This is a genomic window from Pseudomonas sp. CC120222-01a (assembly GCF_003097235.1).
GTDB lineage: Bacteria > Pseudomonadota > Gammaproteobacteria > Pseudomonadales > Pseudomonadaceae > Aquipseudomonas.
The window spans coordinates 112,300-164,228 of sequence record NZ_QEQQ01000004.1 but is presented as its reverse complement, the minus strand read 5'-3'; the positions used below and the strand labels follow the sequence as shown (position 1 = coordinate 164,228).

Genomic DNA, 51,929 nt, shown 5'->3' with positions numbered 1-51,929 from the left:
CGGGCCAGTCTCTCCTGTCATGCCAACAGGGCCCGCCTTGTTCGCATGGCGATGCATCTCGGTGGAAGCCAGCAGGGGCATGGCGATGCACCTCGGTGGGCACTGATGCTGCTCCACCTCTCTCCAGTCATGCATCAAGGCGGTCCCTGTTGGCTTAATAGGAGTGACTGGCCCGAAACAGATGTGGGAGCGGGCTTGCCCGCGATGCGCCGCGCGGGCGGCGCTCGATCTCACAGGCGCCAAGTACCTCAAGCCAACCACCTAAGCCATTCACTGCTGCTGGTTCTGGCTAAGGAACTTGTCGACCTCTGCCTTGCCCTCGCTCGGGTCCCCCGCCACCTGCCACAAGCGCCGCTCGATGCCCTGGGCCAGCAGATGCCCCACCGCCGCCTCGATCGCCGACAGCACGCACAGCTGCGCCGGTTCGTTGGTGGTGTAGCCCACTTCAGCCTCAAGCAGCTTCTTGAACTCGATGAACTTAAACACCCCGGCATTGCGGCCGATCGAGTAGATGGTCTTGCTGGTCATGACATTGGCCAGCACCTGCCCGGTGCGCACGTCCACCGCCCGCAGGTTGACCGTGACCTGGTCGACCCGGTACTCGCGGGAGATGTCGACGCCCAGGTAACGGGCGCCCTCGCCGCCGCTGCGCACGTTGGTGTCGTAGGCGATGATGCCGCCTTCGAGCATCAGGTTGGCAGCCTGCAGCGGTGGCAGTTCGCTCATGATGTTCTCTGGCACGTCGGGCTTTTTCTGCGAAGCACGGATGATCTTGCGTTCGGTCAGCAGGTTCTGCAGGCCTTCACGCTCCAGCACCACGAACCAGCCACTGGCATTCAGGGCATCCATCAGCATGCTCGCCGCCCCCTGGGTGACGCTGGTGGAGAACGAGCTGGCCGGGGTCGGTTTGTATTGCCCGGTCTGGTCGCGGAAGCCGTAGACCACGGCCATCAGGCGGCCTTTCGGGCGCGGCATGTTGATCAGGTCGTAGTAGGTCGAGGCCCGCGGCGTCAGGGTCGGGGTTTCCGTGTCCTGTTCGGCCGGCATCGGCTCGCGCAGGCCGCAGCCTTGCAGGCCGGCAAGCGAGGCGACTATCAGTAAAGTGCTCAGCAGACGTTTCATGGTGCTCTCTCCCCAGCTAAACGACCCATCCCTCTCAGGGGTTCAGGCCACTGACCTCAATGAGCGACGTTTCCCCTGTGGCGCGGTCGGTGACCTTGATGCTCAGGGCACCGGAGTCATCGATGACATCGATCAGGAACGCGTCGGTGGCCATGCTGCCGGTCTTGCCGTTGCTGATGTTGTCCATCAGCTGCGACAGCATCCGTGACTCCAGCTGGTTGCTGAAGCGCTCCAGGGCCGAGGTGCCGCCAAAGGCGGATGCTCGGTCCTTGAGGTCCGGGTCGTCGTAGTCGTTCTGCGCCTGGGCGTTGTTCAGCAACCAGGTGCCGTTCAACGGGTTGCCGCCGAACGCCGGGTTGACCGGGGTGTACACCAGTTCGGTGGCGTGAACGGTGCAGGCACTGAGCAGCAGGCCGGCCGCAAGACAACGGGGTATGCACGTGTTCATAGCTCATCCCTATCCAGATCAGTAGTGTCCTGCAGCAGCCGTTGCAGCTTGCGCTGAATGACTTCCTGCTTGACCAGGTCGGCGGCCGCGACGGCCTCTTCTTTTAATTGCGTGACGTTCGGCGGCAGAAAGCGCCGGTACAGCACGTCACGGTCGAACTCTACGGTCACCAGGCTGCCCCAGCGGGCATCCGGGCGCTCGCGCACCACCAGGTTGAAGTCCAGGCGGCTGGTGGCGCGCAGGCGGTCGGCGAAGTAGTAGTAAAAGTCGTGACCGATGTGCGAGATGGTGTTGTCGACGATAAAACCCTTCATCTCGTCCTCGGCATCGGCCATGGCCGCACCCGGCAGGCCGGCTGCCAACAGCAGGCTCAGGCACAGGGCCTGCAGGCCTTTCATGGCGTGTCTCCCGGGCCGGCATGGGTACGGGCGCCGCCAGCGCTTTCGTTGAAGGCCTGCTCGGCAACGAACTGCCAGTCGCTGTAATGCTCCAGGCCCTCGAATCCGGAGAACTGCGTTTCAAAACCACTGCGCTTGAACGGGGTGGCATCGGAACGGCTGTGCACGCCGGTGATGCGGCCATCGATGGCGCGCAGCAGGCCCCAGTCATCGCTGTTGGTGATCGGGTCCGGGTACAGGCGGCGGATGTGCCGCTTGGCCTCAGGGAAACGGTTGTCCTCGAGCAGGTCGGCCAGCTCCTTGGGGTACTGGGCCAGGCCCGGCGAGGCGCGATAGTAGCTGCGCAGGGCCTGAGCATACTGGCCGCCGACCCACAGCAGCTCGCGCTCATGCTCGCGCTGGGCGACGCTCGACCACACCGTGCCGGTAGCGGCCAGGGCGATGCTGCTGACCGCGATCAGCAGCAGCACGCCCAGGTAGGTGAAGCCGGCGCTGGCCTTACCATTCCGCGAAGAGGCTGCCATCACGCGCCCTCCCTGTGGCACCGCTCTTGATATCTGCCACGCCGCCGGCCACGCCTTCGGGTGGTGGCACCAGCTGCCAGGCATCGCTGCGCTCGGTGATCGGGTCGACCGGGGTATTGCGCAGATAGCGTTGCTCCACCAACTGTTCCAGCGAGTCCGGGTAGTGGCCGGTGTCACCGTAATAGTGGTCCAGGGCTTCGCGCAGCACCGCCAGGCTCTGGCGCAGGGTGGCCTCGCGGGAGCTGTCCAGGCTGTTGAAGTAGCGCGGCATGGCGATGGTCATCAGCGTGGCGATGATCGCCATCACCACCAGCAGTTCGATCAGGGTGAAGCCTTTGCTGCGTTTCATGGCTGTCACCATTGCCCGTAAGGGATGTTGTTCAGGCCTTTGCCGCGGGCCTTCGAATACACGTCGAAGACGTCTTCGCCTTCACGCGGGTTGTCCGGGCTGCTGGCGTACGCGCGCAGGCCCCAACCGCCTTCGTCCTCGTTCTTGGCCGCCACCAGCGGGTCGTGGGGAATACGCCGCAGGAAGTAGAACTTGGCGCCCTTGGCACTGCGCACATCGCGCACGCCATCGACCAGCACCTGCAGGTTCGGCGGGTAGCCGCTGGCATCCAGGCGCTTCTCGATGAACCCGGCGTCGAAGGCGCGCTTGTAGGCGTCGATGGCGTCGCGGATCTGGTACAGCGCCTCGCGCAGCTGCTGCTCCTTGCCACGGCGCACCACCGTTTCGGTCAGCGGTGCGGCCATGGTCGCGAGCATCCCGAGCAGGGCCAGGGTCAGCACCACTTCGATCAGGCTGAAACCCTGCTGGCGGCGTTTCATGGCCGGGTGCTCACAGTGACCGTGGCTGGGGCAGTGGCCGGGGCAGTGGCTACCTGGCTTTGCACGGTCGGCGCGCTGTCGCGGCTATCGCTCGGTACGTCGCCCGGCACGTCACGCGGTGGCAGCGGCATCGCCTGGCGCACCTGCATGCTCGACTCGGTGCCGGTGCCGAACTCCATGTCCGACGGGCTCTGGTATGGCAGGTTGCGCACGATGCGCGGGGTGATCGCCAGCACCAGTTCGGACTTGCTCATGTCGTCCTTGTTGCTGCCGAACAGCCGGCCCAGGCCAGGGATGTCGCCAAGGCCGGGGATCTTGTTGCCGGCGGCGTTGTGGTCGTTGCGCACCAGGCCGGCCAGCACCTGGGTTTCGCCGTCGTGCAGGCGCAGGCTGGTCTGCGCGTTGCGGGTGTCGACCTGGACCGGGATGGTGCCTTGGCGGGTAGCCTCCAGCGGTGTGGCGTTACTCACTTCCAGGGCAATCTTGATCGCCACTTCGTTGTTCAGGTGCACGGTGGGCTGCACTTCAAGTTTGAGACCGACGTCCAGGTAGGTAACGCTCTCGGTGATCACCGGGCCTTGGGTGGACGGTACCGAGGTGGCACTGATGATCGGTACCCGCTGGCCGATGTGGATACGCGCCTGCTCACGGTTGCTGACGCGGATCACCGGGCTGGCCAGGGTGTTGATGTCCTTGTCCTGGGCATTGATCTTGGCTTGCGGTGCCGGCGAGATGCTGATGCGGCTGGAGTTGATGCCGCGCAGTTGGTCGAGCACGCTGACCGGGTTGCCGTCGTCGGTCAGCACGCCGAAGGTGTTGGGCCATTGCAGGCCAAGGTCGAGGATGCGCGAGGTGGCGACTTCCATCACCTCCACCTCCAGCACCACTTCGGGGTTGGACTGGTCCTGCGACTGCAGCAGCTTCTCGGCCATGCGCACGGCATCGGGGGTGTCGCGCATGGTCAGGGTGTTGAGGCGTTCGTCGACGAACACGTCACGGGTCTTGAGCATGGTCTTGACCATGTTCAACGCGGTGTTGGCGTCGATGCTGGTCAGGTAGAAGGTGCGCATGACCAGTTCCTGGTAGTCCTTGGTCTTCTGCGGCGAGTCCGGGTAGATCAGCAAGGTGTTGTCGTTGACGACCTTCTGGCGCAGCTGGTTCTGCTCCAGCAGCAGCGCCACGGCATCTTCGATGCGCACGTCACGCACGAAGATGGTGGCCTTCATGTCCGGGCGCAGGTCTTTGTCGAAGATGAAGTTGATGCCGGCAACCTGCGACAGCACCTCGAAGATGGTCTTCAGGCCGGCGTCGCGGAACTCCAGGGTCACCGGGCGCTCCAGCTTGCTCTTCAGTTGCGGGTACGGCGTCGCGGTGCGGGCCTGGACGTTCTCGATGTCGGTACGCAGGGCAATGCCCTTCTGGTTCTGCGGGTCCAGGCGCAGCACTTCGCGCATGTAGCGTTCGGCGCCGAACAGGTCGCCTTGGCGAAGCGCGGCCTGGCCCAGCGCCACGCGCTCGTCGAGGGTGCGGATCAGCTCCAGATGGCGGATGCCTTCCTGGGCGCGGCGGTTGTTCGGCTCGATGGTCAGCACCCGGCTGTAGCCCATGCGCGCGCCGGTGAAGTCGTGGCGGATGCGGTCGGCATCGGCCTGGCTGATCAGCGCTTCCACCGCCGCCTGGCGCCCGTGGGCCAGGGCGATGTTCAGCTCGGTGTCGCGCGGGCTGTCGCGCAGGGCTTCTTCCAGGCGGGCGATGCCGGCCTCGTACTGGCCCTCCTTCATCAGCTCGGCGCTGTCCTTGCGCACCCCGCTGGAGCCGCAGCCGGCAATGGCCACGCACAGCGCCAGAAGCATGAACGGAGCAGGCTTGCACAGTTTCGACGACTTCATGGTGCGCTCCCTACAGACAAGGTCTGTGACTGATGCAAAGGCAGATAAACCAGGTCCAGCTCATTGGCCGAGACTCTGTCGAGGCGATAGGTACTGTCGATCACGTCACCCTTGCGCACGACGTACAGCTTTTCCCCGCTCTGCAGGAAGATCTGCAGGTCGTCGCGGTCGCCCATGCGGCCGACGAACTGGAACGGCAGCGCCGGAGCGGTGGGGGCTGCGGCTACGACGGGGGCGGCGGCTACGGGTTGTTCGGTGACGGTGGCCAGGGTTTGTGGCTTGGTCCATTGTTGGGCTGGGAACAGGTCTTTGGAGGCCTGTTCCGGCCTCTTCGCGGGCGAGCCCGCTCCCACAGGTTCTGCAGGCGACGCCGCCCCTGTGGGAGCGGGCTTGCCCGCGAAGGAGGCGACGCTGTCTTCCTGGCTGAACCAGTGCCCGGGCGCCCAGGCCAGCGCTGCCGACACCCCGAGGAACCCGACCCACATCACTGCGCGTTGTGTGTTCATCACGACCTCGACAGGTAGAGGGTCAGGCGCACCCGGCCGTTGAGTTCGGTGTCGCCGATGGTTTTGCGTTTGAGTTCGAGGTCTTCCAGTACCAGGGTTGGCAGCTGGCCGATCAGGCCGCGCAGGAAGCCGCGGATCTGCGGGTAGCTGCCGCGCACCGGCAGGATGATCTGGTAGCGCGACAGCTGGGTCTTGGGATCGACCCCCAGGGCGTACTCGCCGCGCGCCAGGCTGATGTGCTCGGCACTGGCCAAGTGATACAGACGCTCGATCAGCTCGCTCGCTTCAGGCTGCCCGGGCAGTTGCTGGCGCAGGCTGTCCAGCGCCTGTTGCTCGGGCTTGACGGCGATCTTCAGCTCACCGCGCTTGACCCGTTCGACCTGCACGCTGGCATCGGCTTCGCTGGCACGCAGTTCGCGCACGGCCTGCCACTCGGGGACTACGCCGGCCAGCGCAACACCGACGGCAAGTGCTGCGACGGCGGCGGCGCCCAGGCCGACCGGGCCGATGCGGCGCAGTTGCTCGTGGAGGATAAGGCTAGGGACGCGCATGGCCGATCTCCCAGGTAGCAGTCAGGTTGAAGCGCACCGGGTGTTCGGGCTGCCCGGCCACCACTTCGTGGTTGAGCAGCGAGACATCGCTGAGCTCCTCGCTTTGCTCCAGGCGCTGGTGGTACTGCAGCATCGCTTCCAGGTTGCGGGCCTCGGCGGTGATGCGCACCTGGCCCTTGCGCGCATCCGGGGTCAGGGTCAGCAGTGCCACGTCCTCCTGCGGCTGCGCTTCGAGCATGGCGAACAGCTGTTGCCAGGGCCGTTGCAGTTGCTGCGAGACGCTGCGCATCTGCGCCAGGCGTTCGGCCTGTTCACGGCTGGCGGCGCTGTTCTGTGGAGCCACCGGGGCCGGGCGGCGGCCCAGTTGCAGTTCCAGGCTGTGCACGCGGGCTTCCAGGTCTACTGCTTCGACCTGCAGCTGCTGTTGCACCAGCACCAACCCGGCGACTGCGACTGCGCCCATGGCCAGCAGCGACCAGGCCAGCGGGCCGCTGCGACGGGGCTGAAATTCCAGGTCGAGGCGGCGCATGTCAGGCCACCGCCCGCCACATGGCGCACAGCGGGTCGCTGTCGCCGGCGGGCTGGCACAGCTGCACCGCCGCCAGTTGCGGCACGTCGCCGCGCCCGGGGGCATGCAGGTAGACCCGTGGCAGATGTTCGCCGTACAGCTCGCAGGTACGCTCGATCAGCGCCTGCAGAGCCTGGTCACTGTCGGCGCAGCCTTGGGCCAGCACCTGTTGCCAGGCACCGCCGGCGGCCAGCAGCAATACACTGCGGCGCGGTTCGGCGAGCACGAACAGGAAGTCGCCCTGCTCCAGTTGCGCCGAGCAGCGGTTGTAGGCGGCCATCAGGTAAGGCTGCACCGAGCGCAGGCTCAGACGGCTTTCCCGGCCCAGGCTCTGCAGGCCTTGCAACAGGGCTTCGGGCAGTGCGGTGGCGATGCGTGCGGCACCGGCGGGCTCAGGCGAGAGGACGATGCGCCAGTCGTCCAGCGACTGGCCGTAGAGGTTCTCGAAGCAGGCCCGGGCGTAGGCATCCAGCTCGCGTGGCTGGCTGATGGCGTCGCTCCACGGCACCAGGCAGAAACGGCTGTAGCGGGCCGACAGCAGCACGCGCAGCTGGGCGCCTTTGGCGACGTGTTCGGCCAGCAGTGCACTCAAGGCCTGCAAGGCGGCTGCCCAGGCCGGTTGTGCGGCATCGCAGGAGAACGCGCGGCTGCCAAGCCACTCATGTTGATTGGCGTGCCAGCGACCGAGGCCGACACCTTCAGCGCCGAGGACGGCACAGAAACGATCAGATGAATGTGACACGGTTGATCTCCTCGAGTGTGGTGCGGCCATCACGGACCAGGTCCAGGGCCGAGGCACGCAGCAGGCGCAGGCCGCGCTGGCAGGCCAGCTGCTTGATCTGCGACAGGGGGCGGCGTTCGACGATCATCTGCCGCAGGTCGTCGTCCAGGTGCAGCAGTTCGGCAATCGCGCTGCGCCCGCGGTAGCCGCTGCCACGGCACTGGCCGCAGCCCTGGGCGCGGACGAATGTCCAACCGGTTACCGCTTCGCGGGTCAGGCCCGAGGCGGCCAGGGTGTCGTCATCGGCCTCGCACGGCGTGCAGCAGTGCGGGCAGGCCAGGCGGATCAGGCGCTGGGCCAGCACGGCGTTGAGCGCGGAGACGAAGCTGTAGGGGTCGACCTGCATCTGGCTGAAGCGGCCGATCACATCGAACACGTTGTTGGCGTGGATGGTGGTGAACACCAGGTGGCCGGTCAGCGCCGACTGCACGGCGATCTGTGCGGTGTCGGGGTCGCGGATCTCACCGACCAGGATCTTGTCCGGGTCGTGACGCAGGATCGAGCGCAGGCCGCGGGCGAAGGTCAGGCCTTTCTTCTCGTTGACCGGAATCTGCAGCACACCGGGCAGCTGGTACTCGACCGGGTCTTCGATGGTGATGATCTTGTCCACGCCATGGTTGATCTCGCTGATCATGGCGTACAGGGTGGTGGTCTTGCCGCTGCCGGTGGGGCCGGTGACCAGGATCATGCCGTAGGGCTCGGCCGCCAGCCGGCGCAGGGCGCGCAGGGTTTCGTCGGCAAAACCCAGAGCCTGCAGCTGCACGCCGCTGACGCGGTCGGACAGGTCCTGCTTGTCGAGCACCCGCAGCACCGCGTCCTCACCGAAGATGCTCGGCATGATCGACACCCGGAAGTCGATCTGCCGCTCGCCGATGGCGACCTTGAAGCGGCCATCCTGAGGCACGCGCTTTTCACCGATGTCCAGCTCGGCCATGACCTTGATGCGCGAGATCACCTGGTCGGCGAAGGCGCTGCCGCTGGCCTTGCCGGCGCCATTGAGCACGCCGTCGATGCGGTACTTGATGACCAGGCCTTGGCCGGTCATGCCCAGGTGGATATCGCTGGCGTGCTGCTTGAGGGCGTCGTACAGGGTCGAGTTGACCAGCTTGACCACCTTGCTCTGGTCTTCGCTGATGCTGGTCAGCGACAGGCGTTGCAGCGGGTCGATCTCACCGCTGGCTTCAGCGTCATGGTCGAGTGCGTCGACGGCGTGGAAGCTTTCTTCGTGGCGGGCCAGGAAGGTGGCGAGGTCCGCGGCGTGGGCCAGGTACAGCGGTGCGCCTTGCAGGTTATCGTCGATCCAGGCCAGGCGGGCGTGGTCGAAGGGGTCGGCGAACACACCGATCAGCGCGCCGTCCTGCTCGACGAGCACGAACTCGCGTTTCAGGCACTGGGCCAGGCTGACCGTGTCGAAGCGCGCGGTGCTGGCCAGCAGCGCCTGGGTTTCGAGAACCGGGTAATGCAGGGTCTGGCCCAGGCGCTGGATGAAACGGTCGGGGGTTTCGTTGGCCAGGCGCTCCAGGCAGTTGAGCAGGCGCTCATCGCCCGCCTGCAGGCGGGCCTGGGCCAGGAATTCGCGGGGGTAGGCGCTGTGCTTGCCTGCACGTGTATCGAGTACGTCTGACATGGCCTGCGACTCCGCTCAGGGGCGCGTCGCAGGCTGGCTTGGCCAGGGCAGCGGGCGCCGCTATTCCCCGGTGAGCAGTTGTTCGTCGTCAGGGCCTGGGGGCTTGGCGCCATTACGGCGGCGATCGGCCAACACCCAGCTGCCATCGTACAACTGCAAGGGGAACGATTCGTTCCTGTTCTGGCGTCGTTCGATAAACCCTTCGGCTGGTTCGTCAGTGGCCCTGCGCCGGCGCTCGATGCCCAACAGGTCGAGGATCGCGCGGGCCAGTTCCGCCAACGGGAACGGCTTGAACAGGACATGACTCACACCCAGTTCGGCGGCGCGCTCACGGACTTCGGCAGTCGGGTGGGCGGTGATCAGCACGAAATGGCACTGCCTGTTCTTGCGCACGGTCTCCAGGACCTGAAACCCCTCCATGTCGGGCAAGCGGTAATCCAGCACAATCACTTCCGGCGCCAGGCTTTGAGCCTGCTCGATACCACTGGCACCGTCGTGGGCGACGTGAACTTCCAGGCCTTGTGCCTGCAGGTACGCTTGCAGGTTCTGCGCAAGGGTCTGTTCGTCATCGACTACCAATACTCTGTTCACCAAGGTCGACTCCCCAATACTGCCCGGTTACCCGGTGTGCGAAGTGCGGCCTTGATAAGGCTTGAGCAGGCTTCGTGCCAGGCGTGAATAGTCATCTCGCACCACTGTAAGTCATTGATCCTGCAAGGCTGTGCCAAACCTTGCGACACAGGCGTAGGCCCGGTTCCCCACATCCGGGGGAAGTGATGGCACTTTGCCAAACCGTTATTCCCCAGCATTGGGGAAATCCATTCGTGGGCCTCAGTCAGCGATCTCCACTGTAGCGGATTCGCGCAAACGTTGGCGCACCGAATCGCGCGCCTGCGCCTGCAACTGGCCGATGAGCGCGGCCCTGGCCAACTGCAGGCCCTGTTCGGGTATGACCGAGGAGTTATCACTTTGGTTCTGCACTCCTTGCAGGATTTGCCGGTTGGCCTGGTAGAACGCCTCGACGTCGGCCTGGCTGGGCTCGTCTACCGCGCTGAGCCGGGCGTACAGCTGCTGTGCGGCCAGTTCATGGCGCATGTAATCAGCGTAATCTGCCCGATCGAAACCTGCATCCGCCAGGCGCCTTTCGAACAGCGCCGGGCTGCCGAAGGCGGCTTCGATTTCGCCAACCTGCGCTGATACCTGCTCATCACTGATGTGAATACCTGAACGTTGCGCCTCCTGCCACAGCAGCTCCTTGTCGATCAGTTCGTCCAGGGCCTGGTCGCGCAGGCGCTTGTACAGCGTCGGGTTGCGGATACTGGTCAGTGCCCTGCCCTGGGCTTGCAGATACTCGGTGAAATAACGCTCCAGGCGCATCACATCAATCGTCACGCCGTTGACCCGCGCAGCGGGCACGTCGGCCCAGCTCGCCTTGGCAAGCATCAGCAACAGGCACAGCAACAGGATACGCATGGCACCTCCGCTCAAGGGCTGTCCGGCAGCGGCCGGTACGGGGCAACGGCGGTAAAGCGTGGCCCGGGCAGCGCCACCGCGACCACATGGGCACCGGCCATGCCCTGGCGCCTGCCGGGGCCGAAGCCCAGCGCCGGGGTCAGGCCGGTGTCGACATCGTGCAGGCCCTCCAGGGCGGCCACCAGCTGTTCGCGGCTGGCATCGCGGCCAATCTGCTTCAGGGCTTCGGACAACAACTTCAGGGCACACAAGGTGCTGACCTGCAGCGACGCCTGGCGTGGGTCGAGGCCCTGGCGTTGTTGCAGCCCGGCCAAGGTCGCCATGCCCTGCTCGCTCCAGTCGTCCGGCACGAACGGATAGGCCAGGAACACCCGCTGCGACCACTGCGCTGGCAAGCCGGCCACCGCTGCCGCCACCTGGCTGGAGGCAGCGAACAGGTAAGGCTCACGACCTTCGGCCTGCAGTGCCTGGGCCAGCCCGGCAAAGGCCTGGGCGCGGCCGACGAAGACGATGCCCGGCCCTTCCACGGCCTGGCCATCAAACGCCTGGATCGCTGGCGGTGCCCAGCCTTGCTGGCGCAAACGTTCGCGCACCTGTTCGGCCAATGCCGCCTGCTCGTTGCCGGCGTACACCACACGCAGGCCATCGGGCGCCAGGCCCAGGCTGCTCCTGGCATGTTCGGCCAGGCTCAGCATTTGGCTAGCAATACCCGGCAAGGGGTCGAAAATCTGTGAACTGCCACCGCTGCGCGGCGTGCTGCCGATCAACGGCACACCCCGTTGTTCGAGCAGTGCCGGCAGTTGCTGATCGAGCATGGGCGCCAGCGGCGCGATCAGGGTGAAGACCTGCTGCTGGTCGAGCAAGCGTTGCAAGGCGAGTTCGGCACTGGCCTGGTCGGTGCCGGTATCGGCCACCACCAGTTCCAGGCGCCGGCCATGAATACCGCCCTGCTGGTTGATCTGCGCCACACCGTCCTCCAGTACGGCACGCACGACATGCCCGGCATCAGCCAGCGGGCCATTGACGGGCAGCAAGGTGCCCAGGCGCAGCACGCCGTCTTCCACGCCGGGGTCGCGTTCCTCGCCCAGGCGTTTGAGATACGCCGTGAGGTTGCGCTGGTCAGCCAGGGTCAGTTCGAAGCGCGGCATGGCGGGGTCCAGCCGCTGCCCCGCCGGATCAATGCCGTGCTGGATCGCGCGGGCCAGTGTGCCGTCGTTGTAGGGCGGATAGCTGCGAGCGTTGCTTTGCCGCTCACCCTGCCCCAGTGCCAGGCGCTGCCAGTCGAGGCTGGGTGGGCGCACCCCGCCTTCGGCGCGCCCGCGACCGTCTGTGCCATGACAACTGGCGCAAGGCAGCACGCTGGCGGGGACGCTGATGTCGCTGGCGCCGACCCGGGCCATCAGCTGTGCGTCGCTGCTCGATACCCCTTGCCGGTACAGGCGCTTGCCGGCCTGTTCATTCGGGGTAAGGTCGAGCGCCAGCGCTGAACTGCAAGATGCCATCAAGACGGTGAGTGCCAGCAACAACGAAGGCGTTGTGCGAGACCTTGTGGGAGCGGCCTTGCGTCGCGAAAGGGGCGCGTAGCGGCCCCAGCTTTCAGCATCAGCGCAGCAATCGCCGGGGCTGCTGCGCAGCCCTTTCGCGACGCAAGGCCGCTCCCACAAACACCGGGCCATGGCGGCTATCGCCCGGCCAGCGGTTGGGCCAGCAGCTGCAGGCGCTGGGCGATGGCCGCAGGCGGTGCATCCGGGCGGATCTTGCTCCAGCGCTTGCCGGCCACGTCACCCGCGATAAGCTGGGTCGAATGCTGCTCGGGGCTGGGCAGGAACTGGCCGATGCGCCCCAGCACCAAATCGACATCGGCCTTGTCGCCAGTGAGGAACAACCAGTTGGCGCTGTCCACACCTTGCTTCTCGGCAAAGGCCTTGAGCGCTGCCGGGGTGTCATTGAGCGGGTCGCTGCTGATTGACACGAAGGTCACCTGGCTGGCCAGCGCCGGCCCCATGGCATCGCGCACGTCACGCAGCTTGCGGGTGATCAGCGGACAGGCGTCGGTGCAGTGGGTGAAGATCACGTTGAGCATCACCACCTTGTCCTTGAGCACATCGCTGTAGAAGCGCAGTTCGCGGCCGTTCTGGTCCTTGAGCACGGTGTCGGTGAACCAGGTCTGCGCATCGCGGGTGCCGCCGCCGCTGGTCATGGACGGTGGGGCCGGTTGCGGGCTGGGGCCCTCCTGCCCATGGCCCTCGTGGGCGAAGGCGACCGAACTGAGGATCCACAGCACGGCCACCAGGGCCAGCCAGTCGGTGCTGCGCATCGTGGTGTGGCGGGCTGCGCTGCTCATGGCTGCACCTCACTGTGTTCGGCGATGGCGGTGCTCTTGGCGTGCACGCGGCGGGCGCTCAGGCGGTTGATTTCCTCGACCAGCACGGCCGGGTCGGTGAAGCCGTAGTAGCGGGTCCAGTGGCCAGTGCGACCGTCACCCACCAGGATCAGCGGCGGATGCTGGCTGAGGTCGGCACTGAAGCTGCCGAGGCCCTTGAGGGTTTCAGTGATCGCGTACTGCGAGCCGGTCAGCCAGCTCCAGCCCGGGCCGTGCTGGAAGGCTTTGGCGTAATTCTGCAGGCGCTTGGCGTCGTCACGCTGCGGGTCGACGCTGATCGACACCAGCTGGATCTCCTCGCCCACACGCCCGCCCAGCTGTTGCTGGACCTTGCCCATGATCGACGAAACCACCGGGCACACCGTGGTGCAGCTGGTGTAGATGAAGCCCATGACCACCAGGTGCTCGCCTACCAGGTCCTTTTCCAGGCGTACCGGCATGCCGTTCTGGTTGAGCAGCGAGACATCGGCAAAGCGCACGCTGGCCTTCTCCTGGTGCGCTGCCGGCGGCTGCCCGGCGTGGCCGTCGTGGTCATGGCCGGCATGGGCCAGGGCCAGGTTGCTGGCCAATGCCAGGCTCAGGGCAAGCAGCTGGAAAGAATGCTTGGCGTTCATCGCACATTCCTCACTTCGGTCTGGGAAGCAGTAGCCGCAGCGGCGGGCAGCACGCGCAGGCTGGTGTAGTTTTCTTCGGCGAACTTGCGCCCGAGCGACGGCGACTGCACATGCAGGTACCAGGCGCCGGCTTCGGGCAAGGTCAGCGCCGCCTGGTACACGCCCTCGCCCACCTCTTCGAGCGGCAGGTTGCGCGGCAGCGACGAAGGCGCCAGGAAGTAGCGCAAAGTCAGGTCGACCAGGCCCACCCGTGGCCGGCCGTCGTCGCCGACGATGCGCACCTTGGCGGTGAATACCGTTTGCTGCGCCATGGGCTGGTCGAGGCCGATGAACTCGGCATGCGCCCCCCGGCGCTTGCTCGCATCCGGCGCGGCGGCCACCTCGGTGCTGAAGCAGTGGATGATTTGCGGCTGGTTGAGCAGGAAGGCCACATCGAACGTGCCTGCCGCCGGCATTTTCACCGTCGAGCCATACACCCCCGGTGCCAGCTCGCGCAAGCTGCGGTCGATGACCAGGGTCGCGCGGGCCTGGTGGCCACGGTTGTTGTAGCCGGACATCGGGGCGTTCATGCCCTCGGCGTAGAAGTAGGTGGTGTTGTCCACCGGGTTGACCACGAATACCGAGTTGTCGTCACGCGACACCGACAACCCCTGGGCCAGTGGCAGGTCACCGGCCTGGCGTGGCGCCGCAGGGCCGGCTTCGAAGCCCTGCACGATCGGTTGGCGCCCTTCGCCCAGGCTGCTCAGGTTGATCATGCTGACCTTGGGCGAGGCCAGGCCACGGATGTAGGCATAGCCTTTGGTGAAAGTCAGCTGGTACGGTTCGGCCGCCACCGGTACGCGGTGGATCAGCGTGTCGGTACTGGCATCGATCACCAGGGCCTGGTTATCCACGGTGTTGAGCACGATGCCCCAGCGGCCATCGCTGCTGAAGCGCATCGGCCCGAGGCCCTGCTCGGCCTTGACGATGTGGCGCAGCTGATGGCTGCGGGCATCGATCACCCGCACCGTGCCCTCTGCACCATCGGCCACGTAGACCGCCTGGGACAGTGCCGAGTAGGCCACCGACAGCGGGTGCGGGCCGACCTCCAGGGTTTTTACCAGGTGCATCTGGGGGATGTCGATGATGCTCAGGGTGCCGCCATCGCGGTTGCTGACAAAGGCGTAGCGCGAGTCGGCGCTGAAGGCGATTTCGTGATGCCCGGAGCCGGTGGCGAACGATTTCAGGGTGCTGCGTGAGGGGACGTCGATCACCGTCACCCCGCCTTTGGCCGGGTCGCTGCTGTTGTTGCCGACCCACAGCCGGTGCTGGTCCGGCTGCAAGGCCACGCGGACTGGTGACTCGCCGGCCTCCAGGGTGGCCACGCGGGTGAAGGTCTCGGTATCGATCACCGCCACCTGGCCACGCTCCGGGATCGACACGAAGACCTGCTTGTCATCCCCGCTGGCCGTCCAGTCCATTGGCCGGCCCGGCAGGTCGATGCGCGCCAGGGTGCTGGTGATACCGCCCACCGACACCGTCGGGTCGATCACGGTCAGGCTGGCGTCCTTGTTCAGCACCAGCAGGAAGTAACTGTTCAGGTCCAGCAACGGGCGAGCGCCGATGCTGCTCTTGAGAAACAGCGCCACGCGGGCCTTGCAGCTCTGGTCACGGTTGCCGCCTTCTAGCGGTGCCGCCTGCGCCGGGTCGATCCAGGCCCCCGGCGCCATGCCCGACAGCGGCTGGCCGCTGGCCTGGTCGGTGACCTTGAAGCGGATGTTGGCAAAGGCGCCTTCACGCACGTCGCCACCGGCCAAGGGACGCGCCTCGAACTCCACCGTCACGCCGTCGCGGCTGAGCCGGTGCAGGGCCTGTGGGTCATCAGGCTCCTGCAGCAGCTCGCGCGGGTCGCACCAGAGCTTTTCATACGCCACGCCCAGGCCGATCAGCGCCACACCCAGCATCACTCCCAGTACCGCGGGCCGAGTCTTCTTGTTCTTGTACATGCTCGCGCTCCCCTTCCCTTACTGGCTCGCCGCAGTTGCCGGCGGCGCATCGTTGGTCACCCGCAGGATGCCCCACAGTCCCGAGAGGTTGCCGTAGGCGGCATAGTCGCGGAACAGGTAGTCACCTGGCACTGCGTTGGCGCCCCCGGCACTGGGCAGCATGAAGCTGAAGTGCGCCGCTGGCAGCACGCTCTCCTGGGCGCCGATGTACATGGCCATCGGGTTGAAACCGAAGCGCACCGAGCCGATGCCGGGCAGGTTCGTCGGGTAGCCGTCGAGGTCGTTCTTCTCGGCCTGGTAGTTGTGCAGCGGCCACAGGTGACCGTCGAGCTGGTAGGTGATGCCACGGCTGCCACCGCTTGGCATCAGCACATGGCTGCGCACCGGCTGGCCAGGCTTGGCATAGAGCACCGGGGTTTGCGGGTCGCCGCCGACCAGTGCGTTGCTGTAGGCCATGTGGGCGTTGGGCACGTCGGCGAAACCGAAGCCATCGGCATGGCCGAACGGTGCGTCCGGCGCCAGGCCGAAGCGCAGCCACAGCGGCTCGGTCTTGTAGTTCAGCGCCATGTTGCCGTTGTCCTTCGGATCGCCCGGCACGCCGTTGCCTTCGGTGGCGATGCCCTCCACCGGGCGGCCATCGGCCCAGCGCATGTTCATCGAGCGCTGCCACACCGTGACCAGGTCGCGGTAGTCGGGTTGGCCGCTGACCTTCACCGTGGCCTGGGCGCGGCTGGCGTTGTCCTCGGTCCAGGTCGCGGTCTGTGGCAGCACGCTCATGCCGGCGACCAGGCCCTTCTGCGGCTGCTTGATGACATCCGCCGGGGTCAGGTTGAGACCACCGAACTCGATCGCCGTGGTGTTGATGTTGTCCACCGTGCGGCCCAGTTGCAGCAACGGCTTGCCTTCGCGCTCCAGGTGGCCGGCGTAGTACTGGTACACCCGGCTCGGGTAGGCGCCGCTGTTACCCGCCCGGGGCGGCACGGTCTGCACCGGGTTGGCACCGACGTTGACGCCGTCCGACTTGGTGATGTCGTAAGCCAGCAGCTGCGCATGCAGGCCGACATGGCTGGACGGCCGCATCAGGTTGTTGTTGAAGGCAGTTGAGCCTTCGCTGTCGAAGCGGTCGCGCTTGACCACGTTCTGCATCACTGCCGTGCTCGGCAAGTCAGGCATCACCAGCGGCAGGCGGTTCTCCAGGGTGATGCTGATGCAATCGCCGGCATTGGCCCGAAGCACCAGCGGCTCTACCGGGACGCCAGCCTTGAGCTTGCCGCTGGCAGGGTCGAGGTCGGCCTTGCGCACGTACAGCACGGCAGTCGGGTCATGCAACGGCGCGCTGTGGCCGCCGACGGTGAAGGTGGTGCCGTCCTCCTCGTCGACCACCGTCACCTGCGGGATGCGCGTGTTGCGGCTGTTGAACACCAGGGTGCCACCGTTGGCCTTGAGCGGGCCGCCGACATGCTGGCCGATACCGGCCGGGTCGTTGATGCTGACGCCGTTGCGGTTCTCGAGAATGTCGTTGGCCAGTGCGGCGACGATTTCGTAGCTGCGCTTGACCGTCGGGCGGGTGCCGATGCCATTGGGGTTGGCCGTGGTTTTCGGGCAGATGCCGTCGAAGTTGACCGTGTTGCGCATGGCCACCGGCTGCGGGTTGTTCGGCAGCGGGAACAGGTCGGCGCGTTGCGCGGTGTAGTTGCGCATCACGCCCCAGATGCCGTTCCAGTAGCCTTCCAGGGCCGCATCCATGCTGTACAGGTAATCACCGTTGGTGGCCGCGGAGCTGGAGATCATCGACACCGGCGCCATGAAGCCCATCTGCTCGGAAATGCCGATCATCTGCGAGGACTTCCAGCCCGAGTTGGAGCTGTTGCCGAAGCCGGAGCCATTCTGCAGCCACTTCACGCCGTGCAAGGTGACGTTGTGCTCCTCTTCATGGCCACCGGCGTGCAGGCGCAGGCGCACGTTGTCGCCGGAATAGGTACGCAGCATGGGCGTGAACGGGTCACCCGGTTCGCTACCGGCCTTGTTGATGTGCGGTGGGAACAGCGTGGTGCCGCCAGTGGGCCCGACCGCCGACGTGATTGCCGAAGGCGCCAGGTTCATGGCTGGGATCGCCCTGTCGGTGCGGCTCTGCAGGGCGTAGCCCAGGTCGCCGCCGAGGCCGTCGGCCTGCATGCCGCGCTTGCCGTCCGGCCCGACCTTGTTCGGGTCGAACACCCGCAGGGCCAGCGGCTCGTTGCGGTAGTTGACGACGAACATGCCGGGGTCATCCACCGAAATGGCCTGCGGGCATGGCCGGCTGGGGCAGCCTGGGCTCAAGCCGCCACGGGACTCGACCACCGATTCGAGCAGGTTGGCGGCCTTCTGCCGCACAGGTGGGTTGATGGCGTAGCGGAAGCTGTCTGCGGTGGCCGGATAGGCCTGGCCGTTGGGCACGCCATCGGGGCCGGCTCCGACGTACACGCCCGCTTCATAGGCATGCTGGAAGTCGCTGTACTCCAGGAAGAACTCGCGGTAGCTGTCGTTCTTGCCGTCGCCGTCATGGTCGCCGGTCTGGATCACTGCCTGCCACGAAGTCGGGCCGCCGTCCTGGCGGGCGCCCGGGTTGTACAGCTTCTCGCCGGTTTCGGCGTGGTACCAGGTGGAACCGGCTGGCTCGGCCAGCACGGTGGCGTACAGCCCCAGTTGCTGGTGGGTCGATGGGCCAAGGTGGTCATGGGTGAAGATGGTGCCCAGGCCCCGGTCGACGTTATGCACGTTGACCAACGGGTCGGCGAACCAGCGTTGCATGGCGGTACGCGCGCCCAGCCAGTCGGCCCGGCCAAAGCGGCCGAAGTACGGGTGCTGTTTGGCTTTCGGACAGGCGGCCGTGCCATCGCGGGTATCGCCCTCGGTGCAGCCGTTGAAGCTGCGAATGGCCTGCACGCGTTCCACCACGCTGCCGGGCGAGAGAATGCCGTCTTCGTAGTTCCAGCCATTGGCCGAGCCATCGGCGGCGGTCAGGTCCCACTTCGGCAGGTGGATGTGCTGGCCGATCACATCGGTCGGCGTGCGCACCTGGTAGTCGTCCATCTCGTAGTACGACGGGATCAGGTTGGTGTGGGTGTACATCGTGCAGTCGAAGGTGTTCATGCGCATCACCAGCGGCTCAGGCGGGCGCTGCTTGGTGATCACCGGCCAGGCATCTTCCCAGAGCGCCAGGATGCGCGCCTGCGGGAAGTGATAGCCGACCTTGTTGTACACCGCGTCGAACTGGATGTTGGCGCCTTTGTAGATACGCGGGCGGTCAGCGGTGAAGGTGGACGCGCCCCGGAAGTTCATGCCGGTGAGGCTTTCACCGCTGAAGAACTCGCCCACGCCCGAGGACTGGGTCAGGCGCTTGCCGCGGTCGTCCATGCAGGGTTCGTAGAAAGGTGCGCCTGCGGTCGGCAGCGCGCCGTTGGTGCGAAATGCCTTGGCCACCGGCTGGCTGCCGGGGATCAGCGCGTAGCTGGCGTGCTCGGCCTTGGCGTGGAACTGCATGGCGGCCTGTTCGACGTCGGTGCCCTCTTCGGGCAGGTAGATCGGCCTGGCCTTGTGCACCACCTTGGAGAAGTCGAGCTTGGTGGTGGTGGTCACCGCCTCACCGCCGGCGGAAACCCCATCCAGCGCATGGCGACCGAGGCCACCGTCCCAACCGTCGACCTGGTTCGGGTCGAGGTTGGCCCACAGGGCCTTGCCACTTTCCTTCAACTGCCTGGCCAGCGCCGGATCGAGCATGTCCAGCGGCGGGGTTGGCGGGCGATTGCCGACGCTGCTTTCAATGCCGCCGATCCAGAAGGGGTAGCCGGGGTTCTTCAAGCTGCCGTCGGCGTTGCGGTTGGCCTCGCTACGGTCGACCAGGGCCAGCGAGCCGACTGCCTTGGGCGCGGCGGGCTCGTGGGCGTGGTCGTCGTCGCCCTCCTCTTCGGGCGCCTCATCGTCATTGGCGGCCACTTGCTCGGTGGCGAGCTTGGGTATCACCACCACCTTGCCTGGCATCGGTGCCATGGCCTTGCCAGGCAACGGGACGATGGCCGGGATCGGCGTACCAGCGACGATCTCGCCATCGGGCAAGGCCCGCGCGCCGACGGCCGGCTTGCCACTGCGCAGGGCGAAGGGGGTGCTGTGGTAGCCGTTCTGGCCTTGCCCGCTGACTTCCAGGCGGGTGCCTTCCTCGAACACGTCGTGCACCCGCCACATGGCCCACATGCCCTGGGCGAAGTGCGGGTAGAAGTGGCAGTGGTAGATGGCATCGCCGGCCACGCGGTTGCGGTTGCCCGAACCGCCGTTGGCGATTTCGTAGGTGTAGCCGATGCCCGGCCCGATGCCCTGGGCATCGATGTAGTCGGAGTTGTCATCGTTGGGGTTGAACAGCCACTGATGCCCATGCAGGTGGAAGATGTGCTGCTCGTGGCCGTTGTGGGTGTTGCGGAACTTGGTGAAGTCGCCGATGTAGCTGTGGTGCACGTTGGCCGGCTCTGCCGGGTACAAGGCCATGCTGGCCTTGACTCCGGTGGCGCTGGCCGGCGGCACTTCACCTGGGCGGATGTGCTCCAGGCCGACGTTGGCCGGTACATCGACCAGGGTGCCGATATCGCCCACGGTATGCGCGCTGAGGAAGAATTCCTCATAGGCGCACGACAGGCAGTCATGCATCGGCCCGACGCCCAGGCGGTTGGCCACCACTTCAGCGCCCATGCCACCCGAGCCGTAGTTGATCATGAACGAATCGCGGGTCGGCTCCAGTACATGCCCCATCACCGGGTCGGCCCAGTAACCCGGGAAGGCCTGAGTGGCGGCCACTTCGTCGGCGAACTGCGAGGCGAAATCACGGAACGCATCGAGGCGGTTGGGCAGTGCCGGGTTGCGCTTGCCGATGCTCTCCAGCGGATAGGTGGTCTTGGGGAAACTGCCATCAGGGTTGGGGCCCATGACGATGGCATCGGTTTCGCTGTTGAGGATCTCATTGCCGTCGACCATGGCGATGATCGGCTTGCCGGCCTTGCCTTCGCTGAGCCATGGCTCGCTCTGCGGGTACCGCGCCTGGTAGTCGATCACGGGTTGGCCGGTTGCCGTGCGCCCGGTGGTTGCCAGGCGCATTTCTTCTTCAGTGAGGGTATTGCGGAAAGTTCGCCCACCTTTGGGGACGACCACCACCTGGCCGAACAGGCCGTTGGCAACGTTGCCGGCGCCACCCTGGCCGCCGAAGGTCGCGCCTTGACTGGTGGCGGCGAACGCACCTTCACGTTCGGCAAACAGGGTGTAGCTGCGGGTGTTGCCGGGGGCCACCAGGAAATTGCCATTGCGGCCGGTGTTGGCGGCGATGTCACCGATGCTGTTGACGGCCTGCATGCCGTTGACCTGGAAGCCGACGTGGCGGTCGGTCACCTGTTCATCGGCAACGAAGTGCTCACCGCCCTCATTATCGACTTCGGTTTCCGGGCCCTCGCCTTCTTCAGGCTCGATCCCGTGCTTGTTAGGGTTGGCCTTGTAGTCGAGCAGGTTGGTCAGGTTGACCGTCAGGCAATCACCGGCGGCCACCCGCAGCACGATCGGCCGCGGGCGCTTGTCGGGGCGCAGGGTGACCTTGCCCGGCACTGCCGCGCCGCCCTTGCTCAGCGGCACCTGGTGGTCGTCCACCACGTCCTCGCGCAGGGCGAACATCATGCCGTTGGCGTTCTGCGCGCCCAGGCGGTTGAACATCAGCGGCTGGTCCAGCGCCACCACATTGGCCACCAGGGTGCGCTGACACTGCACAGCGGCCTCGGCGGGCGCTTCCCAGCCAAACAGGGCCAGGACGAAGGACGTCAGGACGGGGCCTTTGGACGGGGTCGACATGCTGCACCTCCGGGACACAGGATCACTGCGAAGAGGTCAGCAAGGTGTGTGCCATAAGGGAATGGCGTTAGATTTCAGTTAGTTAGAAAGGGAATCGGAACCGATTGGGGAGGATTACCCACGGGAATTCCCCGAATTGGGGGATGATAGGCATTGGCGTTTCGGGGGATTGAATGACTGAGCGATTACGTGTCGACAATTCCTACAACGTAATAGGAAGAGTAACACTCCTCCAAGAATGGCTTCCTCGTTAGTGTTCGGCCTCAGCGTAATTGCAGCTGATCGCCGATTGCCAGCCCGAGGAATTACCGGATGAATGACGCCACCGTAAGCCGCGCCGCATCACCCCCTGCCTGCAGCGCACGGGTACCGATCCTGCCAGTGCGCTACGCCATCGTGCCACGCACCGGCGCTGCCCCGCCCTGTCGCTACAGCGACTCCGGCTTCGCCCTGGAGCAAGGCTTCCCTCCACTGCAGCACTCCGCCTACACCCTGCGCGCCCTCCGTCCGGGTTATGTCTACGTGTTCATGAAAGGCACCCAGGGCGAAAAGCTGGTCATCCACGAGTATGACGGTGAGGGCCAGTACAAGGAGTTGCGCTACCGGAGCCTGGAGCACTACCAGCGGCGCGACCGCTACTTGTCCAGCCGGTCGATGGGCTGGGTCTGGGCCGACACCGGTGACGCCTGCGCCAAGGAAGTCTGGATTGCCTACAGCCCACACCTGTGGACCAATGCCATGACCGCACGCATCACCGGTTCGCTGGCCATGCGCAAACGGCACATGCGCCAACTGAACATGGCCGAGCTGATTGCCGGCAACCAGGCGCCGTCCACCCAGGCCCATGTACTGCCGGTCAGCGCTCTGCAAACCTGGGTTGAAGACTTCAAACCAGACGCGCAGCGCATGTCGCTGAGCTGGAGCAGCCAGCCACGCACCTCGGCGATGTTCGCCGGCAGTCTGCACGCCGTTGCACGCCATTACCCCTATACCCAACCGAAGGTCCCCGCCGTGGTGGTGCTCAGCGATGCCGAAGGCCTGGCGCTGGACCTGAGCCTGTCGGTGTCGGCCTACCAGCACCAGATGCGCGATTTGATGCCTTCCGAACAGCTGCCCCACACAAGACCGGCGCAGGGTACCGAGCAAGCCGATGTGCCGATGTGCTACCAGCTGGATGCCGAACGCCTCAGCCCACAGAGCCGCGACTTCCACCACCGCAACCTGGTGGCCACGTTGCTAAACAAGACCCTGGAAAGCATGTACCCGGCCGACAACCCGTCCTTGGGCACGGCAGCCCTGAGGATACGCCCGGATAGCCGACCGAAACCGCCTTACGAGGAACGCTTCCGGGTGCTCACCCACCCAGACTATTCCGAGCAGGGCCATCGACTGGGACAGCGCATCGATACCGCCAAGTACCTTAAGTTTCTGGAGGAACGCGACGAACTGGAGTACCGCATCAGCCAGATGCGTGAACTGGCCTTGCAAGCCAGCAACGATCACGACGCCTGGCTGGCCACCGCCGAAGCCGGCCATCTGGACGATCCGTACAGCTTGGCAGCCGCGCTGGCCTGCTATGACCGTGATGAGCTCAGCTCCACACGCGGACTGGAAATGTCTCTGGCACTGCTGATTCACCCGATGGGCCAACCCGTACCCGGGACTGAAGAGCAGGACCTGCGGTTGCAGCGCCTGGAGCGCTGGCTGGATCAACACGACAGCCCACTGTACGAGGCTTTGGCGCCCTTCAACCCATTCCGCGACAAGGCCGACTCGATCGGCACCTTGCTCGGCGGCAGCGACAATGTGATCCAGGGCTTGGCAGGGCGCTTCCCAGCCATGGCGGGTATCACCGACCTCACCGCCCAATCAGTGAGCACCGTAGTGCTCAAGCGCATGCGTGGGCAGACGCGCTGGGATGCCAGCAACAGCCTGCGTCAGCAAGTGCAGTCCGCCGCGCGCGAGGCCAATGCCGAGAAAGCGCTGGGGCTGCTGGCGGCGCGGTACAACATCACCGACAAGCTGATCCTGGAAAATCCTTTTAGCCAGGAAGTGGAGAAATACCTGAAGAGCGGGATGGCGCAAGTTGAAGAAATGAAGCAGTTGCGCATCACAGGCAGCAGGAAGGTAACTCTCGAGATGACTACAACTTCGCGAGCAAAGCCGAAGTTGATCGGATTACTCACCTCAGGGTTAGGGAGCGGATTGAATGCCGGAATGCTGTGGTTCAACATTTTCGCGCTTAAATCGGCTTATAGCAGTTTGCAAAAAAGCGATACACCGGAATACTCCTTCGGCTTCGCCGCCTCAATTTTTGGAGTGATTGGCGCAGCATCAGCGACGCTGGTCAGTGTGCGGGCTACGCAGAAAGCACTCACGCTGAAATTGAGTTCGACAATGCCAGGCATGGGATTTGGCAACGGGATAATAAAGTTTCTAGGCAGTAATCTATCCGCCCGACTATCAGGATATCCAGCAATATTTCTTGGCCTACAATCGGACTTCATGAAGGGCGTGCGTCAGTGGCAAAATGGCAATCGCGCCTCAGGTCTATATACTTTCGCCGGAGGCACAACAACTGCTGCCGGATCCATTCTTATTCTGGAGGGAAGCCTTGCTCTTGCCGGGCCAACAGTGTTTATTCCATTTGCAGGCTGGGCCGCTGCAGGAATAATATTAGTAGGCGCCACTGTAATCGCTACTGGACTTTATCTCCACTCCAAAGCGCATGAACAACTCCACACGCCAATTGAGCTATGGGCAAGCAGGAGTATTTTCGGTACAAAAGAGAACGACGGCGAAATACGAGAAAGCCTTAAATTAGACCTCGAGAAAAAGCTGCCACCTTTCACCAGCGTACAAGAAGAAATTGAGCTATGGCATGCTGAGTCATACGCTCCAGTATCGCTTACAGAACAGGGCGCGCAGCAACTAGGCCTTGGGAAACTTACCACCGCCTGGAGAGACAATAACCAATGGCCAACACCTGACTGGGCAACTATCATCCACACTCAAGTAATCGAGGCGGCACCCACGGCGGAGTTCACGATACTTTTGCGAGACTTCACGTTAGAGGTAAGCGAATGGCAAGGAACATTGCAAAGTAAAGATACTGACGGCAACACTAAATTTCTTTACACCCCACCTGACTGCTACTTCACCGAAGCAGGATTAGTCATCCACTACAAAGTCCAAGCCAAGCCTTCAACGACGCTATCGCTCACCATCAGCTACTACGCAAACCAAGGCCCCTACAACACTCGTTCAACTGCAACAATTCATCTCGGGCGGTAATATCATGTCAGTAGCTTGGCTTTTCGACCCCAAACAAAAAACCGGAATCACCCCAAGAATTTCTGGGCAGCTTATCGAAACTACATGTTCGTTGGCTCACCTGAGAAATCCGTGGGTTTCAGACTCGGTATTCATGGGTAAACTCTATACGGCGATGATTTTAGGAACAGCCATTTTCTCTTACTCCACTCTAAGCGACCCGAAAATCGACTACTCGCTTGAAGGCGGATATATATTTATTATCTTACTGTCACTCTCACCCCTTATCTTTTCTCCATTTCTAGTCTATAGAATTCTCCTAATACGAAACCTCTCAACCATTTGCCTTAATCGAGTCACAAAAAAAATCTACTACCAACGCTTTAGTAAACTTATTACTTTTGACTGGAACACCATCGGTGCGGGCTTGTTCAAACGTACCGAATTCAGCGGTTCATCCTTCACCACCAGCTATGCACTGGCATTCGCCCCTCGCCGAGAGGACGGCAGCCTTCATCGAGCAGACTGCCTCTGGATCGACAGCAACGAGCCAACCGAATCCGACATGCAATATGTCGCCGAAGTCTGGGAGTACCTTCGCCACTTCATGGACCACGGCCCAGACAAACTCCCTGCACCAGACGAAGCCAACTGGTGGCACAAGCCCCTGCACGCCATCTGTCTAACCCCGGCAGAAGCCTGGCGCCACTACGCCCCATGGCGAACCGGCGAACCTGGTGAAATGCAAGGCAAGAAGAACTGGCAATTGCCATTCTGGGCCGTGCTGTTTCCCTACAACCTTTCCATAGCCATATGTTGGTACGTGATATGTCGTCTCTTCAATGTGCGGGCAGCACCCGCACCCCCCGAGGCGTTTGAAGAGGCGCCGATTCAATCCACCAGGCGCAAACGCAAATAGAACGATCTGCAATGTACAGGGCCGCCATGCGGCCCTTCGTCGGCACACCCACAAATCCCCTGAAACAAGTTGAACATCTGCCTCCAGTAAGCTTCCAAAAGATGATACGTGCCATCCTTTTGCCAGGAGCCTGCCGCCTATGCCCATCCAGCCTTCCCTGCTGTACCAACGCCCAGGAGCCCAGCGGCCATGAAGATGCCCGGCCGCGCGCCCAACGCCGCCCTGCAGCTCGACTACGTGCGCGACACACTGTTCGGCCCGGTGGCCCTGAGCGTGGAATGCCAATGCCAGTTGGCCGCCCTCAACCTCCAGGGCCGCCCCGCCCTGCGCCTGCATATCTGCCCGCCGCTGCCGGACAAAGTCGAACGCGCCCACAGCGTGGCGTTCATCTGGGATGGGCGCAGCTACCGTGGTGTGGTCCGTGACCAGGGCAAATGCGGCGATGGCGGCCTGAACCTGTTGCTGGAGCTGCAGTAACCAGCCGATCAACGGCGACGCTCCGGGCTGAACCTGACGCAAACGGCGGATCTCCATAACTACAAGGCCCTGCCTTCTGGAGAACGCCATGAACAGCCCGTTGCTCAAGCTTTTCACCCACCCCGCCGACGCGTGGATCGACATCCGCCGCGCCGAGGAAGACCACCCGCAACAATACCTGCCGCGCCTGTTGGTGCTGGCGCTGATCCCTGCCCTGTGCCTGTTCGTCGGCACCACCACCTTTGGCTGGAGCCTGGCCGCTGAAGATCGCGTGCGCCTGAGCATGGCCAGCGCCGCGCAACTGGCCGGGTTGCTGTATGCCACCACGGTGGTCGGGGTGATGCTGATGGGGGTGATGATCCGCTGGATGTCGCGCGGCTTCGATGCACAACCGACACTCAATCAATGCATCGGCTTTGCGGCCTATTGCGCCACGCCGTGGTTCTTCGCCGGCGTGTTCGGCCTGGTGCCGATCCGCTGGTTGGCACTGCTGGCACTGGTCGCCGCCTCAGCTTACGCCACGGTATTGCTGTATGGCGGTTTGCAGACCTTCCTGCGCCTGCGCAAGGAGCAGGCCATGCTGTTTGCCAGCTGCGTATGGGGGGTGGGGTTGCTCGTGCTGGTGACCATCCTGGTGTCGATGATCCTGTTCTGGAGCAACGGCCTGATGCCGGAATACGTGCGCCCGGCCAGCCTCGGCTGACCGGTGCACTTCAGGTGCTCAGGCGATGGCCCTGAGCGCCGCCGGGTGGGTGTCCCGCAGCGCATGCAGCTGGCCGACCAGGTGCACCAGGTCGCGACAACTGTTCAAGCTCTGCAGCGAGACCCCGGAGAGGGTCACGCCCTCCTCCAGGCTTTGCCCTTGACCCAGGCGGATGGTCAGGGTGGTGCCGTCCGGGCAGCTGACCTCGCAGCGGTCGGGCAGGCAGGCCTGCTCGATGATCTGCCGCATTTCCAGCATCGAAACTCCTATCAACGACATGGTACGACCCTCTTTGTACTTGGATGGCCTGTTGTGTGTGAGTACGCCTTTGGCAGGCAGGGCGCCAATTGATATTGCGCATGCCCAAGCGGGGCGTCCATGCGCCGGGGCAATGATCGTGCGGAAGAATCATTTAGCACCTTAGTGGAAGAACGATGATCGGCCTCGCCTGTTCGATCGAATGCTGGCACTTCGCGACAGGCGGTCGCTGGACGGCCTATTTGTCTCCCAGGGACGCCCATAGATGCTGCGCGGCATAAGCGCGCCAGGGGCGCCAGGCCTGGGCGCGTTCGGCCAGTTGGGCGTCGGGCCCTTCCAACAGGCGCAAGGCTTTGACCAGCGCTACATCGCCCAGCGGCAACGCATCAGCGGCGCCCGCCTGGCGCAGCGCCAGATACAGGGCGCTCCAGGGGCCGATGCCTTTCAGCCGGCAGAGGTTGGCCAACAGCGGCTCCAGGGTCTGGCCCTTTCGCAGCAGTTCTGGTTCTGCCAGCAGTGCCCGCGCCAACGTACCCAGGGTGGCAGCGCGTGCCCGGGGCATGCCCAGGTTTTCCAGGTCTGCGTCAGCGAGCACCTTCGAGGTCGGGAAGACACGGGTCAGGCCTTCGGCCGGTAGACAGAGCGGCTGGCCATGACGCGCCACCAGGCGGCCGGCCAGGGTCATGGCACCCGCTACGCTGATCTGCTGGCCGAGCACCGTGCGCATGGCTTGCTCGCAGGCGTCCCAGCCCTGGGGGACGCGAAGGCCCGGGCGGACGGCGATCAGCCGGGCCATCAAGGGGTCGCGGCGCAGTTCGGCGGCGATGCGTGTGGGGTTGGCGTCGAGGTCGAAGAAGCGGCGAATGCGGGCGATCAGGCCTGGAACAGCTGTGGCAGGCACGCCGCTGAGCTGGATAAACAGGCGATTGCCGCTGGCGGGCCGGGCTTCGAGGACACCGTGTTTGCCTGACACGGGGAAACTGCGGCGGTAGGTGCCATTGCTGAAGGTTTCGATGCCGGGGATGCAGCGCGCGGCCAGGAAGGCCTGGGTCGAAGGCCAATGGTAGGGCGTGGGGTAGCGCAGCCACAACGTATGCTGGCCGGAAGCATTGAGTGAGCGGTGAACGGCGTGCAGTCTGGACAGAGGCATTGCTGCATCATGCCAAGATTTGCAGGGTTTGTACGGGCCTCTTCGCGGGCACGCCCGCTCCCACAGGTTCATCACTCACCTTCAGGCAGTGACAATCCTGTGGGAGCGGGCGTGCCCGCGAAGAGGCCGGTAGAGGCAATCAATGATCCAGACCAGCACCCTCGCCTGCCATCTGCCCAAACCGCCCGGCGTGGAAATCATCGAACGACTCGGCAATCTCCGCCTGGCTGTTCATCACGAACGGACCATAACCAACGATAGGCTCATCGATCGGTTCACCGCTGAGCAACAGCAGACTGGTACCTTCAAGCGCCTCGATCGCCACATCCGCGCCGCCGCGCTCCAGCAGCACCAGGCTGGCCGGCCCGGCTTCGCGCTCGCCGTTGACCCGCACGCTACCGCGCAACACCACCAGTGCAGCATTGTGGCCGTCGTTGATCGGCAATTGCAGGCTGGCACCCGCCTTCAGGCGCATGTCCCACACATCCATCGGGGTAAAGGTCCGCGCCGGGCCTGCGTGGCCCTGAAAGGCGCCAGCAATTACCCGCAGGCTGCCGCTATCGCCTTCCAGTTGCACCACCGGAATGTCCGTCGCCAGCAGTGTCTGGTACCCCGCCGCCGCACGCTTGTCACGCGCCGGCAGGTTGACCCACAGTTGCACCATCTCCAGTGAACCGCCACTGCGGGCGAAGGCCGGGGAATGGAACTCTTCGTGGATGATGCCATTGGCAGCGGTCATCCACTGCACGTCACCTGGACCGATCAGCCCGCCGGCACCGGTCGAGTCGCGGTGCTCCAGCTCGCCCTGATAGACGATGGTCACGGTTTCGAACCCACGGTGCGGGTGCTGGCCGACACCGCGACGGTCGCTGGTCGAAGTGAAGTCGTAGGGACCGGCATAGTCCAGCAACAGGAACGGGCTGATCTTGCTGGCCAGATTGTCGTAGGTGAACAGGCTGCGCACCGGGAAACCATCACCCACCCAATGGGCGTGCGGGCTGCGGTGGATACCCAGAATCTTTTTCATGAGAAGTCTCCTCTCTCAGCTGGGTTAACCTTACCAACGAGACCAATAAGCCGGTAGCCAAGCAAAATGGCACTCATCGTTCCACTAGCAGAACAATTGATCAGCTTTTCAGGTAATCCAGCATCTGTTGTGCAGCCATGGCCGGGTCTTCCTGCATGAAACAATGCCCGCCAGGGACCTGCCGGGCGCTCACTGCAGGGTTGAGGCTGGCCAGGCGCTGCACCGAATGCGGCACGAAGGGATAGGTATGTTCGCCATAAAGCACCAGCGTCGGTACCTGGATGGCAGCCAGCTGCGCCCACATGCGCGACGGGAACGAGCTGAAAATTTCCACTTCGCGGCTGGGCCGGCACTTGAGCACCACGCCTTCACCGCAATCACCGATGGCGTGCTCGACATATGCCTGCAGCGCCGCGTCGGTCCAGCCCTTGAAGATGCCACGCCCGTGCAGCGATGCCCGCGCCGCTTCACGGTCCGGCCAATGGCTGCGCCGGCTGCCAGCCTTGCGCGCCAAGGCATGGCGGCGATGCAGGCCGACCAGCGCAGCCGCGCCCATCACGCCGATCATGCGCCGGCTGAACAGTACCGGGTCGAGCAACACGGCACGGGCGAACAAGCCCGGCTGGCTGGCCAGCATCAAACCGGTCAGCACGCCACCGAAGCTATGCCCCACTGCGTAACGGGGAACCTCGCCATATTCCCCACGGCCGGCCTCGAAGGCCTCCACCGCCAGCGCAGCGGTCCGGTTCCAGCCGCGGAATTCACCGCCATGGTCGCTGTCACCATGGCCCTGCACATCGCAGAGCCACAGATCGAAATGTTCACTCAGGCCCAGCAGCAACGGCTGGTAGACCAGGCAGCAAAAGCCATTACCGTGCAGGAAATGCAGCAACGGCTTGCCGCTGGCTGGCGAGCGCCAGCCACGCAGGGTGAAGCCTTCGGAGCTGTCAAAGGACCAGGGAATCAACTGCATCGGCTTGCTGTACTCATGGGTTCATGAAAACGCCGATTCTACAAACAGCAGCGGGTAGAGTGAAATCACCAGCAGCAAGGCCATCAGGACATTGAACAGCATCAGCCAGCGCGGGTTCTGCAGCAGGTTGCGCAGGGCGCTGCCAAACATCACCCAGACACCGACGCTGGGCAGGTTGACCAGGGCGAACAGCGCGGCGATGACCACCACATTCATCACATAGCCCTGGGCCGGCGTGTAGGTGGTGATCGCACCCACCGCCATTACCCAGGCCTTGGGGTTGACCCACTGGAATGCCGCAGCGCCCCAGAACCCCAGCGGCTTGCGCGCGCTCGGCGAGTCGCCGCCGAGCGGCCCTGAGGTGGCGATCTTCCAGGCAAGGTACAGCAAGTAGGCCGCACCGGTATAACGCAACACGGTGTACAGCGCCGGCCAGGCCTTGAACACCTCGCCCAGGCCCAGACCCACCGCCAGCACCATGACCATGAAGCCGACGCTGATGCCCATGGCATGCGGGATCGATCGGCGCACGCCGAAGTTCACGCCCGAGGCCAGCAGCATGGTGTTGTTGGGCCCCGGTGTGATGGAGGAAACGAAGGCAAACAGCACGAAGGCGGTCAGCAGGTCGGCAGAGGCAAGCATGGCAGGCATTCCAGAATCGTTGCATGTGCTGTCACACTAACGGAGTCGCCCTGCCCTGCGACCGGTACAGTTATATTAAATTATACAGACACACATCACTGTACCGCTCACCAGATCAAGGAAGCCCCTGCATGAGCCTGACCATCCGCCCTGCCGTTCGCACCGACGCCGCGCAGATTCTTGCCTACATCACCGAGCTGGCCGAGTACGAGCGCGCCCGTCACGAAGTCGTCGCCACGCTCGCCGACATCGAGCACAGCCTGTTCGATGAAGGCAGTACCGTGCACAGCCTGATCTGCGAGCGCGACGGCCAGGCCATCGGTTTTGCCGTGTATTTCTACAGCTATTCGACCTGGCAGGGCCGCAACGGTATCTACCTGGAAGACCTGTACATCACCCCTGAACAGCGTGGCGGTGGCGCAGGTCGGGATGTGCTGCGGCACATCGCACGCGAAGCCGTGGCCAAAGGTTGCGGGCGCTTCGAGTGGAGTGTGCTGGACTGGAACGAGCCAGCGATCGGCTTCTACAAGTCGCTGGGCGCCGAGCCGCAGGATGAGTGGGTGCGCTACCGGCTGGATGGCGACAAACTGTTGCAATTTGCCCGAGGGTAATCTCTACCTGCATTGGCCTTGCACGCGAAACATGCGTGTGCAAAGGCCAATGCAAGCGATGTTACTGTCGCCCCCAGACCGCGCCAGCTATGTCGACCCGCTTGGGCAACAGCCGGTTGTCGAAGAATAGCTGCGCCGTACGCTGTTGCGCGGCCACGATCTCGTCACTCACCGGAATCAACGGCGACGCCGGGCGGTGACTGAAGCTGCGCCGCACCACCTCTTCCGGCAACCCCATGAACTGCGCCAGCAAGCGGATGCTGCCCGCCTCGTCACTGCGCGTCAGTGCTTCGGCCCGGCTGATCTCCGCCAGCAGCCGCTTGACGAAATCGCCGTTGGCCTCGACATACCCGCGCGCGCCCAGCATGAATGGCCCGATCAGGCCAAGCCCCTCGCCATTGGCCAGCAGACGCGCCTTGCCCTCCAGGTCGATGGCCGAATAGAACGGATCCCAGATCACCCACGCATCCACGCTGCCGCGCTCGAATGCAGCTCGTGCATCAGCCGGCGCCAGGTACACCGGCTGCACGTCCGCCATGCCCAGTCCGGCCTTGGCCAGGCTGCGCAGCAGCAGATTGTGTGCGCTGGAGCCCTTCTGCAAGGCAATGCGCTTGCCCTTGAGCCCCGCGACCGATTCGATCGGGCTGCTTGCGGGCACCAGGATCACCTCGGCCTTCGGCTTCGCCGGCTCGGCGCCTATGTACAGCAGGTCGGCACCGGCGGCCTGGGCGAAGATCGGCGGGATATCCCCCGTCGAGCCAATGTCGAGGCTGCCGATGTTCAGGGCCTCGAGCATCTGCGGGCCGGCGGGGAACTCGATCCATTGCACCCGGGTGTTGGCGAACCGCTGCTCCAGCAGTTGGTGCTGTTTGGCCAGCACCAGGCTGATCGAGCCTTTCTGGTACCCGATGCGCAAGGTGCTGGGGTCCGCCGCCTGCACCGCACCGGTCAGCCCCAGCATCAGGAGCATCACAAGATGTAGCATGCGCATCGGTCACTCCTTCCAGTCGGTCGAGGGCTTTTCCCAGAGGTTGATCCCGCCTTCCACGGCGTACTGGTCAATCTCGGCCAGTTCTTCGGGGCTGAATGCCAGGTTGTTCAGTGCCGCGACGTTTTCAGTGATCTGCTCGGGGCGGCTGGCACCGATGAGGGCCGAACTCACACGCGGGTCGCGCAGGGTCCAGGCCAATGCCAGTTGCGCCAGACTCTGGCCACGACGCCGGGCAATCCCGTCGAGCGCACGGGCACGGGCGATGTTGGCCTCGGACAGGTGCTGCGGCAGCAGCGAGCCACCGCCGACGCGATTGACTCGGGCATCGGCCGGGATACCGTTCAGGTATTTGCCGCTGAGCAGCCCCTGAGCCAGGGCGGTGAACACGATCACACCCGCACCGACGGCCTCGGTGGTGGCGAGCAGGTCCTGCTCGATCCAGCGGTTGAACAGGTTGTACGAGGGTTGGTGGATCAGCAGCGGCACCTTCAGATCGGCCAGCAGCGTGGCAATTTCGCGGGTCTTGTCAGCGGAATAAGAGGAGATGCCAATGTACAGCGCTTTGCCTTGGCGCACGATGTCGGCCAGGGCGATGGCGGTTTCCTGCAGCGGTGTGTCGGCATCGAAACGGTGCGAGTAGAAGATATCGACATAGTCCAGGCCCAGGCGCTGCAGGCTCTGGTCGAGACTGGCGTGCAGGTACTTGCGCGAGCTGCCACCCTGCCCGTAAGGCCCCGGCCACATGTCCCAGCCCGCCTTGCTGGAGATGATCAACTCGTCGCGGTAGCTGCGCAGGTCCTCGCGCAGCAGGCGGCCGAAGTTGCTTTCGGCGCTGCCATAGGGTGGGCCGTAGTTGTTGGCCAGGTCGAAGTGGGTGATGCCGGCGTCGAAGGCCGTGCGCAGCAGCGCACGCTGGGTATCGATGGGCGTGGCATCACCGAAGTTGTGCCACAGCCCCAGGGACAAGGCCGGCAATACCAGACCACTGCGGCCGACGCGGCGATAGGGGATGCTCGTATAGCGCTCGGGGTTGGCGATGTAGCTCATGGTTGACCTCGGTCGGCAAAGTAGGGGTTGGCGGGCCGCTGCAGGCCCAGGTGCTCACGCAGGGTGCGGCCCTGGTAGCACCGGCGGAACAGGCCACGGCGCTGCAGTTCGGGGACCACTTGCGTAGCGAAGTCCTCGAGCCCAAGTGGCAGGTGCGGCACCAGCACGTTGAAGCCGTCGGCCGCGCGGCCTTCGAACCAGGCTTGAAGTTCATCGGCGATCTGCGTCGGCGTGCCGATCAGGCTGTAGTGCCCTCGCCCACCGGCAATACGGCGGCCCAACTCGGCGAGGGTCAGCTGCTCCTGGCCGGCCAGTTCAGTGAGCAGTTGCTGACGGCTGCGCTGGCCATCCTCGGTCGGCGGCAACTCAGGCAACGGGCCATCCAGCGGGTAGCCGGACAGGTCGAAATTGCCGAGCATGCGCCCGAGCAAGGCGACACCCACCCGCGGGTCGACCAGATCCTGGAACTCTTGGTACCTGGCCTGGGCCTCTTGTTCGCTACGGCCGACCACCACGAACACACCGGGCATGATCTTCAGCGTGTCTTCGCTTCGCCCGTAACGCGCCAGGCGCCCCTTGAGGTCGGCGTAGAAGGCCTTGCCGCGGGCCAGGCTGGGCTGGGCGGTAAACACCACCTCCGCGCTTTCGGCGGCCAGTTCACGGCCGGTTTCCGAAGACCCGGCCTGTACCAGTACAGGTCGTCCCTGTGGCGAGCGGGCCACGTTCAGGGGGCCGCGCACGCGAAAGTGTTCGCCCTCGTGGTCCACAGCCCGAACCGCCTCCGGGCGATGAAACTGGCCACTGGCCTTGTCACGCACGAAAGCATCGTCGGCCCAGCTGTCCCACAAGCCCTGCACCACGTGCTGGAACTCGCGGGCACGGGCATAGCGCTCGGCATGGGGGATATGCGCATCGCGGCCGAAGTTGCCGGCTTCGGCGGCAGCGTCCGACGTCACCAGGTTCCAGCCGGCACGGCCGCCGGAAAGGTGGTCGAGCGAAGCGTACTTGCGTGCCACGTGGTACGGCTCGTTGTAACTGGTGGTGGCGGTGGCGATCAGGCCAATGCGCTCGGTGACCGCGCTCAGGGCCGAGAGCAGGGTCAGCGGTTCGAAATACACCGAGCGGGCACTGCAGCTGGCCAATGCGTCACTGGGGGCGGCAACGCTGTCGGCGACGAACAGGGCATCGAAGCAGGCGGCCTCGGCGATCTGCGCGGTGCGCCGATAGGTGTCGAAGTCCAGCGGGTCGGCGGGCACCTCTGGGTGGCGCCAGGCGGCAATGTGGTGTCCGGTGGCCATGAGGAAAGCGCCCAGGTTCATTTGACGGTTCATGCTCTGTCTCCTTGAAATGCAGCCACGGTCAGAAGTCCTTGCGCAGTTGAACGCCGAAGTAGCGCCCGTCGTCGCGCGGCACCGCCCGGTAGATGTAGTCGCCGCCGCTGGCCAGCATCTGTGCGTACGACTTGTCGCCCAGGTTCTTGCCCAGCAACGCCACGCGCCAACCTGCGTTGTAGTCGGCCAAGGCGATGCTGGCGTTCCAGATGCCATAGGCGCCCTGCACGGTGTCGGGATTCTGGTCGAGGCTGAACTGCACCGAATCCTGCCAGCTGTAGTCACTGGACAGCTCCACATCCAGCCCGTTGTCCAGCGGGATCAGGTAATCGGCGCGCGCATAGGCTTTCCAGTCCGGCGTGAACGGCAGGCGGCCACCGTCGATGTCGCAGTTGGCCGCAGCACCTGCCGGGCAGTTGAAGTGATCGACCCGTGCCTTGGTATAGGCCGCTGCCGCCGAGAACTTGAGCTGGCGAGTGGCCTGGAAACTGGCATCGAGCTCGACGCCCTGGGTCTTGACCCTGCCGGCGTTGACCAGGCGGGTCACAACCTGGTTGGCCACGGTGTCGTAGAAGTTGGCCTGGTAGTTGTCGTAGTCGGTGTGGAACACCGCTAGGTTGGCCATCAGGCGGTTATCCAGTGCCGTGCCTTTGAGGCCCACCTCGTAGGCATCAGAGGTTTCCGGCTTGAGCGCCTCGGTGTCGCGCGGCTGCATGTTGAAGAACACGTTGTAGGCAGGGCCCTTGTAACCGCGCGAATAAGTCAGGTAGCCGGTGAGATTGTCATTGAAGTCGTACTGCAAGCCGGTACGGCCGCTCCACCCGTCCTCATCCACCGAACCGGAACTGGCCGTCGATGGCTGGATGCCCGTGACGGCAATGGGCGACGTCGACACGCGGCGGTGGTCGTATTCAAGGTCATCGTGGGTCCAGCGCAGGCCGAAGATCGCACGGAAATCTTCAGTGAAATTGAAGGTGTTCTCACCAAACAGCGCGACGCTGTCGTTGCTCGTCGAATAATCCGCCCTGCCCGTGTTCGCCACGCCGCTGTTGACCGAAAGCCGCTGGTACGTCTCGTTGGAGGTACCGTGCATGTAGAAGGCACCCAGTACGTATTCGTTGAACTGGCCCTTGGGCGAAGCCAGGCGGAACTCCTGGCTGTACTGGTCGTAGTCCACCGTGCCTTTGTCGTGGGAGGCGGTGATCGGCAGCAAGGCGCGGCGGTCGCCGTCCTGATACTGGGTATTGTCCCAGCCGCGCCAGGCGCTGATCGAGGTCAGGGTGTAATCGCCCAGTTGCCAGTCGAGCTGCGCCGACAGGCCCTGGTTGCGGTCGTCGACGCGAGTCTTGAAGTCACTGTTGATGTCACGGTTGTGAGTGCTGGGCGCGACCGGGCGCAATTGGCTGGCGATGGCCGTGCTGGCGCGGGTGATGACACCGCTGGGCAGCGTGTCCTCGCCGTTCATGTAGTCGGCAATCAGAGTCAGGCGCAGGTCATCACTGGCCTCGAACTCCAGCTTGCCGCGGGCGCCCTTGCGTTCGTAGCCGTTCACATCATGGCCATTGGCGACGTTTTCGACGTTACCGTCATAGTCGCCCCACAGGGTGCTCAACGAGCCCTTGAGCTGCTCGCTCAGGCGGCCGCCGATGCCGAAGCGCAAGCGGTTTTCGTTGCCGCCACCAAAGTGCGAGTAATCCACGTAGCCTTCGGGCTGCTCGGGGGCTGGTTTGCTGACGACGTTGAGTACGCCGGCAGAAGCGTTCTTGCCGAACAGTGTGCCCTGCGGCCCACGCAGCACTTCGATGCGCGCCAGGTCGAGCAGGTCGAGGGTGGACTGGCCGGGGCGACCGAACACCACGCCGTCGACCACTGTCGCCACGGTCGGTTCGACACCGGGCGAGGTGGAAATGGTGCCCACACCGCGAATGAACAGCGAGGTGTCCTTGTTCGAGGCACCGGCGCGGTAGTTGAGGGTCGGCACCTGCTGCACGATGCTGGCGACATTATTGCGGTTGTCGCGCTCGAGCTGTTCGCCATCGAGCACCGAAACCGCCACTGGCACTTCCTGCAGGGTCGATTCGCGGCGAGTGGCGGTCACCGTCACTGCGTCGAGCGCCGTGGCTTGCGGGGCGTTATCGGCCGCCTGCGCGGGTTGACCGATAGCGACCAGCAGCACGGCAGCAGCCAGCGGTTGGCGATGCTTGATCGGGAATGCGTTGCGCTCTTTGTACATGATGCTCACTGCCTTCGATGACCAGACCATGGCCCACACTCATGGGGCCGACGAGGTGTTGCTGTGGTTGTCTGGTCTCGCTCGTGCGAGTGGCAGGCGCTTGCCAACAGCAGCGCTTGTTAGCGCTAACATGATCAAGTATCAAAGCCTGATACTTAGCAGGTCAAATAATAAAAAGTCAGTTTTATATGCAATAAAGCTATTTGTAAGTCATGGCCTCGTTAGCGCTAACATCGCCTCATTTCCCCATGAGGCCAAACTGTGAGCCAAGCCAAGGAATCGTCCCGCAAGCGGCGCGGCGCAGGTCGCGTCACCCTCGCCGACGTGGCGCGGACCGCCGAGGTTTCGGCCATCAGCGTGTCGCGCTTCTTCAATCAGCCCGAACAGGTCTCCCCGCCCCTGCGCGCGCGCATCGAAGCGGCGGTGCAGGCGCTGGGTTACGTGCCCAACCTGGTGGCCGGCGGGCTGGCCTCGGCCCGTGGGCGTATCGTCGGCATGGTCATCCCGAACATTTCCGGGCCGATCTTCGCCCAGACCATTCAAGCCTTCAGCGACACCTTGAGCCGGCATGGCTACCAGTTGCTGCTGGCCTCCAGCTACTTCAGCGAAGCGCAGGAGGAAAGCGCGGTGCGCGCCTTTCTCGGCTGGTCGCCAGCGGCGCTGGTGGTAACCAGCCATTTCCACAGCCCGGCTACCGAAAAAATGCTGGCCGAGGCCGATGTGCCGGTGGTCGAGATCTGGGATTACTGCCCTGAGCGGGCGCCACTGCAGGTGGGTTTCCTGCACCATCAGGTGGGCGTGCAGGCCTGCCGCTACCTGTTGGAGAAGGGCCACCGGCGGATTGCGTTCGTGCAGAACAGCGCCGCTGGCGACCTGAGTGCGCTGGAGCGGCGCGACGGCTACATCGAGACGCTGCGTGAAGCCGGGCTTGAACCTTGGGTATTCGTGCCGTCGGCCGACTGCGCGCCGTTCGAGGCCGGCCGCCAGGCCATGGAGGCGCTGATCCGCCGCACGCCTCGGCCACAGGCGATCATCTTCGCCAACGATAACCTGGCCGCCGGTGCCCTCCTCGCCGGCCAGCGCGCCGGGCTGCGCTTGCCACACGACCTGGCGATCATGGGCTTTGGTGACTATCCGTTCGCCGAGATGCTGCTGCCGAGCCTGACCACATTGCGCCCGCCTTCGCGAGAAATTGGCGAACTGGCGGCGTTGCGGGTGTTGCAGCATCTGGGCAGCGTGGGGCTTGAGGGCGAGGTGCAGCGCTTGAACCTGCTGCAATGCGAGTTGATCGCGCGGGAAAGCGCGTGAGTGGTTGAGATTGCCTCGTCAGAGCAGCCATACACCCGACAGCGAAGTAAACTGACCGACTGCCCATCGTCCTCGTCAGGAGCACACTTGGAACTCAGACAGCTGCGCTACTTCGTCAAGATCATCGAACACGGCAGCCTTGGCCGCGCCGCGCTCGAACTGGAGGTCGGCGTCTCCGCCCTGAGCCAGCAGATCGCCAAGCTCGAAAGCGAGCTGTGCACCCGCCTGCTCAACCGCAGCAGCATGGGGGGCACGCCAACCAGCGCCGGCATGGCCTTCCTGCACCATGCCCAGCTCAGCCTGCGCTAGGCCGACAATGCCATCCCCGCCGCCCACCGTGGGCGCATGAGCGGCTACGTCACTGTCGGCCTGCCGCCGACCACCGCGACCGTGCTCGCCCTGCCGCTGATCAATGCCATGCGCGAGCGCTACCCCGACATCCAGCTGCACCTGGTGGAAATGCTCTCCGGGCACCTCGCCGCGCAGCTCAACGCCCGGCAGATCGACCTCGCCATCCTGTTCCAGCTCGAAGGTGGAAAACGCTGGAGCGTGACACCGCTGCTCGATGAACGGCTGTTCGTCATCACCCCCCCACAGCTACCCCACGCGCCCGAAGGCAGGCTTCCTGATTAGCGGCCTGGGGCTGGCGCATTCCGTTTTTCATCGGTTGCATGATCATCCCGTTCATCTTCATCATCCGCCGCTCGTTGCAGGAGACCGAAGCGTTCAAGGCCCGTGCACATCACCCAGGCGCTGCCGAGGTGTTCCGCTCGATGTGCGACAACTGGCGCACGGTGCTGGCCGGTGGTTTGCTGGCGGCGATGACCACCACGTTCTACCTGATCACGGTGTACACCCCGACCTTCGGCAAGACCGTGCTGCACCTGAGCACCACCGACAGCCTGGTGGTGACCCTGCTGGCCGGGGTCAGCAACTTTATCTGGCTGCCCATCGGCGGCGCCCTCTCCGACCGCATCGGCCGGCGCCCGCAGTTGTTGGCGATTTCCCTGCTGTGCGTGCTGACCGCCTACCCGGCGATGCACTGGCTCGCTGAAGCGGCCAGCTTCGAGCGCCTGCTCGCGGTGTTGTTGTACTTCTCGATGTTCTTCGGCCTGTACAACGGCGCCATGGTCGCGGCGCTGACCGAGGTGATGCCAGCGAACGTGCGGGTGGTAGGCTTCTCGCTGGCCTTCAGCCTGGCTACCGCGCTGTTCGGCGGCTTTACGCCGGCGGTTTCGACGCTGTTGGTGCAGGCCACTGGGGACAAGGCGTCGCCAGCGTTCTGGCTGATGTTCGCGGCGGTCTGCGGGTTCACCGCGACGACCGTGCTGTACCGCCGAGCCAAGCCCGTGGCGGCCAGCACCTGCTGAACATCGATTGCAAACCGGTGGTGCCAGCAGACTCAGCTGCTGGCTCGCACCCGGCGCATCACCACGGCGACCAGCAATACGTTGGTCAGCGCCAGCAGGCACAGGGTCAGCAACACCCCCATCGAACCAAAGTGCTCGAACAGAAAACCACCCACCACTGGCGTGAGTGCCTGCCCTATCAACGAAGGCCGCGACATGCGTCCCATCAGCAACACATATTGCGCTGGCGGCATCATCGCCAGCGGCAGCAGCCCGCGCACGATCGCCCGCAGGCCATTGCCGCAGCCAAACACCAGCAAGCCTACCGCCGTGGCTGCCGGGACAAAGGTCACCATCAGCAACCCGATCAGAACCAGGCTCACCCAGGCCAGCGCGGTCCAGATCGGGTGGCGCTTGCCCGCCAGGATCTGCAGCACCCGCGAGGCCACCTGGCTGGGCCCGAGCATCGCCGCCAGGCCGATGGCCGCCGGCAGCGAATGGCCGAGCCCCTGCAACACGGCCACCAGTTGCACGGCGATGGCGGTCATGATGATCGCGCCAATGGCGAACATGCTGGTCAGCAGCCAGTAGAGCTGGCGGTCGACGCCAACGGTTTCGCCTTTTGCCGGCGTCTTGGCGGGGACTTCAACCCGGCCACCTGCGGGCAGCACTCGCCAGTACAACGGCGCCACCACCACCATCAGCACCAGCGCATAGCACACACAGGTCGCCCGCCAGCCGAAGTGTTCGATGGCCAGGGCCACGGTCGGCCATGAAAGGGTCGAGGCGAAACCGGCAATCAGGGTGATGCCGGTAATGGCTTTGCCCGCACCTTCGCCATACAACCCGCCGAGGGTGGCGAACAGCGCTTCATACAAGCCCATGGCCATGCCGATGCCGATCACCGCCCAGGCCAGCAGGAACAGGCCGAGGGTGTGGCTGGCAGCCATGATCAGCAACCCCACCGCCACTACCGCGCCACTGGCGGCCATTTGCGGGCGGCCGCCGTAGCGGGCGACCAGTCGGCTGGACAACGGTGCCAATAGCGCTGAAACCATCAGGCTCAGGGACAGCGCGCCGTAGACCCATTGGCTGGGCCAGCCGGTGTCGCGACTGATCGGGTCGGCCATCACCGCCATGAGGAAGAACGAGCCGCCCCACACCAGGATTTGCAGCACGCCGAGGAGGACGATGCCGAGGGGGCCGGGCAGGCGGTGGTAAGTGTGCAAGGTGGGGCCTATTTCAGTTGCTGTGCGGGGGTGTCTGCACTGGCCTCTTCGCGGGCACGCCCGCTCCCACAGGGACCGCACTTCTTTCAGAGCTTGTGCAGTACCTGTGGGAGCGGGCGTGCCCGCGAAGAGGCCGGTACAGCCTTAGAGAGCTTACCCGCAGTCACCGTCACATGCCCGCCATCGATGTTTGATCCAGAGATATCATTGCGCGTGATAATAGCTTTCGCTCCGTTCGATTCGTGCGTCACGCGCAAGACACTCACACTCCGCCCACTACTAATACATTGGCGGAGTTCTCCATGGATCACTCACTCAAACCCTTGCGCTTCCCCCTCGCTGCCCTGGCAGTGGTGGTGCTCAGCGCTTGTGGCCGCACCCCCGACGCCGTGCAGGCTCCCGCCGCGCCCAAGGTCAGCGTCGCCAAGGTCATCGAGCAGCCGATCAACGAATGGGACGAGTTCACTGGCCGCCTGGAAGCGCCGGAAACCGTCGAAGTGCGCCCACGGGTCTCCGGCCAGATCGACCTGGTGGCCTTCACCGAAGGTGCCCAGGTGAAGAAAGGCGACCTACTGTTCCAGATCGACCCGCGCCCGTTCCAGGCAGAGGTCCGCCGCCTTGAAGCCCAGCTGCAACAGGCCAAGGCCACCGCCATCCGCAGTGCCAACGAAGCCCGCCGTGGCGAGCGCCTGCGTGACAGCAACGCCATTTCCGCCGAGCTTGCCGAGTCGCGCAGCAGCGCCGCTGCCGAAGCCCGCGCTGGGGTCGATGCGATCCAGGCCCAGCTCGACCTGGCCCGCCTGAACCTCAGCTTCACCCGCGTCACCGCGCCAATCAGCGGCCGCGTCAGCCGTGCCGAATTCACCGCCGGCAACATCGTCACCGCCGATGTCACGCCGCTGACCAGCGTGGTCTCCACCGATAAGGTGTATGCCTACTTCGACGCCGACGAGCGCGTGTACCTCAAGTACACCCAGCTGGCGCGTGAGGGCCAGCGCGGCCAGAGCACCCCGGTGTACCTTGGCCTGACCAACGAAACCGGCAACCCGCACCTGGGCCAGATGAACTTCGTCGACAACCAGGTCAACCCGCGCACCGGCACCATCCGTGGCCGTGCCGTGTTCGACAACCGCGACGGCCAGTTCACCCCCGGCCTGTATGCCCGCCTGAAGCTGGTCGGCAGCGCCCAGTACGACGCTGTGCTGATCAACGACGAAGCGGTCGGCACCGACCTTGGCAAGAAGTTCGTGCTGGTCATGGACAAGGACAACAAGGCCGCCTACCGCGCCGTGGAACTGGGGCCGAAGCTCGAAGGCCTGCGCATCGTCCGTAGCGGCCTGGCCAAGGACGACCGCATCGTGGTCAAGGGCCTGCAGCGCGTGCGCCCTGGCTCGCCAGTAACTCCGGAAGAAACGCCGATGGCCAGTGAACAGACCCTCGCCGCCCTCGCCCAACAGCGCCAGGCCCTCGAGGCCAGCAACCCGGCGCCGAAAGTGGCCGGCACCACTGAAAAAGTCGCCAGCGCCCAGGCGCCACGCGGTTAAGGGACCACACCGATGAACTTTTCGAAATTCTTCATTACCCGGCCGATCTTCGCCGCGGTGCTGTCGCTGGTGCTGCTGATTGCGGGTTCGATCTCGCTGTTCCAGCTGCCGATCAGCGAATACCCCGAAGTGGTACCGCCGACCGTGGTGGTGCGCGCCAACTTCCCCGGTGCCAACCCCAAGGTGATCGGTGAAACCGTCGCCGCGCCGCTGGAGCAGGCCATCACCGGTGTCGAGAACATGCTGTACATGTCCTCGCAGTCCACCGCCGACGGCAAGCTGACCCTGACCATCACCTTTGCCCTGGGCACCGACCTGGACAACGCCCAGGTGCAGGTGCAGAACCGCGTCACCCGTACCCAGCCCAAGCTGCCGGAGGAAGTGACCCGGATCGGTATCACCGTCGACAAGGCTTCGCCCGACCTGACCATGGTCGTGCACCTGACCTCGCCGGACAACCGCTACGACATGCTCTACCTGTCCAACTACGCCATCCTCAACATCAAGGATGAGCTGGCGCGCCTGGGCGGCGTCGGTGACGTGCAGCTGTTCGGCATGGGCGACTACTCGCTGCGCGTGTGGCTCGACCCGAACAAGACCGCGTCGCGCAACCTGACCGCCAGCGACGTGGTGGCCGCGATCCGCGAGCAGAACCGCCAGGTCGCCGCCGGCCAGCTGGGCGCCCCGCCCGCCCCCGGCTCGACCAGCTTCCAGCTGTCGATCAACACCCAGGGCCGCCTGGTCAACGAGGAAGAGTTCGAGAACATCATCATCCGTGCCGGTGCCGATGGCGAGATCACGCGCCTGAAGGACATCGCCCGGGTTGAGCTCGGCTCCAGCCAGTACGCCCTGCGTTCGCTGCTGAACAACCAACCGGCCGTGGCCATTCCAATCTTCCAGCGTCCAGGCTCCAACGCCATCGAGATCTCCGACGAAGTGCGGGCAAAGATGGCCGAGCTGAAGAAAGACTTCCCGGAAGGCATGGACTACAGCATCGTCTATGACCCGACCGTGTTTGTCCGCGGCTCCATCGAGGCGGTTGTGCACACCCTGTTCGAAGCGCTGATCCTGGTCGTGCTGGTAGTGATCCTGTTCCTGCAGACCTGGCGCGCCTCGATCATCCCATTGATGGCCGTACCGGTCTCGCTGATCGGTACCTTCGCGGTGATGCACCTGTTCGGCTTCTCGCTCAACGCCTTGTCGTTGTTCGGCCTGGTGTTGGCTATCGGTATCGTGGTGGACGACGCCATCGTCGTGGTGGAGAACGTCGAGCGCAACATCGGGCTGGGCCTGAAACCGCTGGAAGCCACCCAGAAAGCCATGAGTGAAGTGACCGGGCCGATCATCGCCACGGCGCTGGTACTGTGCGCGGTGTTCGTACCTGCTGCGTTCATTTCCGGCCTTACCGGGCAGTTCTACAAGCAGTTCGCGCTGACCATCGCCATTTCCACGGTGATCTCGGCATTCAACTCGCTGACCCTGTCGCCGGCACTGGCTGCCGTGCTGTTGAAAGACCACCACGCACCGAAAGACCGCTTCTCGCGGTTCCTCGAGCGCCTGTTGGGCAGCTGGCTGTTCGCCCCGTTCAACCGCTTCTTCGACCGTGCCAGCCACAGCTACGTCGGCGGCGTGCGCCGGGTCATCCGCTCCAGCGGCATTGCCCTGTTCCTTTATGCCGGGCTGATGGGCCTGACCTACCTGGGCTTCTCGTCCACGCCGACCGGTTTCGTGCCGGCCCAGGACAAGCAGTACCTGGTGGCCTTCGCCCAGTTGCCTGACGCCGCCAGCCTCGACCGCACCGAGGCGGTGATCAAGCGCATGAGCGAAATCGCCCTCGAGCAGCCAGGCGTGGCCGATTCGGTGGCCTTCCCGGGCCTGTCGATCAACGGCTTCACCAACAGCCCGAACAGCGGCATCGTGTTCACCCCGCTCAAGCCGTTCGACGAGCGCAAGGACCCGAGCCAGTCGGCTGCGGCGATTGCCGCCGCGCTGAACGCCAAGTTCGCCGACATCCAGGATGCCTATATCGCGATCTTCCCGCCTCCGCCCGTGCAAGGCCTGGGCACCATCGGCGGCTTCCGCCTGCAGATCGAGGACCGCGGCAACCTGGGCTACGAAGCGCTGTACAAGGAAACCCAGAACATCATCGCCAAGAGCCACAACGTGCCGGAACTGGCGGGCCTGTTCACCAGCTACCAGGTCAACGTGCCGCAGGTCGATGCCGCCATCGACCGGGAAAAGGCCAAGACCCACGGCGTGGCGATCACCGACATCTTCGACACCCTGCAGGTCTACCTGGGCTCGCTGTACACCAACGACTTCAACCGCTTTGGCCGCACCTACCAGGTCAACGTCCAGGCCGAGCAGCAGTTCCGCCTCGATGCCGAGCAGATCGGCCAGTTGAAGGTGCGCAACAACCTCGGCGAAATGATCCCGCTGGCGACCTTCCTCAAGGTCAGCGACACCTCCGGGCCTGACCGGGTGATGCACTACAACGGCTTCATCACTGCCGAGATCAACGGTGCCGCAGCCCCTGGCTACAGCTCCGGCCAGGCCGAGGCGGCGATCGAGAAGCTGCTCAAGCAAGAGCTGCCCAACGGCATGACCTTCGAGTGGACCGACCTGACCTACCAGCAGATCCTCTCGGGCAACACCGCGCTGTTCGTGTTCCCGCTGTGCGTGCTGCTGGCCTTCCTGGTGCTGGCCGCCCAGTACGAGAGCTGGAGCCTGCCGCTGGCGGTGATCCTGATCGTGCCGATGACCCTGCTGTCGGCCATCACCGGGGTGATCGTGTCGGGGGGTGACAACAACATCTTCACCCAGATCGGCCTGATCGTACTGGTGGGCCTGGCGTGCAAGAACGCGATCCTGATCGTCGAGTTCGCCAAGGACGAACAAGCCAAGGGCCTCGACCCGCTGGCGGCGGTACTGGAAGCCTGCCGCCTGCGTCTGCGGCCGATCCTGATGACCTCGATCGCCTTCATCATGGGCGTGGTGCCGCTGGTGTTCAGCTCCGGTGCCGGCTCGGAAATGCGCCATGCCATGGGTGTGGCGGTGTTCTCGGGGATGATCGGCGTGACCGTGTTCGGCCTGTTCCTGACCCCGGTGTTCTTCTTCCTGATCCGCCGTTTCGTCGAGCGTCGCCAGGCCCGCAAGGCCGAGCACGCAGCCGTGCTGGAGAACCACGCATGAACCTGCTCAAACCGTTGACCCCGAGCCTGCTGGCGCTGGCCCTGGCGGCCTGCGCGGTCGGCCCGGACTACAAGACCCCGGACACCGAACCCGCAAAGTTCGACAGCACGGATGTGCAGGCCAAGGCCTTCGACCGCAGCCGCTTCGAAAGCGTGTGGTGGAAGCAGTTCGACGACCCGGTGCTGAACCAGCTGGTGCAGGCATCGCTGGACGGCAACCGTGACCTGCGCGTGGCCTTCGCCCGCCTCAAGTCGGCACGGGCGATCCGTGATGACGCCGCCAACGACCAGTTCCCGGTGGTCACCAGCCGCGCCAGCAGCGAGATCGGCAAGGGACAGGTCCCTGGCCAGACCACCCAGCGGGTCAACCAGGAACGCTACGACCTGGGCCTGGACATGGCCTGGGAGCTTGACCTGTTCGGCCGCATCCAGCGCCAGATCGAGGCCAGCGAAGCCCAGGAAGCGGCGGCCCAGGCCGACCTGCAACAACTGCAGGTGAGCCTGATCGCCGAACTGGTTGACGCCTACGGCCAACTGCGCGGGGCGCAACTGCGCGAAAAGATCGCCATGGCCAACCTCAAGACCCAGCAGGAGTCACGCAGCATCACCGTGACCCTGCGCGACGCCGGGGTAGGCAACGATCTCGACGTGGTCCGTGCCGATGCCCGCCTGGCGGGGGTCGAGGCCACCGTGCCGCAGTTGCAGGCCGAACAGGCCCGGGCGCGGCACCGCATCGCCACCCTGCTCGGCCAGCGCCCGGACGCGCTGAGCGTCGACCTGTCGCCCAAGGCCTTGCCGGCCATCGCCAAGGCCTTGCCGGTGGGCGACCCGGGCGAGTTGCTGCGCCGCCGCCCGGATATCCGCAGCGCCGAGCGCCAGCTGGCCGCCGCCACCGCCAATGTCGGCGTGGCCACCGCCGACCTGTTCCCGCGGGTGAGCCTCAGCGGCTTCCTCGGTTTTACCGCCGCCCGTGGCTCGCAGATTGGCTCTTCCGCAGCCAATGCCTGGGCGCTGGGCCCGAGCATCACCTGGGCCGCCTTCGACATGGGCAGCGTGCGGGCTCGCCTGCGCGGCGCCAAGGCTGATGCCGAAGGCGCCCTGGCCAATTATGAACAGCAGGTGCTGCTGGCCCTGGAAGAGTCGGCCAACGCCTTCAGCGACTATGACAAGACCCAACAGCGTTTGCTGTCGCTGATGCGCCAGAGCGAGGCCAGCCGCAAGGCCGCCGACCTGGCTTCGGTGCGCTACCGCGAGGGCACGGTGGATTACCTGGTGCTGCTCGATGCCGAACGCGAGCGCCTGAGCGCCGAAGACGCCCAGGCCCAGGGCGAGGTCGAGCTGTACCGCGGCATCGTCTCGATCTACAAGGCCCTCGGCGGTGGCTGGCAGCCGGAGACCGTCGCCAGCGCACGCTGATCCGCCCCGTTTCAACGACTCCTTTGGTTGGTTCCTCCCCCAACCGTTTGCCCCGCCGGCCTTGGCCTGCGGGGCTTTTTTATGGCCGCTTGGCGCCCCTGCGGCTTGCAGCCCAGGGCATTCTGCCCCAAGCTCTGCCTTCTCACCGCTATGGACCGCAGCGCCCGATGCCTAGACGCCACCGCTACCTGATCGCCGTACTGCTGCTGATCCTGGTGACGCTCGCCATCGTTTTCCTGCGCCGGGACGACAAGCCCGCGCCACCGGTATTGCCACCCCACAGCTACGGCAAGGCGCTGCGCCAGGCCCACGACGGTTTGCCGGGTGCCGCACGGGTGCTGTACCAACAGTTGCAGCGCGATGACCTGACGCCGATCCGCCGCGCCGCGCTGTATGCCGAATTGCCCAACTACCCCTCGCCGCAGGCACTGAAGCTGGCCCGCCTGGACCTGGAGAACGACGATCCGCTGGTGCGCCGCGCCGCCATTGCCAGCATCCGCAAGCTGCTGCCGCCCTCCCAGCGCAGCCTGGTGCTGGGGCCTCTTCTGGACGATGACGAGCAGAGCGTGCGTTTTGCCGCTGTGGATGCCCTGCTTGGCCTCGACCCGGATGCCATCGGCCTGTATTTCGGCCCGTTGCAAACCGCCCTGGAGCAATACCAGCAGGCCCTGGAAAAACAACCCGACGACGCCGAGGCGCAGGTGCACCTGGCGCGCCTGTACCTGCACGAAAATGATTACGACCAGGCGGCAGCAGCCCTGCAGCGCAGCCTGGCCATGGCCCCGGATGGCCCCGACGCCCTGGCCACCCAGGTGCGTTTGCTGGAACGCCAGGGCCACCACGACCAATCCCGCCAGGTGCTGGCCAAGGCCCTGGCACTGCGCCCGGACTCGGCGTTCCTGCAATACGAGCTGGGGCTCTGGCTGATCCGCCATGATCAGCGCGAATACGCCCTGCTGGCCTTGTCGCGCGCGGTAGAGCTGGAACCGGAGAATGCCGACTATCGCTATACCCTGGCAGTGACCCTGCACGAGCTGGATCAGTCCGATGCCGCACAGAAGCAGCTGGAAACGTTGCTGAGCCGCCAGCCGGCCAATCGCCGGGCGCGGGTGCTGCTGATCCAGTACTGGAAGGAAACCGGCCAGTTGCAGAACGTTCAGGTGCTGCTGGCTGAACTGGAGCGGCAGAACCCGGACGATCCCTTCCTGCAACAAGGCCTGTAGATTGCGTTGAACCCTGGGGCAGTGCCCGTGGTCCAGTGGGTATCGGACAGTTGACGGCAGCAAGGCACACATTGGCCTTGCCGGCCGTTTCAGGAGAATCGAATTGGCCAGTTCGGCGACGATGGATGAACGTGCTCTGATCCTGGCTCCGGCACAGCTTGCCAGCAACACTTCACTGTTGCTGGCGGCCGCCGGTGTCGATTGCCTGTGCACGCATGATATGGCCAAGCTGCAGGCCTGCCTGCTCGAAGGCGCCGGCATGGCCATCATCGCCGAGCAGACCCTGACCGTTGATGCTGCCAAGCTGCTGCGCGTCTATATCGACCAGCAGCCAGCCTGGTCTGACCTGCCTATCGTGTTACTGACACAAACCGCCGCGACCACCGCCTCGGCCGATAACTTTGCGCTGGGCAACCTGACCCTGCTGGCTGCACCGTTCGACGATGACCGGTTGCTGATTCTGACCCAGTCGGCGTTACGCAACCGGCGCCGCCAGTACCTGTCACGCGATCACATGCTCAGCCTGCAACAGCGCCTGGATGAGCGCGACGAAGAACAGGAGAGCGCCAATCAGGTCTTGCAGCAGAAGCGCAAGATGGAGGCCGTCGGCCAGTTGGCCGGTGGCGTGGCGCATGACTTCAACAACCTGCTGACCAGTATCGGTGGCTGTTTCGAGTTGGTCGACAGGCGCCTGAAACACGGCCGCAGCGAGGGCCTTGAAGGCATCCTGCAGAGGGGCCAGGAAGCCGTTGCCCGTGCAGCCAGGCTGACCCATCGCCTGCTGGCCTTCGCTTCCCGGCAATCGCTGCACAATCAGCGCATCGACCTGCTCGCGCTGCTGCAACCACAGCGTATCGAGGCCATGCTCGACAACGCGGTTTGCCTGCAGCTGGACCTTCCCGCAGACCTCTGGGCCGTGCAAGCGGACGACGAGCAATTGCAGGAAACGCTGAACAACCTGCTGGTCAATGCCTGCGAAGCGATGCCCAACGGCGGCAACTTGCGCATCGAAGCCAGTAATCGTCAGGTCGATACGGCGCAATTAGCCGTCGGCGGGCTGGTCACGGGTGACTATGCCTGCCTGAGCATTATCGATGATGGCCAAGGCATGTCAGCGAGCACACTCGAACATGCATTCGAGCCCTTCTTCAGCACCAAGCCAGTGGGCCAGGGGGTCGGCCTTGGTCTGTCGATGGTTTACGGTTTCAGCAAGCAGTCCCACGGCCATGTGGCACTGTTCAGCCAGATTGGCCACGGCACGCAGGTCGACCTTTACCTGCCGCGCCATCTTGACCCACAACAGCCCCAGGCCTCCAGGCCGCACCCAGCGCCTGTCAACCAAGGCCGCCATGTGCTGGTGGTCGAGGATGATCCCCATGTCCGTGACCTGCTTTGCCAGACGTTGCAAGACGAGGGTTACCCCTGTCTGAGTGCCTGCAATGCCAACGAGGCCTTGCAACTGTTGCGTTCAGCGCAGGCGATCGACCTGCTGCTCAGCGACGTTGGCCTGCCGGGCATGAATGGCCGGCAACTGGCCGAGATCGCCCGCACGCTCCGCCCGCACCTTCCGGTGCTGTTCATCACTGGCTACGCCGAAACGGCGATGGCGCGCGAAGGGTTTCTCGCGCCGGGCATGCAGCTGATCTGCAAGCCGTTCGAGCTCAAGCAGTTGCAGGCTCAGGTTGCCAAGATGCTGTGTAACCCGTGAGCCCGTTCAATCGCTCAGCATCAGCAGGGCCTGGTTCATCAGGCTGGCCAACGCAAAAGGCTTGAGCATCAGCGCCGTGCCTGGCGTTTCGGACAGTTGCGTGTCCAGCGGTTGGTCGTTGAACCCGGTAATGAACAGAATCTTCTGAGCGGGCTCGAACATGCGCATCGCCCTGGCGACCTGCCGACCACTGAAACCACCCGGCAGGCCGATGTCGGTGACCACCAGGTCGAAGGGGCCGTGGTGGCGGAAGCGATCGAGCGCCGAATTGGCATCCCTCACATCGCACACATCGAAGCCACGCTCCTGCAGGTATTCCTTCATCAGCGAACGCAGGTTTTCCTCGTCATCGACCAGCAGCACGCGTTGGCCGCTGGCCCGTGTTACCGCGGGTATCGGCTGCGGGGGCTCTTGCGCGATGTGTTCAAGGCAACGCGGGAACAACATGCAGACTTTGAGACCGTGATCAGGCACCGACTCGAGCCACACGTGGCCACCCGACTGGCCGACGAAGCCATAGACCATCGCCAGCCCCAACCCGGCGCCGTGGCCCATCGGTTTGGTGGTGAAGAACGGCTCGAATGCCCGAGCCAGATCCACTTCGGGCATCCCATGGCCATCGTCCGTGACATACAAGGCGACGTAATCACCAGGCGGGACGCCTTGCTCATCGGGGAATGGCGCCTCGAGACGCTTGTTGATCGTGCGCAGTGTCACCACGCCACGCTCAAGGCAGGCCTCACGTGCGTTGACGAACAGGTTCACCAGCGCATTCTCCAGCTGTGCAACATCCAGGCAAAGGGCCCAGGGTTTTACATCCAGCTCCCAGTCTATCCGCATTTCAGCACCCAGCACCTGGCACAACAGCGGCTCCATGGCGGTCAGCTGGCGATTGATGTCCAGTGGCTTGGGCGACAGGGGTTGGTGACGGGAGAATGCCAGCAGGCGGTGGGTAAGCGTCATGGCGCGTTGCACCGAATCGCTGGCCAGCGCCACATAACGGTCGATGTGTTCCAGGCGCCCTTGTTCCATGCGCCGCTGCATCAGCTCCAGGCTGCCGCCGATTCCCGACAGCAGGTTGTTCATCTCGTGAGCCATGCCGCCTGCCAGATGGCTTACCGCGTCCAGGCGCTGGCTTGCCCGCATCATCGTTTCGGACTGGCGCAAGGCATCTTCATGATCCTGCGAAATGTCTTGCCCTACCGCCGTCAGCAGCGTGCCGTCGAAACTCGCCGTCCAGCGAAACAGGCGATAGTGCCCGTCCCTGTGGCGCAAGCGCGTCTCGAGCTGCTTGACCCCGCGATCGCAAACGAACTCCATCACCGCAACCTCCACCTCAGCCCTGTCGGCAGGATGGACCAGTTCCAGGATCGGTTTACCGCCTACCTCGTCTTCAGTCCAACCTAAAGCGCGCTGCCAGGCCGGGTTGGCCGCTTGCAGCCGCAGGTCGCGGGTAACGACGATCATGGCATCACGAGAAAGCTGCCAGATCTGATCACGGTCGGCCATGACCCGCTCGATGCTGCGCTCGAACGCCAACGCCTGCTCGCGCCATTTGTCATGCGCATCGACGCTGGCACTGGTTTCGATCACGGTATGCAGGAACCCGACCACCCCATGCTGTTCATCGCGCAACGGTGTGTAGCTGAAGGCGTAGCAGGCTCGGCTGCCCGTTTGCTTGTTCGTGAGCCATAACGGCTGGTCTTCGACAATGAACGAGCCACCGTCAAGCACCTTGAACACCCAAGGGCCGATGGCCTTCCAGGCTTT

General features: G+C 64.5%; 41 protein-coding genes and 2 pseudogenes (1 of these 43 running past the window's edge). 13 read left to right on the top strand and 30 right to left on the bottom strand.

The annotated features are described in order from the left end of the window. Positions 1–270: 270 nt before the first annotated feature. The 19 genes from N430_RS07840 to mnxG all read right to left on the bottom strand — a co-directional run bounded on the left by N430_RS07840 (position 271) and on the right by mnxG (position 21,556). Positions 271–1,122, bottom strand: coding sequence for a CsgG/HfaB family protein (locus tag N430_RS07840; protein ID WP_110635122.1), 852 nt, complete (start codon positions 1,120–1,122; stop codon positions 271–273). A gap of 34 nt (positions 1,123–1,156) precedes the next feature. Then, positions 1,157–1,570 carry a curli assembly protein CsgF gene (locus tag N430_RS07835; protein WP_110635125.1) on the bottom strand — a complete coding sequence of 138 codons (414 nt, stop codon included), beginning with the start codon at positions 1,568–1,570 and terminating at the stop codon, positions 1,157–1,159. Next, positions 1,567–1,968, bottom strand: coding sequence for a curli production assembly/transport protein CsgE (gene csgE, locus N430_RS07830; RefSeq protein ID WP_110635128.1), 402 nt, complete (start codon positions 1,966–1,968; stop codon positions 1,567–1,569). The genes N430_RS07835 and csgE overlap by 4 nt, the downstream gene beginning before the upstream one ends. Continuing rightward, positions 1,965–2,492, bottom strand: coding sequence for a type II secretion system protein (locus N430_RS07825; protein WP_110635131.1), 528 nt, complete (start codon positions 2,490–2,492; stop codon positions 1,965–1,967). The genes csgE and N430_RS07825 overlap by 4 nt, the downstream gene beginning before the upstream one ends. Then, the gene (locus tag N430_RS07820) at positions 2,467–2,841 is read right to left on the bottom strand and encodes a type II secretion system protein (protein ID WP_054885274.1); all 375 of its coding nucleotides are present in this window, start codon (positions 2,839–2,841) and stop codon (positions 2,467–2,469) included. The genes N430_RS07825 and N430_RS07820 overlap by 26 nt, the downstream gene beginning before the upstream one ends. A 5-nt stretch (positions 2,842–2,846) precedes the next feature. Next, positions 2,847–3,320 carry a type II secretion system protein gene (locus N430_RS07815; RefSeq protein WP_079227948.1) on the bottom strand — a complete coding sequence of 158 codons (474 nt, stop codon included), beginning with the start codon at positions 3,318–3,320 and terminating at the stop codon, positions 2,847–2,849. Next, positions 3,317–5,209, bottom strand: a complete 1,893-nt coding sequence (locus N430_RS07810) for a secretin N-terminal domain-containing protein (RefSeq protein ID WP_110635135.1) — start codon at positions 5,207–5,209, stop codon at positions 3,317–3,319. The genes N430_RS07815 and N430_RS07810 overlap by 4 nt, the downstream gene beginning before the upstream one ends. Continuing rightward, complete coding sequence (locus N430_RS07805) at positions 5,206–5,715, bottom strand: hypothetical protein (RefSeq protein ID WP_110635140.1); 510 nt, start codon at positions 5,713–5,715, stop codon at positions 5,206–5,208. The genes N430_RS07810 and N430_RS07805 overlap by 4 nt, the downstream gene beginning before the upstream one ends. Beyond that, the gene (pilO, locus tag N430_RS07800; protein ID WP_110635143.1) at positions 5,715–6,266 is read right to left on the bottom strand and encodes a type 4a pilus biogenesis protein PilO; all 552 of its coding nucleotides are present in this window, start codon (positions 6,264–6,266) and stop codon (positions 5,715–5,717) included. Before pilO ends, N430_RS07805 begins: the two co-directional genes overlap by 1 nt. After that, complete coding sequence (locus tag N430_RS07795) at positions 6,253–6,795, bottom strand: PilN domain-containing protein (RefSeq protein ID WP_110635146.1); 543 nt, start codon at positions 6,793–6,795, stop codon at positions 6,253–6,255. The genes pilO and N430_RS07795 overlap by 14 nt, the downstream gene beginning before the upstream one ends. A gap of 1 nt (position 6,796) precedes the next feature. Continuing rightward, positions 6,797–7,576 carry a hypothetical protein gene (locus N430_RS07790; protein WP_110635148.1) on the bottom strand — a complete coding sequence of 260 codons (780 nt, stop codon included), beginning with the start codon at positions 7,574–7,576 and terminating at the stop codon, positions 6,797–6,799. After that, positions 7,560–9,242 (bottom strand): GspE/PulE family protein, encoded by a 1,683-nt coding sequence (locus N430_RS07785; protein WP_110635151.1) that lies wholly within the window; start codon positions 9,240–9,242, stop codon positions 7,560–7,562. The genes N430_RS07790 and N430_RS07785 overlap by 17 nt, the downstream gene beginning before the upstream one ends. Before the next feature lie 60 nt (positions 9,243–9,302). Continuing rightward, positions 9,303–9,836, bottom strand: coding sequence for a response regulator (locus N430_RS07780; RefSeq protein ID WP_165837340.1), 534 nt, complete (start codon positions 9,834–9,836; stop codon positions 9,303–9,305). 237 nt (positions 9,837–10,073) lie between these two features. Next, positions 10,074–10,715, bottom strand: coding sequence for a SurA N-terminal domain-containing protein (locus N430_RS07775; RefSeq protein ID WP_110635154.1), 642 nt, complete (start codon positions 10,713–10,715; stop codon positions 10,074–10,076). A gap of 11 nt (positions 10,716–10,726) precedes the next feature. Continuing rightward, entirely contained in the window at positions 10,727–12,217 is a 1,491-nt protein-coding gene (locus tag N430_RS07770; protein ID WP_110635551.1) for an ABC transporter substrate-binding protein, read from the bottom strand. Positions 12,218–12,396: 179 nt separating this feature from the next. Then, a complete protein-coding gene (locus tag N430_RS07765) occupies positions 12,397–13,032 on the bottom strand; it encodes an SCO family protein (protein ID WP_371922767.1) in 636 nt (211 codons plus the stop codon). Positions 13,033–13,055: 23 nt separating this feature from the next. Beyond that, positions 13,056–13,712, bottom strand: coding sequence for an SCO family protein (locus tag N430_RS07760; protein ID WP_110635160.1), 657 nt, complete (start codon positions 13,710–13,712; stop codon positions 13,056–13,058). Further along, entirely contained in the window at positions 13,709–15,697 is a 1,989-nt protein-coding gene (locus N430_RS07755; protein ID WP_110635163.1) for a cytochrome D1 domain-containing protein, read from the bottom strand. Before N430_RS07755 ends, N430_RS07760 begins: the two co-directional genes overlap by 4 nt. A gap of 18 nt (positions 15,698–15,715) precedes the next feature. Further along, positions 15,716–21,556 (bottom strand): manganese-oxidizing multicopper oxidase MnxG, encoded by a 5,841-nt coding sequence (gene mnxG / locus N430_RS07750; protein ID WP_110635166.1) that lies wholly within the window; start codon positions 21,554–21,556, stop codon positions 15,716–15,718. Between the two features lie 312 nt (positions 21,557–21,868). On the opposite strand from mnxG, the gene N430_RS07745 reads away from it, so the two are divergent. From N430_RS07745 to N430_RS07730, 4 genes are all read left to right on the top strand, one after another. Further along, positions 21,869–24,850 (top strand): T6SS effector BTH_I2691 family protein, encoded by a 2,982-nt coding sequence (locus N430_RS07745; RefSeq protein ID WP_110635169.1) that lies wholly within the window; start codon positions 21,869–21,871, stop codon positions 24,848–24,850. Between the two features lie 4 nt (positions 24,851–24,854). Then, entirely contained in the window at positions 24,855–25,748 is an 894-nt protein-coding gene (locus tag N430_RS07740) for a DUF6708 domain-containing protein (protein WP_110635171.1), read from the top strand. Positions 25,749–25,937: 189 nt separating this feature from the next. Beyond that, entirely contained in the window at positions 25,938–26,225 is a 288-nt protein-coding gene (locus tag N430_RS07735; RefSeq protein WP_110635174.1) for a hypothetical protein, read from the top strand. An 88-nt stretch (positions 26,226–26,313) separates the two neighbouring features. Next, a complete protein-coding gene (locus N430_RS07730; RefSeq protein ID WP_110635177.1) occupies positions 26,314–26,928 on the top strand; it encodes a Yip1 family protein in 615 nt (204 codons plus the stop codon). Between the two features lie 18 nt (positions 26,929–26,946). Here N430_RS07730 and N430_RS07725 read toward each other — a convergent pair whose 3' ends face one another. The 5 genes from N430_RS07725 to N430_RS07705 all read right to left on the bottom strand — a co-directional run bounded on the left by N430_RS07725 (position 26,947) and on the right by N430_RS07705 (position 30,987). Further along, positions 26,947–27,207 carry a DUF1652 domain-containing protein gene (locus tag N430_RS07725; RefSeq protein WP_110635181.1) on the bottom strand — a complete coding sequence of 87 codons (261 nt, stop codon included), beginning with the start codon at positions 27,205–27,207 and terminating at the stop codon, positions 26,947–26,949. A gap of 217 nt (positions 27,208–27,424) precedes the next feature. Further along, on the bottom strand, positions 27,425–28,336 hold the full coding sequence (locus tag N430_RS07720; RefSeq protein ID WP_110635184.1) for a DNA-3-methyladenine glycosylase: 912 nt from the start codon (positions 28,334–28,336) through the stop codon (positions 27,425–27,427). Positions 28,337–28,475: 139 nt separating this feature from the next. Beyond that, on the bottom strand, positions 28,476–29,363 hold the full coding sequence (locus N430_RS07715; RefSeq protein ID WP_110635187.1) for a pirin family protein: 888 nt from the start codon (positions 29,361–29,363) through the stop codon (positions 28,476–28,478). Between the two features lie 100 nt (positions 29,364–29,463). Further along, entirely contained in the window at positions 29,464–30,336 is an 873-nt protein-coding gene (locus tag N430_RS07710) for an alpha/beta fold hydrolase (RefSeq protein WP_110635190.1), read from the bottom strand. A gap of 21 nt (positions 30,337–30,357) precedes the next feature. Further along, on the bottom strand, positions 30,358–30,987 hold the full coding sequence (locus N430_RS07705) for a LysE family translocator (RefSeq protein ID WP_103447112.1): 630 nt from the start codon (positions 30,985–30,987) through the stop codon (positions 30,358–30,360). Positions 30,988–31,109: 122 nt separating this feature from the next. On the opposite strand from N430_RS07705, the gene N430_RS07700 reads away from it, so the two are divergent. Next, positions 31,110–31,589 carry a GNAT family N-acetyltransferase gene (locus tag N430_RS07700; protein WP_110635193.1) on the top strand — a complete coding sequence of 160 codons (480 nt, stop codon included), beginning with the start codon at positions 31,110–31,112 and terminating at the stop codon, positions 31,587–31,589. A 61-nt stretch (positions 31,590–31,650) separates the two neighbouring features. On the opposite strand, the gene N430_RS07695 is transcribed toward N430_RS07700, so the two are convergent. Genes N430_RS07695 through N430_RS07680 form a run of 4 tightly spaced genes read right to left on the bottom strand, consistent with a single transcriptional unit; the run spans position 31,651 to position 37,191 of the window. After that, positions 31,651–32,580, bottom strand: a complete 930-nt coding sequence (locus N430_RS07695; RefSeq protein ID WP_110635196.1) for an aliphatic sulfonate ABC transporter substrate-binding protein — start codon at positions 32,578–32,580, stop codon at positions 31,651–31,653. Between the two features lie 3 nt (positions 32,581–32,583). Next, positions 32,584–33,627: an L-glyceraldehyde 3-phosphate reductase gene (mgrA, locus tag N430_RS07690; RefSeq protein ID WP_110635199.1), complete on the bottom strand. Its 1,044-nt coding sequence runs from the start codon at positions 33,625–33,627 to the stop codon at positions 32,584–32,586. After that, complete coding sequence (locus N430_RS07685) at positions 33,624–34,958, bottom strand: LLM class flavin-dependent oxidoreductase (protein WP_110635203.1); 1,335 nt, start codon at positions 34,956–34,958, stop codon at positions 33,624–33,626. Before N430_RS07685 ends, mgrA begins: the two co-directional genes overlap by 4 nt. Positions 34,959–34,986: 28 nt before the next feature. Then, positions 34,987–37,191, bottom strand: coding sequence for a TonB-dependent receptor (locus N430_RS07680; protein ID WP_110635206.1), 2,205 nt, complete (start codon positions 37,189–37,191; stop codon positions 34,987–34,989). A gap of 261 nt (positions 37,192–37,452) precedes the next feature. Here N430_RS07680 and N430_RS07675 point away from each other — a divergent pair, with 261 nt between their 5' ends. The 3 genes and pseudogenes from N430_RS07675 to N430_RS07665 form a co-directional block, all read left to right on the top strand. Further along, positions 37,453–38,499 (top strand): LacI family DNA-binding transcriptional regulator, encoded by a 1,047-nt coding sequence (locus N430_RS07675; RefSeq protein WP_110635212.1) that lies wholly within the window; start codon positions 37,453–37,455, stop codon positions 38,497–38,499. An 87-nt stretch (positions 38,500–38,586) separates the two neighbouring features. After that, positions 38,587–39,117: pseudogene (locus tag N430_RS07670) on the top strand (LysR family transcriptional regulator); the annotation flags it as partial. A gap of 11 nt (positions 39,118–39,128) precedes the next feature. Beyond that, positions 39,129–39,869: pseudogene (locus N430_RS07665) on the top strand (MFS transporter); the annotation flags it as partial. 32 nt (positions 39,870–39,901) lie between these two features. Here the strand turns inward: N430_RS07665 and N430_RS07660 are convergent. Then, positions 39,902–41,026 (bottom strand): MFS transporter, encoded by a 1,125-nt coding sequence (locus N430_RS07660; protein WP_110635554.1) that lies wholly within the window; start codon positions 41,024–41,026, stop codon positions 39,902–39,904. 353 nt (positions 41,027–41,379) lie between these two features. On the opposite strand from N430_RS07660, the gene mexE reads away from it, so the two are divergent. The 5 genes from mexE to N430_RS07635 all read left to right on the top strand — a co-directional run bounded on the left by mexE (position 41,380) and on the right by N430_RS07635 (position 50,159). Next, positions 41,380–42,621 carry a multidrug efflux RND transporter periplasmic adaptor subunit MexE gene (mexE, locus tag N430_RS07655; protein ID WP_110635215.1) on the top strand — a complete coding sequence of 414 codons (1,242 nt, stop codon included), beginning with the start codon at positions 41,380–41,382 and terminating at the stop codon, positions 42,619–42,621. Positions 42,622–42,633: 12 nt separating this feature from the next. Continuing rightward, complete coding sequence (locus N430_RS07650; protein WP_103447103.1) at positions 42,634–45,813, top strand: efflux RND transporter permease subunit; 3,180 nt, start codon at positions 42,634–42,636, stop codon at positions 45,811–45,813. Then, entirely contained in the window at positions 45,810–47,228 is a 1,419-nt protein-coding gene (locus tag N430_RS07645; RefSeq protein WP_110635220.1) for an efflux transporter outer membrane subunit, read from the top strand. The genes N430_RS07650 and N430_RS07645 overlap by 4 nt, the downstream gene beginning before the upstream one ends. Positions 47,229–47,395: 167 nt before the next feature. Continuing rightward, complete coding sequence (locus N430_RS07640) at positions 47,396–48,451, top strand: tetratricopeptide repeat protein (protein ID WP_110635223.1); 1,056 nt, start codon at positions 47,396–47,398, stop codon at positions 48,449–48,451. A gap of 103 nt (positions 48,452–48,554) precedes the next feature. After that, positions 48,555–50,159: a response regulator gene (locus tag N430_RS07635; protein WP_110635226.1), complete on the top strand. Its 1,605-nt coding sequence runs from the start codon at positions 48,555–48,557 to the stop codon at positions 50,157–50,159. Positions 50,160–50,165: 6 nt separating this feature from the next. Here the strand turns inward: N430_RS07635 and N430_RS07630 are convergent, their stop codons facing one another. After that, a protein-coding gene (locus N430_RS07630; protein ID WP_110635557.1) for a response regulator crosses the window boundary here: on the bottom strand, positions 50,166–51,929 show its 3' portion. Its footprint extends 261 nt past the window's final position; the window shows 1,764 of its 2,025 coding nt (coding positions 262–2,025); the start codon falls outside the window, past its right edge; it ends in the stop codon at positions 50,166–50,168.

What these genes read in the sequence shown, in the direction of transcription:
- mgrA (WP_110635199.1), bottom strand. Translation starts at nt 33,627, where the DNA reads ATGAGCTACATCGCCAACCCCGAGCGCTATACGAGCATCCCCTATCGC.
- N430_RS07755 (WP_110635163.1), bottom strand. Translation starts at nt 15,697, where the DNA reads ATGTACAAGAACAAGAAGACTCGGCCCGCGGTACTGGGAGTGATGCTG.
- N430_RS07705 (WP_103447112.1), bottom strand. Translation starts at nt 30,987, where the DNA reads ATGCCTGCCATGCTTGCCTCTGCCGACCTGCTGACCGCCTTCGTGCTG.
- N430_RS07795 (WP_110635146.1), bottom strand. Translation starts at nt 6,795, where the DNA reads ATGCGCCGCCTCGACCTGGAATTTCAGCCCCGTCGCAGCGGCCCGCTG.
- N430_RS07695 (WP_110635196.1), bottom strand. Translation starts at nt 32,580, where the DNA reads ATGCGCATGCTACATCTTGTGATGCTCCTGATGCTGGGGCTGACCGGT.
- pilO (WP_110635143.1), bottom strand. Translation starts at nt 6,266, where the DNA reads ATGCGCGTCCCTAGCCTTATCCTCCACGAGCAACTGCGCCGCATCGGC.
- N430_RS07725 (WP_110635181.1), bottom strand. Translation starts at nt 27,207, where the DNA reads ATGTCGTTGATAGGAGTTTCGATGCTGGAAATGCGGCAGATCATCGAG.
- N430_RS07710 (WP_110635190.1), bottom strand. Translation starts at nt 30,336, where the DNA reads ATGCAGTTGATTCCCTGGTCCTTTGACAGCTCCGAAGGCTTCACCCTG.
- mnxG (WP_110635166.1), bottom strand. Translation starts at nt 21,556, where the DNA reads ATGTCGACCCCGTCCAAAGGCCCCGTCCTGACGTCCTTCGTCCTGGCC.
- N430_RS07835 (WP_110635125.1), bottom strand. Translation starts at nt 1,570, where the DNA reads ATGAACACGTGCATACCCCGTTGTCTTGCGGCCGGCCTGCTGCTCAGT.
- N430_RS07715 (WP_110635187.1), bottom strand. Translation starts at nt 29,363, where the DNA reads ATGAAAAAGATTCTGGGTATCCACCGCAGCCCGCACGCCCATTGGGTG.
- N430_RS07645 (WP_110635220.1), top strand. Translation starts at nt 45,810, where the DNA reads ATGAACCTGCTCAAACCGTTGACCCCGAGCCTGCTGGCGCTGGCCCTG.
- N430_RS07685 (WP_110635203.1), bottom strand. Translation starts at nt 34,958, where the DNA reads ATGAACCGTCAAATGAACCTGGGCGCTTTCCTCATGGCCACCGGACAC.
- N430_RS07840 (WP_110635122.1), bottom strand. Translation starts at nt 1,122, where the DNA reads ATGAAACGTCTGCTGAGCACTTTACTGATAGTCGCCTCGCTTGCCGGC.
- N430_RS07765 (WP_371922767.1), bottom strand. Translation starts at nt 13,032, where the DNA reads ATGCGCAGCACCGACTGGCTGGCCCTGGTGGCCGTGCTGTGGATCCTC.
- csgE (WP_110635128.1), bottom strand. Translation starts at nt 1,968, where the DNA reads ATGAAAGGCCTGCAGGCCCTGTGCCTGAGCCTGCTGTTGGCAGCCGGC.
- N430_RS07815 (WP_079227948.1), bottom strand. Translation starts at nt 3,320, where the DNA reads ATGAAACGCCGCCAGCAGGGTTTCAGCCTGATCGAAGTGGTGCTGACC.
- N430_RS07770 (WP_110635551.1), bottom strand. Translation starts at nt 12,217, where the DNA reads ATGGCATCTTGCAGTTCAGCGCTGGCGCTCGACCTTACCCCGAATGAA.
- N430_RS07760 (WP_110635160.1), bottom strand. Translation starts at nt 13,712, where the DNA reads ATGAACGCCAAGCATTCTTTCCAGCTGCTTGCCCTGAGCCTGGCATTG.
- N430_RS07825 (WP_110635131.1), bottom strand. Translation starts at nt 2,492, where the DNA reads ATGGCAGCCTCTTCGCGGAATGGTAAGGCCAGCGCCGGCTTCACCTAC.
- N430_RS07680 (WP_110635206.1), bottom strand. Translation starts at nt 37,191, where the DNA reads ATGTACAAAGAGCGCAACGCATTCCCGATCAAGCATCGCCAACCGCTG.
- N430_RS07730 (WP_110635177.1), top strand. Translation starts at nt 26,314, where the DNA reads ATGAACAGCCCGTTGCTCAAGCTTTTCACCCACCCCGCCGACGCGTGG.
- N430_RS07805 (WP_110635140.1), bottom strand. Translation starts at nt 5,715, where the DNA reads ATGAACACACAACGCGCAGTGATGTGGGTCGGGTTCCTCGGGGTGTCG.
- N430_RS07810 (WP_110635135.1), bottom strand. Translation starts at nt 5,209, where the DNA reads ATGAAGTCGTCGAAACTGTGCAAGCCTGCTCCGTTCATGCTTCTGGCG.
- N430_RS07740 (WP_110635171.1), top strand. Translation starts at nt 24,855, where the DNA reads ATGTCAGTAGCTTGGCTTTTCGACCCCAAACAAAAAACCGGAATCACC.
- N430_RS07775 (WP_110635154.1), bottom strand. Translation starts at nt 10,715, where the DNA reads ATGCGTATCCTGTTGCTGTGCCTGTTGCTGATGCTTGCCAAGGCGAGC.
- N430_RS07820 (WP_054885274.1), bottom strand. Translation starts at nt 2,841, where the DNA reads ATGAAACGCAGCAAAGGCTTCACCCTGATCGAACTGCTGGTGGTGATG.
- N430_RS07785 (WP_110635151.1), bottom strand. Translation starts at nt 9,242, where the DNA reads ATGTCAGACGTACTCGATACACGTGCAGGCAAGCACAGCGCCTACCCC.
- N430_RS07720 (WP_110635184.1), bottom strand. Translation starts at nt 28,336, where the DNA reads ATGCCTCTGTCCAGACTGCACGCCGTTCACCGCTCACTCAATGCTTCC.
- N430_RS07700 (WP_110635193.1), top strand. Translation starts at nt 31,110, where the DNA reads ATGAGCCTGACCATCCGCCCTGCCGTTCGCACCGACGCCGCGCAGATT.
- N430_RS07650 (WP_103447103.1), top strand. Translation starts at nt 42,634, where the DNA reads ATGAACTTTTCGAAATTCTTCATTACCCGGCCGATCTTCGCCGCGGTG.
- N430_RS07735 (WP_110635174.1), top strand. Translation starts at nt 25,938, where the DNA reads ATGAAGATGCCCGGCCGCGCGCCCAACGCCGCCCTGCAGCTCGACTAC.
- N430_RS07745 (WP_110635169.1), top strand. Translation starts at nt 21,869, where the DNA reads ATGAATGACGCCACCGTAAGCCGCGCCGCATCACCCCCTGCCTGCAGC.
- N430_RS07640 (WP_110635223.1), top strand. Translation starts at nt 47,396, where the DNA reads ATGCCTAGACGCCACCGCTACCTGATCGCCGTACTGCTGCTGATCCTG.
- mexE (WP_110635215.1), top strand. Translation starts at nt 41,380, where the DNA reads ATGGATCACTCACTCAAACCCTTGCGCTTCCCCCTCGCTGCCCTGGCA.